General features: G+C 74.6%; 49 protein-coding genes and 1 pseudogene (2 of these 50 only partly in view). 18 read left to right on the top strand and 32 right to left on the bottom strand.

From position 1 onward, the window contains the following. Positions 1–114 carry the 3' end of a hydroxyacid dehydrogenase gene (locus tag TPA0908_RS08905; RefSeq protein ID WP_281936456.1) on the top strand. Its footprint begins 882 nt before the window's first position, so the window shows 114 of its 996 coding nt (coding positions 883–996); its start codon lies beyond the left edge, outside the window; the stop codon is at positions 112–114. Between the two features lie 11 nt (positions 115–125). On the opposite strand, the gene TPA0908_RS08910 is transcribed toward TPA0908_RS08905, so the two are convergent. After that, the gene (locus tag TPA0908_RS08910) at positions 126–938 is read right to left on the bottom strand and encodes a glycosyltransferase family 8 protein (protein WP_281936457.1); all 813 of its coding nucleotides are present in this window, start codon (positions 936–938) and stop codon (positions 126–128) included. Between the two features lie 147 nt (positions 939–1085). On the opposite strand from TPA0908_RS08910, the gene TPA0908_RS08915 reads away from it, so the two are divergent. Further along, positions 1086–2333, top strand: coding sequence for an MFS transporter (locus TPA0908_RS08915; RefSeq protein WP_281936459.1), 1248 nt, complete (start codon positions 1086–1088; stop codon positions 2331–2333). Here TPA0908_RS08915 and TPA0908_RS08920 read toward each other — a convergent pair. The 10 genes from TPA0908_RS08920 to TPA0908_RS08965 all read right to left on the bottom strand — a co-directional run bounded on the left by TPA0908_RS08920 (position 2296) and on the right by TPA0908_RS08965 (position 12847). Then, positions 2296–3429 carry a hypothetical protein gene (locus TPA0908_RS08920; protein WP_281936461.1) on the bottom strand — a complete coding sequence of 378 codons (1134 nt, stop codon included), beginning with the start codon at positions 3427–3429 and terminating at the stop codon, positions 2296–2298. The two genes, TPA0908_RS08915 and TPA0908_RS08920, sit on opposite strands and share 38 nt — an antisense overlap. Further along, entirely contained in the window at positions 3426–4529 is a 1104-nt protein-coding gene (locus tag TPA0908_RS08925) for a glycosyltransferase family 4 protein (protein WP_281936463.1), read from the bottom strand. The genes TPA0908_RS08920 and TPA0908_RS08925 overlap by 4 nt, the downstream gene beginning before the upstream one ends. 20 nt (positions 4530–4549) lie before the next feature. Continuing rightward, on the bottom strand, positions 4550–5692 hold the full coding sequence (trpS, locus tag TPA0908_RS08930) for a tryptophan--tRNA ligase (RefSeq protein WP_281936465.1): 1143 nt from the start codon (positions 5690–5692) through the stop codon (positions 4550–4552). A gap of 75 nt (positions 5693–5767) precedes the next feature. Continuing rightward, positions 5768–7336 (bottom strand): asparagine synthetase B family protein, encoded by a 1569-nt coding sequence (locus TPA0908_RS08935; protein WP_281936466.1) that lies wholly within the window; start codon positions 7334–7336, stop codon positions 5768–5770. Continuing rightward, positions 7324–8265: a P-loop NTPase family protein gene (locus TPA0908_RS08940; protein ID WP_281936468.1), complete on the bottom strand. Its 942-nt coding sequence runs from the start codon at positions 8263–8265 to the stop codon at positions 7324–7326. Before TPA0908_RS08940 ends, TPA0908_RS08935 begins: the two co-directional genes overlap by 13 nt. After that, positions 8262–9212 carry an NAD-dependent epimerase/dehydratase family protein gene (locus TPA0908_RS08945; protein WP_281936470.1) on the bottom strand — a complete coding sequence of 317 codons (951 nt, stop codon included), beginning with the start codon at positions 9210–9212 and terminating at the stop codon, positions 8262–8264. Before TPA0908_RS08945 ends, TPA0908_RS08940 begins: the two co-directional genes overlap by 4 nt. Next, positions 9212–10162, bottom strand: coding sequence for an ornithine cyclodeaminase family protein (locus TPA0908_RS08950; protein ID WP_281936472.1), 951 nt, complete (start codon positions 10160–10162; stop codon positions 9212–9214). The genes TPA0908_RS08945 and TPA0908_RS08950 overlap by 1 nt, the downstream gene beginning before the upstream one ends. Next, positions 10159–10671, bottom strand: coding sequence for a MaoC family dehydratase (locus TPA0908_RS08955; RefSeq protein ID WP_281936474.1), 513 nt, complete (start codon positions 10669–10671; stop codon positions 10159–10161). Before TPA0908_RS08955 ends, TPA0908_RS08950 begins: the two co-directional genes overlap by 4 nt. Further along, a complete protein-coding gene (locus tag TPA0908_RS08960; RefSeq protein WP_281936476.1) occupies positions 10668–11534 on the bottom strand; it encodes an HpcH/HpaI aldolase/citrate lyase family protein in 867 nt (288 codons plus the stop codon). The genes TPA0908_RS08955 and TPA0908_RS08960 overlap by 4 nt, the downstream gene beginning before the upstream one ends. Continuing rightward, positions 11531–12847: an aminotransferase class I/II-fold pyridoxal phosphate-dependent enzyme gene (locus tag TPA0908_RS08965; protein WP_281936478.1), complete on the bottom strand. Its 1317-nt coding sequence runs from the start codon at positions 12845–12847 to the stop codon at positions 11531–11533. The genes TPA0908_RS08960 and TPA0908_RS08965 overlap by 4 nt, the downstream gene beginning before the upstream one ends. Before the next feature lie 203 nt (positions 12848–13050). Here TPA0908_RS08965 and TPA0908_RS08970 point away from each other — a divergent pair, with 203 nt between their 5' ends. From TPA0908_RS08970 to TPA0908_RS08985, 4 genes are all read left to right on the top strand, one after another. Continuing rightward, positions 13051–13638, top strand: a complete 588-nt coding sequence (locus TPA0908_RS08970) for an NUDIX hydrolase (RefSeq protein WP_281936480.1) — start codon at positions 13051–13053, stop codon at positions 13636–13638. A 72-nt stretch (positions 13639–13710) separates the two neighbouring features. Further along, positions 13711–15924 carry a SpoIIE family protein phosphatase gene (locus tag TPA0908_RS08975; RefSeq protein ID WP_281936481.1) on the top strand — a complete coding sequence of 738 codons (2214 nt, stop codon included), beginning with the start codon at positions 13711–13713 and terminating at the stop codon, positions 15922–15924. Positions 15925–15994: 70 nt separating this feature from the next. Next, a complete protein-coding gene (locus TPA0908_RS08980; RefSeq protein ID WP_281936483.1) occupies positions 15995–16861 on the top strand; it encodes an aldo/keto reductase in 867 nt (288 codons plus the stop codon). A 69-nt stretch (positions 16862–16930) separates the two neighbouring features. Then, positions 16931–18511, top strand: coding sequence for a GMC family oxidoreductase (locus TPA0908_RS08985; protein WP_458575191.1), 1581 nt, complete (start codon positions 16931–16933; stop codon positions 18509–18511). A gap of 43 nt (positions 18512–18554) precedes the next feature. On the opposite strand, the gene TPA0908_RS08990 is transcribed toward TPA0908_RS08985, so the two are convergent. Further along, entirely contained in the window at positions 18555–19379 is an 825-nt protein-coding gene (locus tag TPA0908_RS08990; protein ID WP_281936487.1) for a lipase family alpha/beta hydrolase, read from the bottom strand. Positions 19380–19594: 215 nt separating this feature from the next. Here TPA0908_RS08990 and TPA0908_RS08995 point away from each other — a divergent pair, with 215 nt between their 5' ends. Beyond that, a complete protein-coding gene (locus tag TPA0908_RS08995) occupies positions 19595–20947 on the top strand; it encodes a pentapeptide repeat-containing protein (RefSeq protein ID WP_281936490.1) in 1353 nt (450 codons plus the stop codon). A 16-nt stretch (positions 20948–20963) separates the two neighbouring features. Here the strand turns inward: TPA0908_RS08995 and TPA0908_RS09000 are convergent, their stop codons facing one another. The 3 genes from TPA0908_RS09000 to TPA0908_RS09010 all read right to left on the bottom strand — a co-directional run bounded on the left by TPA0908_RS09000 (position 20964) and on the right by TPA0908_RS09010 (position 24562). Beyond that, entirely contained in the window at positions 20964–21227 is a 264-nt protein-coding gene (locus tag TPA0908_RS09000; RefSeq protein WP_107157547.1) for a DUF6244 family protein, read from the bottom strand. Between the two features lie 150 nt (positions 21228–21377). Then, entirely contained in the window at positions 21378–22046 is a 669-nt protein-coding gene (locus TPA0908_RS09005; RefSeq protein WP_281936492.1) for a hypothetical protein, read from the bottom strand. Next, positions 22043–24562, bottom strand: a complete 2520-nt coding sequence (locus TPA0908_RS09010) for an FtsK/SpoIIIE domain-containing protein (protein WP_281936494.1) — start codon at positions 24560–24562, stop codon at positions 22043–22045. Before TPA0908_RS09010 ends, TPA0908_RS09005 begins: the two co-directional genes overlap by 4 nt. 185 nt (positions 24563–24747) lie before the next feature. On the opposite strand from TPA0908_RS09010, the gene TPA0908_RS09015 reads away from it, so the two are divergent. Then, positions 24748–25698 carry an alkaline phosphatase PhoX gene (locus tag TPA0908_RS09015; protein ID WP_281936496.1) on the top strand — a complete coding sequence of 317 codons (951 nt, stop codon included), beginning with the start codon at positions 24748–24750 and terminating at the stop codon, positions 25696–25698. Here the strand turns inward: TPA0908_RS09015 and TPA0908_RS09020 are convergent. Further along, positions 25623–26447: a hypothetical protein gene (locus TPA0908_RS09020; RefSeq protein WP_281936498.1), complete on the bottom strand. Its 825-nt coding sequence runs from the start codon at positions 26445–26447 to the stop codon at positions 25623–25625. The genes TPA0908_RS09015 and TPA0908_RS09020 overlap by 76 nt on opposite strands. A 142-nt stretch (positions 26448–26589) precedes the next feature. Further along, positions 26590–27165 carry a TetR/AcrR family transcriptional regulator gene (locus tag TPA0908_RS09025; protein ID WP_281936500.1) on the bottom strand — a complete coding sequence of 192 codons (576 nt, stop codon included), beginning with the start codon at positions 27163–27165 and terminating at the stop codon, positions 26590–26592. 165 nt (positions 27166–27330) lie between these two features. Between TPA0908_RS09025 and TPA0908_RS09030 the strand changes: the two genes are divergently transcribed. Further along, complete coding sequence (locus TPA0908_RS09030) at positions 27331–28836, top strand: MFS transporter (RefSeq protein ID WP_281936501.1); 1506 nt, start codon at positions 27331–27333, stop codon at positions 28834–28836. Positions 28837–28911: 75 nt separating this feature from the next. On the opposite strand, the gene TPA0908_RS09035 is transcribed toward TPA0908_RS09030, so the two are convergent. Beyond that, on the bottom strand, positions 28912–29697 hold the full coding sequence (locus TPA0908_RS09035; protein ID WP_281936502.1) for an SGNH/GDSL hydrolase family protein: 786 nt from the start codon (positions 29695–29697) through the stop codon (positions 28912–28914). A gap of 148 nt (positions 29698–29845) precedes the next feature. Here TPA0908_RS09035 and TPA0908_RS09040 point away from each other — a divergent pair, with 148 nt between their 5' ends. Next, positions 29846–31432, top strand: coding sequence for a M1 family metallopeptidase (locus TPA0908_RS09040; protein ID WP_374709191.1), 1587 nt, complete (start codon positions 29846–29848; stop codon positions 31430–31432). Positions 31433–31529: 97 nt separating this feature from the next. Here TPA0908_RS09040 and TPA0908_RS09045 read toward each other — a convergent pair whose 3' ends face one another. Next, entirely contained in the window at positions 31530–33035 is a 1506-nt protein-coding gene (locus TPA0908_RS09045; protein ID WP_281936505.1) for a glutamate synthase subunit beta, read from the bottom strand. Beyond that, a complete protein-coding gene (gltB, locus tag TPA0908_RS09050; protein ID WP_281936507.1) occupies positions 33028–37722 on the bottom strand; it encodes a glutamate synthase large subunit in 4695 nt (1564 codons plus the stop codon). The genes TPA0908_RS09045 and gltB overlap by 8 nt, the downstream gene beginning before the upstream one ends. Before the next feature lie 145 nt (positions 37723–37867). On the opposite strand from gltB, the gene TPA0908_RS09055 reads away from it, so the two are divergent. After that, positions 37868–38710, top strand: coding sequence for a GNAT family N-acetyltransferase (locus tag TPA0908_RS09055; RefSeq protein WP_281936509.1), 843 nt, complete (start codon positions 37868–37870; stop codon positions 38708–38710). A 39-nt stretch (positions 38711–38749) separates the two neighbouring features. On the opposite strand, the gene TPA0908_RS09060 is transcribed toward TPA0908_RS09055, so the two are convergent. From TPA0908_RS09060 to trpC, 5 genes are all read right to left on the bottom strand, one after another. Beyond that, positions 38750–39937, bottom strand: a complete 1188-nt coding sequence (locus TPA0908_RS09060; RefSeq protein WP_281936511.1) for an FAD-dependent oxidoreductase — start codon at positions 39935–39937, stop codon at positions 38750–38752. 11 nt (positions 39938–39948) lie between these two features. After that, on the bottom strand, positions 39949–41169 hold the full coding sequence (gene lgt, locus TPA0908_RS09065; protein ID WP_281936513.1) for a prolipoprotein diacylglyceryl transferase: 1221 nt from the start codon (positions 41167–41169) through the stop codon (positions 39949–39951). A 338-nt stretch (positions 41170–41507) separates the two neighbouring features. Next, positions 41508–42311 carry a tryptophan synthase subunit alpha gene (gene trpA / locus TPA0908_RS09070; RefSeq protein ID WP_281936515.1) on the bottom strand — a complete coding sequence of 268 codons (804 nt, stop codon included), beginning with the start codon at positions 42309–42311 and terminating at the stop codon, positions 41508–41510. 4 nt (positions 42312–42315) lie between these two features. Further along, positions 42316–43542: a tryptophan synthase subunit beta gene (gene trpB, locus TPA0908_RS09075; RefSeq protein ID WP_281936517.1), complete on the bottom strand. Its 1227-nt coding sequence runs from the start codon at positions 43540–43542 to the stop codon at positions 42316–42318. 38 nt (positions 43543–43580) lie between these two features. Beyond that, positions 43581–44384, bottom strand: coding sequence for an indole-3-glycerol phosphate synthase TrpC (trpC, locus tag TPA0908_RS09080; protein WP_281938492.1), 804 nt, complete (start codon positions 44382–44384; stop codon positions 43581–43583). Positions 44385–44827: 443 nt separating this feature from the next. On the opposite strand from trpC, the gene TPA0908_RS09085 reads away from it, so the two are divergent. Further along, complete coding sequence (locus tag TPA0908_RS09085) at positions 44828–45103, top strand: hypothetical protein (protein ID WP_281936519.1); 276 nt, start codon at positions 44828–44830, stop codon at positions 45101–45103. Here TPA0908_RS09085 and TPA0908_RS09090 read toward each other — a convergent pair. From TPA0908_RS09090 to TPA0908_RS09105, 4 genes and pseudogenes are all read right to left on the bottom strand, one after another. Then, complete coding sequence (locus TPA0908_RS09090) at positions 45096–45659, bottom strand: Trp biosynthesis-associated membrane protein (protein ID WP_281936521.1); 564 nt, start codon at positions 45657–45659, stop codon at positions 45096–45098. The two genes, TPA0908_RS09085 and TPA0908_RS09090, sit on opposite strands and share 8 nt — an antisense overlap. Beyond that, positions 45656–46078, bottom strand: a complete 423-nt coding sequence (hisI, locus tag TPA0908_RS09095) for a phosphoribosyl-AMP cyclohydrolase (RefSeq protein WP_281938494.1) — start codon at positions 46076–46078, stop codon at positions 45656–45658. Before hisI ends, TPA0908_RS09090 begins: the two co-directional genes overlap by 4 nt. A gap of 180 nt (positions 46079–46258) precedes the next feature. Continuing rightward, a pseudogene (locus tag TPA0908_RS09100) lies at positions 46259–46897 on the bottom strand (phosphoribosyl-AMP cyclohydrolase); the annotation flags it as partial. Between the two features lie 162 nt (positions 46898–47059). Then, positions 47060–47449 carry a MerR family transcriptional regulator gene (locus tag TPA0908_RS09105; protein WP_281936523.1) on the bottom strand — a complete coding sequence of 130 codons (390 nt, stop codon included), beginning with the start codon at positions 47447–47449 and terminating at the stop codon, positions 47060–47062. A 106-nt stretch (positions 47450–47555) separates the two neighbouring features. Between TPA0908_RS09105 and TPA0908_RS09110 the strand changes: the two genes are divergently transcribed. The 3 genes from TPA0908_RS09110 to TPA0908_RS09120 are packed head-to-tail and all read left to right on the top strand — an operon-like array spanning position 47556 to position 49689. Then, positions 47556–48281, top strand: coding sequence for an ABC transporter ATP-binding protein (locus TPA0908_RS09110; protein ID WP_281936526.1), 726 nt, complete (start codon positions 47556–47558; stop codon positions 48279–48281). Beyond that, positions 48278–49033 (top strand): ABC transporter permease, encoded by a 756-nt coding sequence (locus TPA0908_RS09115; protein ID WP_107157573.1) that lies wholly within the window; start codon positions 48278–48280, stop codon positions 49031–49033. Before TPA0908_RS09110 ends, TPA0908_RS09115 begins: the two co-directional genes overlap by 4 nt. Then, on the top strand, positions 49030–49689 hold the full coding sequence (locus TPA0908_RS09120) for a TetR/AcrR family transcriptional regulator (protein WP_281936530.1): 660 nt from the start codon (positions 49030–49032) through the stop codon (positions 49687–49689). The genes TPA0908_RS09115 and TPA0908_RS09120 overlap by 4 nt, the downstream gene beginning before the upstream one ends. Here the strand turns inward: TPA0908_RS09120 and TPA0908_RS09125 are convergent. Both TPA0908_RS09125 and TPA0908_RS09130 read right to left on the bottom strand, forming a co-directional pair. After that, on the bottom strand, positions 49686–51461 hold the full coding sequence (locus TPA0908_RS09125; protein ID WP_281936532.1) for an ABC transporter ATP-binding protein: 1776 nt from the start codon (positions 51459–51461) through the stop codon (positions 49686–49688). The two genes, TPA0908_RS09120 and TPA0908_RS09125, sit on opposite strands and share 4 nt — an antisense overlap. A 55-nt stretch (positions 51462–51516) precedes the next feature. Continuing rightward, on the bottom strand, positions 51517–53385 hold the full coding sequence (locus tag TPA0908_RS09130; protein WP_281936534.1) for an ABC transporter ATP-binding protein: 1869 nt from the start codon (positions 53383–53385) through the stop codon (positions 51517–51519). 194 nt (positions 53386–53579) lie between these two features. Here TPA0908_RS09130 and TPA0908_RS09135 point away from each other — a divergent pair, with 194 nt between their 5' ends. The 3 genes from TPA0908_RS09135 to TPA0908_RS09145 all read left to right on the top strand — a co-directional run bounded on the left by TPA0908_RS09135 (position 53580) and on the right by TPA0908_RS09145 (position 57227). Beyond that, positions 53580–54209, top strand: coding sequence for a TIGR03085 family metal-binding protein (locus tag TPA0908_RS09135; protein ID WP_281936536.1), 630 nt, complete (start codon positions 53580–53582; stop codon positions 54207–54209). Positions 54210–54335: 126 nt separating this feature from the next. Continuing rightward, on the top strand, positions 54336–55283 hold the full coding sequence (locus TPA0908_RS09140; protein ID WP_281936539.1) for a terpene synthase family protein: 948 nt from the start codon (positions 54336–54338) through the stop codon (positions 55281–55283). A 117-nt stretch (positions 55284–55400) separates the two neighbouring features. Next, entirely contained in the window at positions 55401–57227 is a 1827-nt protein-coding gene (locus TPA0908_RS09145; RefSeq protein ID WP_281936541.1) for an AMP-dependent synthetase/ligase, read from the top strand. An 82-nt stretch (positions 57228–57309) separates the two neighbouring features. Here the strand turns inward: TPA0908_RS09145 and TPA0908_RS09150 are convergent, their stop codons facing one another. After that, positions 57310–57671, bottom strand: the 3' portion of a protein-coding gene (locus TPA0908_RS09150) for a low temperature requirement protein A (RefSeq protein ID WP_281936543.1). The gene runs 946 nt beyond the window's last position; 362 of the gene's 1308 nt are visible here — the last part of the coding sequence; its start codon lies off the right edge, out of view; its stop codon occupies positions 57310–57312.

A 57671-nucleotide genomic window follows, 5' to 3' on the forward strand; every position in this document is an offset into this window, starting at 1 on the left:
GGCAGCGAGCTGCGCCGGCTCGGCGACCAGGCGGTGGAGGAGGTGGACCGGTTCGTCCGCGGCCTGCCGGCGGCGGATCCGGTCCTGGCGGAGCGGCTGCCGTTCCTCGCCTGAGCCGGGCCGCCTCAGCCGTCCAGCTCCGCGCGGTACTTCCAGTAGCGCCGGCCGAACTCGCTGAAGTCGGGGAACTCGTCGGTCCAGAACTTCTTCGGCCCGACGCAGTGCACCAGGGACACCTGCGCCGGGTCACCGCCGTAGACCGGCTCCAGCCGCCAGCCCATCATGTGGTTCCACCGGTGCGACAGCCGCAGCCAGCGTCCGAACAGGACGTGGTTCAGCGCGTCCTGGTCGGGGTAGCGCGCGGCGTCCGCGTGCCGTTCGATGTAGTCGAGCGCGCGGCCGGTGACGTCCGCGTCGCGCCACCGGGCGAGGTCGATCAGCAACATGCCGGAGTTGAAGTAGGGCGCCTGCGGGTCCAGCGTGGCCTCCTCCCGCAGCCCCGGGAGCGCGCCCCCGTCGGCCAGCCGCCGGGTGTACGCGTCGCGCACCGCACCGACCACCGCCTCGCCGAGCGCGACGTCGGCGAGCCCGGCCAGCGACCCCGTGCAGAGCATGTCGCAGTCGAGGTAGACCAGCCGGTCCAGCTCGACCGGCACCAGCCAGGGCAGGAACAGCCGCAGGTACATGCCCTGGGAGATGTGTCGCGCGCTGTCCCGGGTGGACAGCGGCAGGTGCGCCACCCGGTCCACCGGCCGGAAGCGCACCTCGCCGCGGTCGCCGACCTGCCGGCGGACCGCGTCGCGCAGGTCCGACCCGAGATCGTGATCGGTGACCAGCCAGAAGGTGGGCGCCGCCAGCGCGCCCTCGCGCAGGATGCTCTCGATGAGGACCCGTGCGTGCGGCACGTACGCCTCGTCGAAGCCGAGTCCGAAGTGCACCGCGTTCCCATCGTCGTCCGGGCGCGCCCGGCGGTGGCGCCGCTGCCAGCTTCGGACACGGCGGCCGGATTGCCAACCCCGCACGACCCCTATCCGGCAGCGACGGGAACCGATGTCCGGCCCGCCGGCCGGTAGGCTCGCCCGGTGGTGCCCTTCCCCGTTTTCTGGTGCTTCGCCCTGCTGTCCAACACCGCGGCGTCGGCCCAGTGGGTGAACATCGCCTGGGCGCTGGGCGACAACCGCCTGCCGGCGGCGGTGCTCGCCGTGTGGCAGATCTCCGCGCTGCTCGGCACGATCCCCGGTGTGCTGCTGGGGGCACGGGCGGCCCGTCGGCTCGGACCCGTCCGTACCCTGGTGTGGTCGTCCGCGGTCGAGGCGGCGAGCTGTCTGGCGGTGGCCGTGGCCGCCTGGGACACCGGCGACGGCCTGTCCACCCGCCGCGCGCTGCTGGTGGCGGTCGTCTGCTCGGTCACGCCGTTCGCGGTCGGCTTCGGCGGTCCGTCCTGGCTGGCCCTGGTAGGCGCCTGGCCGGGCAGCGCGAGCCGGACCCGCCAGTTGCTGCTGGACAGCATCCAGTTCCAGCTCGGCCGCACCGCCGGGCCGCCCGTGGCGGCCCTCCTGATCGCCACCGTCGCCCATCCGGTGCCGGTCGCGGCGGTGGCCAACGCCGTCACCTTCCTCGCCGTCACGGTGATCATGCTGGCCGCGGCGCGTACGCCCGGCGTCGGGCCGCCGCCGCCCCGGCCGGCCGACGCGCCGACGGCCCGGCCCTCCTGGCGGCTGTTCGGCTCCACCGCCGTGCTTGCCGCCGCCGGATACGCGCTGGCCAGCGACACGTCCCGGCTCTACGTCGCACGCCTCATCCGGGCCGCCGACCTGCCCGCCGTGGTCTTCTCGGTGACCGTCTCGGTGGTGGCGCTCACCGCCGCCGGCGCGGCGGCCGTGGCCGCCCGGCGGCGGATACCGGACCGCCGGCTGGCCCAGCTCGGGCTCGGCCTGCTCGCCACCGGCCTGCTCACCTGGGCGACCGCGAGCACGCTGGGCGTACCGGCCTGGATCGTCGGCGGGGCGCTGGTCGGCGCGTCGCTGCCGCTGGCGCACGCCGCGCTGACCTCGCTGGTGATGGGCGAGGCCGGCGACGCGGACCAGGCGACCGGGGCCGCGGTCACGATGGCGACGAACACCGGCGCGGTGGCGCTCGGCAGCACCGTGGTCGCTCCGCTGGTGAGCCCGCTCGGGCCGCTGGTGTTCCTGCCGCTGGCCGCCCTGGCGGCGATCGCGCTGGCCCGGGTGCGCCGCCGCTACCGGGCCGACGCCCCCGCGCCGCCGCCCGCCGTGCCGGTGCCGGTGGGCGGCGTCAGCGCCGGAGGCAGTCCGCCAGGTCGGCCGCGATGACCGCGGCGCCGCTGACCGGGGCGCGCAGCGCCGCGGGGAGCGGCCGGTCCCGTTGGTCGGGGTGCCGCCACGCCTCGGCGAGCGCCGCGCCGAAGGCCGGATCGGGCAGCACCCGCTCGTTGAGGTCGTGCACCGCCCGGACCCCGTCGCCTTCCGGGAGGTCGGCCCCGATCGGGCGGTACGCGGCGTCCAGCACCCGCCAGGCGGGGCCCAGCTCCGTGCCGTGGTGGCGCAGCAACCGGCGCAGGTTGAGCACCTGCGAGTAGTTCTCCGGTGGCAGCGGCAGCATCGGACGGCCGAGCTGGGCCAGCTCCAGGATCGTGGTCAGCCCCGGGGGTGCCAGGACCGCGCCGGCCCGCCGGAACAACGCGAGCGCCGCGTCGTGGCTGAGCGAACGGGCGTCGACCCCGGCGAAGAGGTCACCGAACCGGTCGATGGCGCCCGCGCTGGTGAGCACCACCGGCGGGCCGGCCGACGCGTCGGCGACCAGGCGCAGCACCTGCGCGAGGTAGACGTGTTGGCTGCCCGGGTACGGGTTGAGCAGGCCACCGAGGCTGGCCACCCACGGCGCTCCGGCGCGGTCCGCCGGCCCGGCGTCGGCCGGCTCCGGCCCGACGTCGGTGATCGGCGGGACGGCCCGGACGTTCGGCACCCCGGTGCGGGCCATCACCTCGACGGAGTCGAAGAGATCCTGCACCCAGTAGCGGCGCACCGACCGGATGCCGGGGAAACCGGCGAACGAGTCCGGCCGCCACATGTAGGCCAGGCTGTCGACGCAGAACACCGGCAGCTCCGGCGCCAGGCGGGCGGCCAACGGCCGGTGCATCACCACGATCATCGCGTCCAGGGTCGGCCGCAGCTCACCGCCGACCTGCTCGGCCTCGTGGACGCTGCCGGTGTCCACGACCCGGGCCGGCAGCCCGGTGCGCCGGAGCAGCTCCAGTCCGAGGCCGCTGGACACGAACGTCCAGCGCACCCCGTCGCCGAGCCGCCGGTGGACCGCCTGGGCGACGGCGACGGCCTTGCTCGCCGGCCCGTACCCGAACGGCAGCGCGTACAGCCCGAGTCGCAGCGGCGTACCGCCCGGGCCGCTCATCCGATCGTCCCGGGCGTCCGGGCGGGCACCGGGGCGCCGACGCCGACCGGGTCGGGACCACCACCGAGGCTGCGCAGCAGCGCCCGGAGTGAGCGGTCGAGGCTGAACCGCTCGGCGACCCAGGCCCGGCTGCCCGCCGGCACCTCCGGCGCGTCCAACGCGTCCCGCACCGCTCCGGTCAGCGCGTCGAGGTCACCCACGGGCACCGCGACGGCCGCCGGCCCGACGGTCTCCGGCAGGCCCGCGTCGGCGTACACGACCGTCCGCGTGCCGCTGGCCTGCGCCTCGATGGAGACCATGCCGAACGGCTCGCCGACCGACGGCAGGACCACCGCCGAGGCCGCCGCGAACAGGCCGGCCACCTCGGCGGGGGACGACGGCGGCGGGACCAGTCGGACGCCGGGCAGCCGACGCAGCCGGTCCCGGAACCCGGCGGTCTCCGGGTCGAGCACGCCGGGGGTGACGTCGGTGACCCGCAGCTCCACCCCGAGACGACCGGCGACCGTCGCCGCGTCGGCCAGGCCCTTGTTCGCCACCAGTCGTCCCGCCCACACCACGTGCCGTCCCTTCTCGACGCGGGGCTGCCCGACGAACTCCGCCGCCACGAACGGGGTGACGACGTCCACCCCGGCGGCGACCTCGGCCTCGATCAGCCCGGCCAGCCACCGCGAGCAGGCCTGCCGCGACGGCGCACCGGCGATGGCCGCGCGCAGCGCCCCGGGGCCGGCGGCGGGCGGCCACACCCGGCCGGGCGTGAAGCACGGCGGGTTGTGCATCATCAGGCCGGCCTGGGGGAGGTACGGCAGCCAGTGCGCCTCCTGGTGCAGCGAGACGAGATCCATCCCGGCCACCACCTCGGCGGCCTCCGCCGGGCTGCCCACCGCGTGCCTGCGGACCCCGGCCAACCGGTGCGCGTGCGCGGCGAACGCCTCGTCGAGGTCGTCGGGCACCGTGTCGTAGACGGCGACGACGTGCACGTCGTAGCGCCCGTTGAGCGCCTGTGCCCAACCGGCCATGACGTTGGAGATGCCCCCCACCCGGAAGCCGGACGGGTAGTGGCCCATGCTGACGAACGCGATCGATCCGGTCGAAGCGTGCACCGGGTCCCCTCCCCGAGGGCTCAGTAGACCATCCCCATGGCGTCGCGGACCTCGGCCAGCGTGGCGTCGCCGACCTCGTTCGCCCGACGGTTGCCCTCGGCCAGGATCGACCGCAGGTAACCCTCGTCGGCGGCCAGCTCCGCGCGCCGGCTGCGGATCGGGGCGAGCCGTTCGTTGACCGCCTCGGTGACCACGGCCTTCAGCCCCGCGGCGCCGGCGCCGGCCAGTTCGTCGGCGATGGCCTCCGGCGACCGGCCGCTGCTGAGCGCGGCGAGCAACAGCAGGTTGGCCACCTCGGGACGACGTTGCGGCTCCCAGGTGATCGTCCGCTCACTGTCCGTGACGGCCCGGCGGATCAGCTTGGCCGTGACGTCGGCGCTCATCGCCAGTTCGATCGCGTTGCCCCGGGACTTGCTCATCTTCTGCCCGTCCACGCCGAGGATGCTCACCGCCTCGGAGAGCAGGGCGTCCGGGCGGGGGAACACGGCGTGCCGCTTGTCGGCCCGGCCGTAGATCTCGTCGAACCGGCGGGCCACCACCCGGGTCTGCTCGACGTGCGGCAACTGGTCCTTGCCCACCGGCACCAGGTTGGCCTTGCAGAACAGGATGTCGGCGGCCTGGTGCACCGGGTAGGTCAGCATCAGCCCGGACATGGGCCGGCCGTTCGTCGCCGCGAGCTCCGCCTTCACCGTGGGGTTGCGGCGCAGCTCGGCGTCGGTGACCAGGGCGAGGAACGGCAGCATCAACTGGTTGAGCGCCGGCACGGCGGAGTGGGTGAAGATGGTGCAGCGACGCGGGTCGAGCCCCACCGCCAGGTAGTCGGTGACCAGCGACAGGACCCGCTCCCCCACCGGGCCGACCGCGTCCCGGTCGGTGATGACCTGGTAGTCGGCGATGATGACGAACGTCTCCACCCCCGCGTCCTGCAACCGCACCCGGTTCTCGAGCGAGCCGAAGAGGTGACCGACGTGCAGCCGGCCGGTGGGCCGGTCGCCGGTCAGCACCCGGAATCGGGACGGGTCCTCGCGCAACTCCTGCTCGATCGCCAGCGACCGCTTACGGGCGGCCGCGAGGGAGGCGTTGTCCGGCCCGCCGTCGGCCGGATCGTCCGGACCCGCCGCGGCCGGTGGGTCCATCAGCGAGCTGTCCTGCGCAGCGTGCATGAAACGGCAAGCCTCTCTCGTCACCGACGGCCTGGGCGCGCCGTCCGTCCCTTTCGTACCGGGAATTGTAGGTGTTCAATCGACCGCCGGACCGGACGACCCGAGCGCCGCGAGGAAGTCCGCCCGGGTGTAGGCGCCGTGGCGAAGGGTGCGCCGGAGCAGTCCCCGCCGGACCAGACCCCGGTAGTCGGCGCTCAGGTCTCCGAAGCGCTCACTCCACCGCTGCCACAGGTAGGCGGCGGTGCGCAGGCCGTACCCCTGCATCTCCGGCGCGGCCTGGAGGAAGGCGGCGGCCTCCGGCTGCTCGAACAGCTCGGCCAGGTCCGCGCCGGTGATCCGGCCGGCCGCGAAGCGCCCGACGGCGTGCAGGTACCCGGCGCCGTCGGGGAACGGCATCTTGACCCGGTGCGCCAGGTGGGACGGGAGGAACTCCTCCGCGACCTCCCGGAGCGCGACCTTCTGCCGCACCGGCCGCACCGAACGGTCGATCTTGCGGGCCGGCGGCAGGGCCCGCGCGTGGGCGATCACCGCCGAGTCGAGGTACGGCACCCGCGCCTCGACGTGGTGCGCCATGGCGCAGCGGTCCAGCCGCAGGCACTCCCGCGCGCCCAGGTCCTGCTGCTCGAACCGCATCCACGGCTCGACCATGGCCGGTGGCAGGTCGGCGTAGAAGCCGTAGCCGCCGAACAGCTCGTCCGCGCCCTCGCCGGAGAGCAGCACCTTGACCCCGGCGGCGTGGGCGAGGCGGGCGGTGAGCCAGGTGCCGACGCCGCCGAGCACGGTGAAGACGTCCGGGCTGACCGTGTGCGTGACGACGGCGTCGAGCAGGTCGGGGATCTCCGTCTCGTCGAAGATCACCTCATGGTGGTCGGCGCCCAGGTATTCGGCCACCTCCCGCGCCGCGTCGAGGTCGGGGCTGCCCTCGATGCCGGCGGTGAAGGTGCTGACCCGGCCCGCCTCCCGGGCGGCGATCGCGGTCAGCAGCGAGCTGTCCAGGCCGCCGCTGAGCATGCAGCCCCACCGCACCTCGGTCGGGATCTGATCCCGTACGGCGGTCACCACCAGGTCCCGCAGCGTTCCCTCGCGCGGGCGGGGCTCGATGGCGACGACCTCCCCGCGCGACGACCACACGGTCCCCGGGGCCACCCGGCAGGCGAACGGTCGCAGCTCGGCCGGAATGGTCTCCGGGGTGCTGCTGACGAACGTGGACCCGCCCCCGCGCGCCACGTACAGCGGCTTGATCCCGATGCCGTCCACCGCCACCACCAGGACGTCCTGCTCCACGTCGTAGAGGCAGACCGCGTACATGCCCTCCAGGTGGTCGGCGAAGCGCAGCCCGTACTTCTCGTAGAGGACGCCCACGACGTGGCCGTCGTTGCCCGACGGCGGGCGCACGCCCAACTCGTCGAGGACCCGGCGATGGTTGTAGACGGCGCCGTTGAACGCCACCCAGGCCCGCCCGCCGGGCGAGCGCAGCGGCTGGTCCCCGTGCGCCACGTCGGTGATGGCGAGCCGGACCACCCCGAGGGTGAACCGCGGGTCGTCGAGCACCGCCGTCGCGTCCGGGCCGCGGTGGCGCATGCCGGCCAGGGCCGCCTCCACGGCGGCCCGGTCGGCGGGGAAGGCGGCAGCTATCCCGCACATGGGACCGTTCCCTCTCTCGTCTCCTCCGACCGGCGCCCCGACCCGCCGGTGATGGTCACGCCGGCCGCCGGCCGGCCGAGGTCGGCGACGAGGTGTCGCCGGCGGTGCAGGTAGTCGAGATACCCGTCCAGGGCCGGCCCCTCGAAGGTCGGGACGACCACCAGCCGGGGCGGCGTGGGCCGGTGGACCAGGTGCCGCCGCAGCTTCGCCGAGACGGCCGCCTCCAGGGCGGCCAGCTCGTCGTCGCCGGGATCCCGCTCCGGCACGCGCAGGAAGAGCACGTCGTAGAGGAGGCCGAAGCGGAGGCTGCCGGTCAGGCAGTCCTGGAGCGACCGCGTCTTCGGCTCCACGAACCCGCCCGGCAGCTCGGAGAGGAGCGCGGTGGTCACCCGGGCGTTGGTCGGCGTGCCCAGCATGGACAGCGCCGGCAGCACGTACGTGGTCAGCTCCTGGTCGAAGACCGTGCCACCGAGCTCCACGAACAGGTGGTCCGGACGACCCGCGTCGACCCAGGCCCGGTGCAGGGTGAGCAGGAAGAACCGGCTCAGGTGCGGCACGAAGCTGAGATGTTCCCAGTCGGTGCCGCCGAACTCGCGCAGGAACGAGAGCAGGACGTCGCCGCCGAGGATCTGGTTCGGCCAGCCCATCACGATGCCCGGCAGGAACCGCCGGTAGGTGGCCAGGTCGTCGTTCGGCGAGGGATGGTTGCCGCGCTCGTTGGTGTTGAGGATGCCGTCGAACTTGACCACCGTCGCCGGGCCGGGGGCGATCGCGGCCAGCCGCGCCACCAGTTGACCCTTGCCGATGTCCGAACGTGGGTGCCCCAGCAGGACGAACACCTGGCAGCCGGCGAAGTCGACGTGCCGGAACGCCTCGTCCAGGCGGTCGGTGACCGGGGTCGGTTCGCTCAACGGCCAGGTGCCGGTCATCGGTCGGTTCCTTCCTGGACGGTCCGGGTGTGCGTGTCGACCCAGCCGAGCGCGCGGGCGCGGGTCACGTCGTACCGCAGGTCGCGGGTGGCGCGGCGGACCCCGTAGCGGAGGTTGGGCCACCGGGCGGGCCGGCCCCGGGCCCGGGCGGCGGACCAGGTCAGCAGGCCCAGCGCCGCGTAGGCCGACCTCGGCACGGGCAGCACCCGCAGGCCGGGCGCGTGCCGGCGGCACCAGGCGCGGGCGAACGGCAGCGCCGGTGCCGGTCGGACCGGCGCGGCGTGGTACACCGCCGGGCGACCGTCCTCCACCGCCCGCCGGACCAGGTCGGCGACGTCCGCCGTGTGGACGAACGGCAGGTGGTTGCGGCCGGCGCCGACCAGCAGGCCGACCCGGCCGACGGTACGGACGACCGGCGGGGTGCGGTCGTCGAAGAGGATCCCCGGGCGCACCACCACCAGGTTCACGCCGAGCCGCTCCGACGACTCGCGCAGCCGGCGCTCCAGTTCGATCTTCATCGCCGGATACGGGTCCAGCACCTCGGCGGCGTCGGCCGGTGACCGCGTCTCGGGCACCGGATCCGTGCCGACGCCCGGGTCCAGCCCGTACACCATCACGCTGGACACCTGCACGAAGGTCCGGACCCCGTTCGCGCGTCCGTGCTCCATCAGCCGCAGCGCGGCGTCCAGGTTGTCCCGCCGGTAGTCGGCCGGCGGGTGCGGGGCGAACCGGAAGGCGCAGTGCACGACCGCGTCGACGTCCCGGGTGAGGTCCGCCGCCGTCGCCGGATCCACCGGCGTGCCCTGCCGCACCTCGATCCGCCGGCCCGGGACCGGCGCCACCGGACGCCGGTGCTTCAGGGCGCGGACGTCGTGTCCGGCGTCGGCCAGGGCCGCGACGCAGGCCCCACCCAGCCGGCCCCCGGCGCCGGTCACCAGGACGCGCATCAGCCGACCGCCACGCGGTCGCGGGCGAGGCGCAGCACGTGCCCGGCGGTCACCAGGTCGGCCCACGGGTCGCCGGTCGAGCTGAAGACGGTGGTGCGGGACGCCAGGTCGGCCGGGACGTCGGCGAGCAGCGTGCCGAGATCCATCGCGTCCCGGTGCGCCGGGCCCGCCTCGGCCAGGGCCAGGTCGAGATCCTCCACCAGGACCAGGTGCTCCCGCAGCAGGTCGGCGGCGATCTCCCGGCGGTCCGCCGCGTGCGCGCCCATGCAGTTGACGTGCACCGGCCCGGCCGGCAGCCGGTTGACCAGCGGCTCGGCCGAGCCGGTCGCGGTGCAGATCACGTCGCGCCCGACGAGCACGTCGTCCGGCCCCTCGGCGACCTCGACCGGGCACTCCGGGCCGACCAGGCCGACCGCCCACCTGGCGAACGCCTCGGCGTTCTCCACGCGGCGGCTGGCGACCCGGACCGACGCGATCGGCCGTACCGCGATCGTCCCCCGCAGTTGCTGCCGGGCCAGCACCCCGCTGCCGATCAGGCCGACGTGCAGCGGCCGGGAGGGGGTGCAGACGTCGGTCACCAGCGCGGTGACCGCGGCGCACCGCAGGTCGGTCACGGCCGCACCGTCCAGCACCGCCAGCGGTCGCCCGGTCCGGGTCGACATCACCACCGAGAGCGCGTGGATCGCGGGCTCCCCCGCCGGCCGGTCCGGCACCAGCGCGGCCAGCTTCGTGACGAAGAGACCGTCCCGGGCACTGACCGAGGGCATGACGCCGAACATCGCCGGCGGGTCCGCGGTGGTCACCGTGGTCCGCAGTGGCGTACGGGCGGCGGCGCGCCGACCCTCGGCGTACCCCTGGCGCAGCTCCTCGACCAGCGCGGGCAGGTCGGCCGCGGCGGTGACCGCGCGGCGGTCGAGCACCAGCGGGACGAGACCGGTCTCTTCGCTCACGCCGCGCCGCTCCCGTCGGCGCACGGGATCAGCGCGCTACGGGTGAAGGTCATGACCGGGGTGCCGTCGGACTTGAGCCCGCGGGTCCGGAACGTCACGACACCGGCGCCGGGGCGGGACCGGGAGAGGCGCTTGGCCACCACCTCGGACTCGGCGGTGAGGGTGTCGCCGACGAAGACCGGCGTGGTCAGGCGGATCTCCTCCCAGCCGAGGTTGGCCACCGCCCGCGCGCTGGTGCCGTTGGTGCTCATCCCGCCGACGATGGCGAGCGTCACCAGGCTCGACACGACGGGCCGGCCGAACTCGGTCTGCTCGGCGTAGGCGGCGTCGATGTGCAGGGGGTGGGCGTTGAGGCTGAGCAGCGACATCCAGATGTTGTCGGCGTCGGTGACGGTCCGGCCGGGTCGGTGCTCGATGACGTCACCGACGTCGAACTCGTCGTAGTAGAGGCCGCGGGACTCGCGGTACCGGCCCGGCGAGACCTCGGTGAAGGCGCGCGGCGGCCTCACCGCGACCGCCCCGCCCGCGCGAGCGTGCTCTCGGCCTGCCGCAGGAAGGGCGGCCCGAGCATCCGGCCGTCCATGGTGATGATGCTCGCGCCGGTGCGGCGGAACTCCCCCACGATCCGGTCGGCCCGGTGGACGTCGGCCGCGCTGGGCGTGAACACCTCGTTGATGGCGTCGACCTGGCCGGGGTGCACGGCCACCTTGCCGGTGTAGCCGAGGCCGGCGGCGCGACGGGCGTCGGACTCGAGCGCGGCGGCGTCGTCGAGGTCGAAGGTCGGCCCGTCCACCGCCTCGATCCCCGCCGAGCGTGCGGCCAGCGCGACCCGGGACCGGGCCATCAACAGGGGCTCCCACTCCATGGCGGTGCCGGTGTCGGCGCAGAAGTCGGCCGCGCCGAAGGTCAACGCCACGAGGCGGGGACGGGACCGGGCGACGGCCATCGCGTTCTCCAGCCCGGCCGCGGTCTCCAGGATCGCCCACAGCACGGTGTCGATCCCCGCGCCGGCCAGGACCTCGTCGACGAGTTCGACGTCGTGCGGCGACTCCACCTTCGGCAGCACGATCATGTCCGGGGCGGTCCGGGCGTCGAGCACCATGTGCAGGTCGCGCACACCCTCCGGGGATCGGACCGGGTTGACCCGCAGGCTGTATCCGTCCGGCACCTCCGCCGGGTCGAGCAGGCCCACCGCCTGCCGCGCGCCGTGCTTGGCCTCCGCCGGCACGGAGTCCTCCAGGTCGAGCAGGTTGATGTCGGCGGCTCCCGCGGCGCTGCCGAGGAACCGTTCCATCCGGGTGGCCGGCGTGACGAGCAGGCAGCGACAGATCCCGCGGGACCGGCTGCGGGGCACGCCCTCGACAAGGGTCATCTCGGGTCCCCGGCGGCCACCGCGCCGTCCGCCCCCACCAGGTGGGGCACCACCCAGTCGACGAGCAGGTCGACGAAGCGGCGCAGGTCGTCCTCGCCGAGGTTGGCCCGCATCATGACGCGGAGTCCCTCGCGGCCCCGGGAGGTCACCGGGAAGTAGACCGGCGCGCAGTAGAAGCCCTCGGCCAGCAGCCGGCGGGACAGGTCCACGGCCAGGTCGCGGTCGCCCACCGGGAGCGCCCGCACCGGCAGGATGCTGCCGGCGGACTCGCTGGGCACCCGTGAGTCGAAGTAGTCGAGGTTGGCGCGCAGCCGGGTCTGCAGGACGTTCAGCTCCGGGCCGGCGTGCAGCCGGGCGGCGGCCAGGACGCTGCCCATGTTGGCGACGCTCGGGGACTGCGACCAACACATCGGCCCGGCGAACGTGTTGACCAGGGCCGGGTCGACGGAGTCGGGAAGCATCACCACGCCGCCGGAACACCCGAAGCCCTTCTCCAGCGATCCGGTGATGAGGGTCAGGTCGTTGAGCCGGTCCACCGCCGATCGGATGTAGCCCTCTCCCCGGTCACCCATGACGGAAATGGCGTGCGAATCGTCCATCCACAGAAAGAGGCCGTACCGGTCCTGGAGCTGCAACAGGCCGTCGAGATCCGCCAGGCCGCCCATGGAATAGGCGCCGTCGGCGACGTAGGCCACCCGTCCGTACTTCTTGCACGCGTCCTCGACGAAGTCGATGTCGTTGTGCGGGGCCACCAGCACGGGCGCCTCGTCGGCGCAGATCGGCTTCACGTAGTCCATGCAGAAGTGGCTGCGCTTGTCGAACACGGTGACCCGGGGGCGGCCGTCGACGAGATGCCCCGAGGACACCAACGGGAGCAGTCCGGCGGTCGCCACGCTGCACGAGAGCGCCAGCAGGCACTGCGCCCGCCAGATCTCGGAGAGCTGGTCCTGGGCCTGCCGCAGCACCGAGGGACGCATCCGGGTGGGCGTGATGCCCAGGCCGACGCACCCCTGTGCGGTCAGGGCGTCGATCGCCCCCTGCACCACCGCGGGGTGCGTGTTCAGCCCGAGGTAGGAGTAGGAGCTGAGGTTGCGGAACGAGCGGCCCGTCTCCGGGTCGTGCAGGGTGCCGTCGGGCCGGCAGTCGAGGTGCAGGTTGATCAGACCCCCACTCTCCGCCTCGCGCCAGTTGCCCTGCGACAAACGCATCATCTTCGCGGTGTCGCGGAAACGGTGGGGACCTTCCGGACCGGCCGTGCCGGAATCGTCTGGCACCGTTTTCGCGGCGGGCTCCGCGACCGACGGACCGCTCATACTCCCACTCCTTCAGGGGTTGCCGCGTACGAAAACAGGGGTCGCGACGCACGCGATAAGGGTCGGATATAGGGGTGCGAATTCAACAGTGCCGTCACCACCGTGGGAGGCACTCGGGATGCAATTATCATAAAGCCGGTGCCAGCGTATACGGAATTGAATTGCGCGCAAGCATTGACTTGCGACAGTAGATCGGATAAGAGATGACGAATCACCGGGGTGACCCGCCGCCGGTCGCCGGCCCACCGCGCCGCTGCGACAACACGAGCGTCGGCGTGCTCATCGCCGATCCGGCCGGGCGGCTGTTGCTGCTGCGCCGGGCCACCCCGCCGGTGGGAGTGGCCCCGGTCGCCGGTCACGTGGACGACCACGGCACCCCGGCCGACGCGGCCCGCCAGGAGGTCGCCGAGGAGGTGGGCCTGACCGTCCGGACGCTGGACCTCGTGGCGGAGGGTTGGCGGCCCAACGCCTGCCGCCGACCGGCCGGCCCGCGGGGCACGGGCCACCACTGGTTCCTCTACCGGGCGGTGGTCGCCGGAACCGTCCGGCCGGATCCGGCGGCGGCCCGCGAGGTCCGGTGGCACACCCCGGACGAGGTACAGGACCTCGTCCGGCGCACGGTGGCGTACGCGAGCGGACACGTCACCGCGGAACTGTTCGCCGACGCGCCGGGCATCGAGCCGGTGTGGGTGCGGTTCCTCCACGACCTGGCGCTGGCGGACGCGCCCGCCGGGGATCTCGCCGCGGTGGACGCGCTCGCCCGTGGACGGGGTCCCGACCGGACGGCGTGACGATCGCCGCCAGGGCGGGCCGCTGGTACGTTTCGGGTACTGCCGACGTCCATGCCCGAGCGGAGGTCCCGGGTGAGCAGCACCGGACCCGACGACGCCCGGTGGCCGGACGTCCTCGACACCACCGGCGGGGACGCGGGCAGGGTGATCACGGAGCGTGACTGGACGGGGACCCCGCTCGGCCCGATCGCCGGGTGGCCGCAGAGCCTGCGCACCGCGCTGGCACTCTGCCTGCACCTTCCCGGCCCGGCCGTGCTCTGGTGGGGCGACACTCCGCTGCCCAACGACGCGTACCGGCGGTTGCTCGGTCCGGGCGCCGCGCCCGGCGGGCCGGTCGACGAGGTGTGGCCGGGCGACGCGGACGCGCTCGCTCTCCTGCTCGCCGGCGTGCGCGCCGGCGAGGGCGCGGCCGAGAGCCGGGACGTGCCGGTGCGGCACGCGCACGACGGCGGGGCGGACCGCTGGTTCACCTTCGCCCACACGCCGGTGACGGACGAGTCGGGCCGGCCGGCGGGCGCCCTCACCGTCGGCACCGAGTGCGCCGCCCCGCGCTCCGCCGACCCCGCCGAACCGGACGCCGACCCCACCGGACTCGACGCCGCCCGCGCCGAGCTGGCGGCCGCCCGCGCCGAGCTGCGGCTGTTCCGCGTCCGGTCGGAGCAGGCGCTGCGGCGGGCCGAGGCGCTCGCCCGGCTGGCCGGCGCGCTCAGCTCGGCCCGGGGCCGGGACGCCATCGTCGAGGTGGTGACCACGGTGGCCCCGGCCGTGGTGGACGCCACCACGCTGCGGGTGGCGATCGCCCTGCCCGGCCGTACCGTGCTCGACGTGGCCGGCGCCGGCGCCTCGCCCGAGCGGCTGCCGGTCGACGCCGACGTCCCGCTGGCCCGGGCGGTACGCGACAACGCGGCGCTGCCGCTGGGCGACGGCCGGGCCACCGGGGTCTGCCTGCCGCTGCGGGACGGCGACGGCGGCGCGCTCGGCGTGCTGGAGGTGCGCTGGGCCGACCCGGTCGCCGACGACGAGGCGCTGCACAGTCTCCTCGACGCGGTGGCCGCGCTGTGCAGTCAGGCGCTGCAACGGGCCGAGCTGACCGGGTCGGCGCAGGCGATGGCCGGGTTCGCGGCCCGGTTGAGCATGACCCGGTCCACCGCCGAGGCGATCGAGGTGATCCTGGACGCCGCCACCACCGCGTTCGGCGCGGAGCTGCCCGGCCTGGCCATGCGGGACGAGGGCCGCCGGGTCCGGCTCTGGTACCACGACGACGTGCCGGGCGAGCTGGCCGCCACGTTCCGCGACCTGACCGTCGACGACCCGCGCCCGATCGTCCGCGCGCTGCACCACGGGGAACGCATCGTGCTGCGCGACCGCGCCGACTTCGCCACCCGGTTCCCCGGCCTGCCCGACCCGGTCGGCCGGCACGGCATGGTGACCACCGTGGCGCTGCCGCTGTTCGGCGCCGAACGCCGCCCGATCGCCGCGCTGGGCTTCGGCTGGCGACGGGAGCGCCCGCTGCGGGACAGCGACCTGGCGCTGCTGGACACTGTCGCCGACCTGTGCGAGCAGACGCTGGAGCGGGTCCGGTTGGCCGCCGCCGAGCACAACCTGGTGACCCGGCTGGCCGGCCGGCTGCGCAGTTCGGAGCTGGCCGTCCCGAAGAACCTGGAGATCGCCACCCGCTACCGGCCGGCGATGAGCGGCCTGCACCTGGGCGGCGACTGGTACGACCTGGTCCGCCAGGACGGCGACCGGCTGGCCGTGGTCGTCGGCGACGTGGTCGGCCACCAGGTCGAGGCCGCCGCCGACATGGCCCAGCTACGCACCGTGCTGAACACGCTGATCCGGTTGGGCGTGCCGCTGGAGGAGGTGTTCCTCCGGCTCACCGAGTTGCTCGGCGTCGGGTTCCTGGGCACCTGTCTGGTCGTGGTGGTCGATCCGGCGGACCGCGTGGCGCACGTGGCCCGGGCCGGGCACCCGCATCCGGTGGTGCTGCCGGCCGGGCAGCCGCCGCGCACCGTGCAGACCGCCAACGCGATGCCGCTGGGCATGGTCGACCGGCCGATGACCGTCACCACCGCCGCGTTCCGCCCCGGGGACGTGCTGGTCGCGTACACCGACGGGCTGGTGGAGCGGCGCGGCCAGCCGTACGACGAGGGCATCGCGGCGCTGCACCGGTCGTTGGTCGCGGTGCGGGACGAGCCGGTCGAGGCGATCGCCGACGCGCTCCTGCGCGACCTGGCCGGCTCGGAGGACGACCAGGCGCTGGTGGTGCTGCGGCACCTCGGCTGAGCAGGCTTCGGCGGCCCGGTTCGGGGAATGATCCTCGGGTCGGCGGACCACCCACCTCAGGAGGACCATGATGACCACCAGCAACCAGCCCGCCAAGGCGTCGGGCAGCTACCGGATCGGCGGTGACCTGCGGGTCGACCGTCTCGGCTACGGGGCGATGCAGCTCACCGGCCCGGGCGTCTGGGGCGACCCGAAGGACCCGGCGGAGGCGGTGCGGGTGCTGCGCCGCGCGTACGAGCTGGGGGTCACGTTCATCGACACTGCCGACTCGTACGGGCCGTTCGTGAGCGAGCTGCTGATCCGGGAGGCGCTGCACCCGTACGCCGACGACCTGGTGATCGCCACCAAGGCCGGGCTGACCCGGTCCGGCCCGGGCGACTGGCGGCCGGTGGGGCGCCCGGAGTACCTGCGCCAGCAGTGCGAGCTGAGCCTGCGCCACCTGGGCCTGGAGTCGATCCCGCTCTACCAGCTGCACCGGATCGACGCGCAGGTGCCGCTGGAGGACCAGCTCGGTGAGCTGGCGCTGCTCAAGCAGGAGGGCAAGATCCGGCACATCGGGCTCTCCGAGGTGACGGTGGACCAGATCGAGGCGGCGCGGGCGATCACCCCGGTCGTGTCCGTGCAGAACCTCTACAACCTGGCCGACCGCAGCGCCGAGGACGTGCTGACCCACTGCGAGCGCAACGACCTGGCGTTCATCCCCTGGTTCCCGATCGCCACCGGCAACCTGGCCCGGCCGGGCGGTCCGCTGGACGCGATCTCGACCGGGCACGGCGCCAGCCCCGCGCAGCTCGCCCTGGCGTGGCTGTTGCGCCGGTCGCCGGTGATGCTGCCGATCCCGGGTACGTCGTCGGTGGCGCACCTGGAGGAGAACATCGCGGCGGCCGAGGTGGAGCTGACCGACGACGAGTACGAGGCGCTGGCGAAGGCGGCCTGAAACCCGACACTTGCCAACGGTGATCGAGAAACTACTGTCAGAAGGATTCTCGCGATGGGGGTCCGCTCAGTGGTGGAATTCGATTACGTCGTGGTCGGCGCCGGCGCGGCCGGGTGCGTGCTGGCCGACCGGCTGACCGAGGACCCGGGCACCCGGGTGCTGCTGGTCGAGGCGGGTGGCTGGGACCGTAGCCCGTTCGTGCGGGTGCCGAAGGCGTTCTCCCGGCTGATGGACGACCCGCGTACCGCCTGGCACTATCCGGCGGCCACCGGGCCGGGCCGGCGGGAGACGTGGCAGCGCGGCCGGATGATCGGCGGCTCGACGTCGGTCAACGGCATGATCTGGAGCCGCGGCGCGGCCCGGGACTGGGACACGCTGGCGCCGCTGGGCTGGGGCTGGTCGACGATGCGGCAGGTGTTCCAGCGGCTGGAGGACCATCCGCTGGGGCCGGCGCCGCACCGGGGCGTCGGTGGGCCGGTGCGGCTCTCCGTCGCCACCGGTACCGACCCGCTCGCCGAGGAGATGGTGGCGACCGGCGTCGAGCTGGGCTGGCGTCGGGTGGACGATCTCGACGCCGACGACGACGAGCGGATCGGCTACCCGACCGCGACCATCCACGGTGGCCGTCGGGTCAGCGCCGCCGACGCGTTCCTGCACCCGGCGCGGCGCCGCCCCAACCTGACCGTCGTGGTCGACGCCGTGGTGCTGCGCGTGCTGGTCGAGGGCGGCCGGGCGGTCGGCGTACGGGTGGCGCACCGGGGCCGGGAGGTCGAGCACCGGGCGGCCGGTGAGGTGATCCTCGCCGCCGGCGCGCTGGCCACCCCGGCGCTGTTGCAGGTCTCCGGCATCGGGCCGGCCGACACGCTGCGCGCCGCCGGCGTGCCGGTGCTGCTCGACCGTCCCCGGGTGGGCGCCGGCCTGCGGGAGCACCGGTCGATCGCGTTGCAGTACCGGCTCGCCGAGCCGGGCGGCTACAACGCCCGGCTCGCGAGCCCGCTCGGGCAGGCCGGCGCCACGCTGCGCTGGCTGCTCACCCGGGGCGGGCCGCTGGCGCTGCCGGTGCTCGACGTCGCGGCGCACGTGAAGTCCCGGCCCGATCTGGACCGGCCGGACGGCCACCTGCTGATGGCGCCGTTCTCGGCCGCACCGCCCCGCCCCGGCCGGGCGCTGGAGCTGGAGCGGGAGCCGGGCGTGATGTGCCTGGGCACGGTGACCCGGCCGGACAGCGAGGGCAGCCTCACCGTCACCGACGCCGATCCGCGTGTCCCGCCGGCGATCGTGGCGAACTACCTGACCACCGACCAGGACCGACGGACGGCGGTGGACCTGTTCCGCCGGATGCGGGAGTTCTTCGCTTCCGGGCCGATCGCCAAACGGCTCCAGGTCGAGACCGTGCCCGGCCTGACGACGCGGACCGACGAGGAGATCGTCGAGGCGGCGGTGGCGCACGGCTACTGCGGCTATCACGCGGTCGGCACCTGCGCCATGGGCGCGGACGACGATCACGTGGTCGACCCCGAGCTGCGGGTACGCGGCGTCGACGGGCTGCGGGTGGTGGACGCGTCGGTGCTGCCGGCGATGGTGGCGGGCTGGACCAGCGCGCCGGTGACGGCGCTGGCCTGGCGGGCCGCCGACCTGATCCGGGGGTGAGCGCGGTCGGGCCGGGCCCACCCGGGGGCGGGCCCGGGCCGGCTCAGACCGCGAAACAGTTGGGCCGGATCGCGACGCCGGCCAACGCCTGCCGCACCGCCGTGTAGGTGGTGCCGTCGAGCACCAGACCGAGGTGGCCGACCACCCGCAGCGGGCACCACGCCTGCACCAGCACGTTCGTCGCGCCGTCGGCGACCACCGCGTTGTCGACCGGACGCACCAGCTCGTCCTGCCAGGTGCGCAGCGTGGTCCAGCGGACCGGTCCCGGGGTGTCGTCGCCGGCGTTGAGGTCGGCCAGGAAGCTCGACCCGATGGTCATCTGCTGGCAGGCCACGATGCCGGCGCAACTGCCCAGGCCGACGACGGCGAGGATGTTGGCGACGTACGTGCCGTACTGCGGGCTGCCGAGGCTGACGTACTGGTCGACCGCGGCGGCGCCGCCGAGGAACTTCACGTACCAGCGGCTCACCAGCCCGCCCTCGGAGTGGGTGACCAGGTCCACCCGGCTCGCGCCGGTGGCGGCGCGGACCTGGTCCACGTAGGACGACAGGGCCCGGGCGGACTCGCGGATGTCGCCGAAGCCGAGGTTCGGTAGCTGGTAGATGGAGACCCGGTAGCCGTCGGCGCGCAGCCGGGCGGCGATCGGCTCGTACGCGATGGAGACGCCGATCAGGCCGCCGACCACGATCACCGGGTCGGCCGCCGCGGCGGCGGCCCGCTCGGCGGCGGTGACCGTGCTGGCTGGAGCGGCGGCGGCTTCGGTGGCCGGGCTCGGCGCGGCGGGTGGCGCGGCGGCGTGGGCGGCGGTGGCCGGGACGAGCAGCGCGGTGGCGGTGACGGTGGCGGCCAGGATCGTTCGGAGCAGCATGGGCTGCACCTCCGATGGGAGGGGCACCCGGCGGGAACCGGGCGGGGCGGGTGGGGTCCGATCGATCGTGGGAACGATGATGCGTGTCTGATTTCACACACGTCAATGAAAAGTTACGCGCCGGTAACCAGTTGTTCCACCTGGCGCACGAACCGGCATTCGGGACAGGGCCGGCGCCCCCCACCGACCGGGGCCGCGATGGCATGCTGGGCGCCGTGCCCACCCCACCACCGCCACCGGAGAAGCCACTGCGGGTGATGCCCTGGTGGTCGGCGCTGCTCGGGCTGTTGCTGGCCGTGCTGCTCGGCTGGCTGGTGCTGGACTGGCTGCTCGCCGAGGCCGACCGGGCCGGCCAACCCGACACCCGGGCCACGCTGCGCGTCGACGCCATCCGCACCGGCCTCACCGTGGTCGCCGGCACCGGCGGCGGGGTGGCGCTGCTGTTCGCCGCCCGTCGACAGTGGATCAGCGAACGCGGCCAGCGGCACCAGGAGGCGGTCGCCGCCCGCGACCAGACGCACCGCGACCGGGTGCAGGCGCACGCCGAAGTGGTCGCCGAGACCGCCGCCCGCCACCAGGACCGGCAGGCCGCCGCCGCCGAGCACGACGCCGCCGAACGGCGGCTCACCGAGCTGTACGTCCGGGCCATCGAGCTGATCGGCAGCGACCACCCGGCGGTCCGCCTCGGCGGCCTGCACGCCCTGGAACGGCTCGGTCAGGACAACCCGGCGCAGCGCCCGACAACCGTGGCGGTGATCTGCGCGTACCTGCGGATGCCGGCGCCCGACGACAGGCGCGAGACCGAGGTGCGGCGCACCGCGCAACGGATGCTGACCCGGCACCTGCGCGCGGACCAGGACGGCTGGTGGCCGGGCATCGCGCTGGACCTGACCGGCGCCCGGCTGGACAACTTCGACGCCGCCGGCTGCACGCTCGTGGACCTCGACCTCACCGGCGCGGTCTGCACCGGCACCACCAGCTTCGCCGGCGCGGTCACCCACGGCCGGCTGCGGCTGACCGCCGAGTTCGCCGACGTCGTCCTCGACGACCTCACCGGCGACGCCGAGATCGTCCTCGACGACGCCCGCCTCACCGGTCGGGTGAGCTTCGACCGGGCCGACCTCGGCGGCGAGCTGTCCTGCCGGGGCGCGAGCCTCGGACCGGTCTCGTTCCGGGACGCCACGGTGCGGCAGCCGATCAGCTTCGACCGGGCCAGGTTCACCGACAGCGCCAGCTTCCGGGAAACGGTCTTCCTCGGCGGGGTGTCCATGGAGCACACCACATTCGTCGGGTACGCCGGCTTCCACCGGGCGCGCTTCGCCGACATGGCGTTGTTCCGCTGGACCGAGTTCGGCGCGGAGGCGTGGTTCGAGGGGGCCCGTTTCGAGGGCGCGGCCAACTTCGGCCGGGCCGTGTTCCACGGGCGGGCCCGCTTCGAGGGCGCGACACTGGCCCGCCGGGCACTGGTCGACCAGGCCCGCGCCTCGACCTCGGTCAGCCACGTCTGGCCGCCCGACACCGCCGTCACCCGCCGCGACGACGACTGGCTGCTGCTGACCGACCCGTGACGCCCGCCCCGGCCGGTCAGTTTCCCAGCGCCTGGACCTTCGCGATGGTCTCCTGGACGTGCTGGCGGGCCGGCTCGCCGCCCTGCGCGGCCTGGGCGAGCGCCTGCCGGTAGGCGTCGATCACCCCGATCAGCGGCCCGGCCGTCGCGCCTTCGAGCGCGCCGGCCACCAGCGCCCGCGCCTCGGCCGCGTCCTGCGCGGCAGCGGCCGTACGGGCCTTCGCCTCGTCCAGCTTCCGTGCCGCCGCCGCCAGCCTGGCAATCACTTCCGCCGCACTCACAAGCCCTCCCCTCCCCACCCCACCCGTCCCACCAACCCTACCGCCCCACCCACCTCCGCGATCTTGCACTTGCCGCCCCGACAAAAGCCGCACAAGCCGCATCACCCGGGCCGCAACTGCAAGATCGCGGGCCAGGCCGGGCCGGGCGGGTCAGCGGAGGAGGCGGAAGAGGATCAGGTAGAGGCAGAACAGGGACGGGGAGACCAGGGCGCAGATCACGAAGCCCATCGGCACGTACCGGCCGGCCGGGGTCTCGGGGTCGGGCAGCGCGGGGCGGCCCCAGCGGGCCAGCACGACCTGACCGGCCACGAACGACAGCAACGGGACGCCGGCGCAGGACAGCGCCGCCACCAGGTCCATCCCGGACACCGGCAACGGCGAGCCGAGCAGCGCGATCAGCATGAGCACCGAGCCGGCAAGCGCGCACCCGGCGTACACCGCGACCGCCCGAGCCGGCGCGGACCAGGTGGGCAGCAGCACCGGCCGCCGCGCCAACGCCTCCGCCTCCTGCCCGAGCCGGTCCGCCTCGTCGGCCAGCCGCCCGGCCGCCGCCAGCTCCGCCGCCGGATCGCCGGGCGGCACGCTCCCCGGCCCGGCGGGGTCACCGGCCGCGTCCGGAACCGACCCCATCGGTACGCCGACCGCCTGCCCGAGCCGGTCCAGGCGCTCCCCCTGCGCGGCCAGCCGCCGCCCGACCTCGTCCACTCCGGACTGGAGGCCACGCCGGCGCTCCGCCTCGGCGGCGATGGCCCGCTCCCCGCCCCGCTGCCGGGTGGACAGCTCCCGGATCAGGGCCGCGTACTCGTCGAATCCACTCATGGGTTGTCGCTCTCGGGGGCGAACGGCACGATCAGGGCGGTCCGGTGCTCGTGCCGGTCGACCAGCAGAGCGCGGCCGTCGCGCGGCTGGTAGGCGAGGTCGTGCACGCCGAGGTGCAGACCGAGGTCGGCGGCCGGCACGTTCAACGCGACAAGCCCGGTCACGTCGTCGCGGTGCCCGCTGCCGCCGAGGTCGTCGGCGAGCCGGCGCAGCCCCCGCCACCAGCCGAGCACGTGCACGCCGCGCGCCGGACCGTGCCGCAGCACCGCGCGCAGGTCGTCGTGCCCGGAGCGGAACGTGCCCGGGTCGGTGGCGGCCAGCGTGCCGGCGGCGGCGTCCATCCCGAACACCGTCAGGTAGGTGCGCGCCGGCCCGGAGGCGTCGCCGGCCAACTCGGCGAGGAGCGCGCGCAGCGCGTCGGCGTCCAGCCGGCGGACCGGGTGACCGGCGGCGGCCAGCGTCATCGCCAGGTCGTCGGCGAGGTCGGTGGTGCCCGGCGCCAACGGCGCGAACAGGAACCGGGCGGTGCCCGGCGCGTGCTGCCGGGCCAGCGCCAGGACAGCCGAGCGGAGCACCTCCGCGCCGGTCGCGGCGGTGCCCACCACGGCCAGGTGCCGGCCCGGGCTCGCGTCGAGCGCGAAGCCGGCCGGGCTGCCGGCGACATCCACCACGCGGCCGAGGAGCGCGTACGGCGGGTCGGCGCCGGGTGTCAGCGCCGCCCACGCCGGATCGTCGGTGAGCCGGGGCGTCTCGTGGCCGCGGAACACCGCCGGCGGCGGGGCGCCCTCCGGGCGGGCCGCGTGCAGCTCGTGGCGCAGCGCCGCGAGGTCGGCCGCGGCGGCGTGCGCGTCCGGGAAGTCCACCTCGGTGTCCGCACCGGGCGCGCCGGCGGCGGTGTTCACCACGGCGGCGCCGACCGTGAGCCCCCGCGCGGCGTCGTTGCGCGGGTCCAGCACAGCGTCCCCACCGGGCAACGCGATGCGCAGCGGGAACTGGCCGAAAATGGCCTCGGCCCGGCCGTACAGGGCCTCGATGCCGGTGGTGCTCTGGCTGGCCAGCACCAGGTGCAGGCCGTACGAGCGGCCCTTGCGGGCCAGCTCCTCGATCAGGTCGACGGCCTGCCGGGCCAACGCGTCGTTGCCGGCGAACAGCACGTGGAACTCGTCCACGACGGTGACGATCCGGGGCGGGCGGGCGTTCGGCGGCAGGTCGGCGAGGCGACTGACACCGTGCCGCTTCAGCAGCTCGGCGCGCCGGGTCAGCTCGGCGCGCAGCTCCCGGAGCACGGCCACGCCGTACTCCCGGTCGGACTCGATGCCGACCGCGCGGGCGTGCGGCAGCCAGGACGGGTCGCGCGGCGTCGGCACGAACTCGGTGAAGCTGACACCCTCCTTGAAGTCGAGCAGCATCAGCCGCAGCTCGGCCGGGGAGTAGCGGGCGGCCAGCCCGTAGAGCACGTCGAGCAGCAGCACCGTCTTGCCGGCGCCGGTACGCCCACCGACCAGCCAGTGCGGCGTGGCGTCGTCGAACGCGACGGTCAGCGGCTTCCTCCCGGCGCGGCCGAGCACCGTGCGCAGGCCGGCGCCGGCCGACTCGGTCCACCGCCGCGCCGGGAGCAGGTCGGCGAACGTGACGGCGGAGCTGTCGTCGGCGGCCTCGGCGAGCCGGCGGGCCAACGCGGTCACCACCGCGTGCGACGGGTCGTTGTCGAGCACCACCGGCGCGGCCAGCCCGCTGCCGTCGACGCTGAACGGGCGGCCCGGCGGGTCACCGACGAGCGTGTAGCGCTCGGTGACCCGGAGCTGGGTGGTGGCCCCCAGCGGCGGCACGGACGCGCCCGGACCGGCCGAGGCGTAGCCGGCCAGCAGCACGCAGACCGCCGCGGCCGGGCCGGCGTGGGTGAGCGCGGCCAGCCGGGCCAGCTCCCGGGCCGGCAGCGTCGACGCGGCGACCACCACGAGCAGCTCCCGGTCCTCCGGGTCGGCCCGTTGGGCGGTACGCGCGTGTCGTTCCGCGGCGTCCAGCAACGCGGCAGTCTCCGCCTCGGTGGTCGCCGCCGCGCCGAGCACCCCGGCGTCGTGCAGCGGGCGCAGCGGCAGGAACGCCGCCCCGAACGCGGCCTGGTCGATGCCGGCCACCCGGACCGCGCCGGCCGGGGCGGCGGTGAGCAGCCGGACCACCACGGCGCGCAGCAGCTCGCCGACGCGCGGGTCCCGGGCGTCCACGTCGACCGCCAGGTGGGCGCCCGCCCCCACCGGCACCAGCACCGGGAACACGCCGTCGACGGTGGTCGCCTCGCCGAGGCGTACCGGCACGGGGTGGGTCGCGACGCGGGCGGTGCCGGGCACCGCGGCGGCCAGCTCCCCACCCAGGCGGGCCAGTCGGGCGACCAGCTCGGGGCTGCCGACCGGGGCCGGCCCGGCCGCCCCCAGCAGCCGCCCGGCGGCGGCCCAGTGGCGCCGCGCCGCCCGGTGCCGCTCGACCGCCTGCCGGTACGCCGCCGCGAACCTGTTCACCGTCCGCCCTCCGACGCCGTCTGCGATCGAGGGAACCCTAACGGACGCCCGCCATCGGAGCACGGGGCGCTCGGCACCCGGGATTCGTCCACTGTTCACCCCACCGCCGACAGTCCCGCCGCCCGCCGTTCCCGCGGCCCGACTTGCCTGCCAGTGCAACCTCGACTGCACAGGAAGGCGACGACGTGACCTCCAACTCACCCCTCTCCCGGCGGTCGCTGCTGGGCGGCGCGGCCGGCGGCCTCGGCATCGTGGTGGCCGGCAACCTGGACGCCATCGCCGGGCCGGCGGCGGCCCGCGCCGCGTGCCGGCCCGCGGTCGGCTACGGCGACCTGGTGCCGGACCCGGCCGGCCTGCTGGCGCTGCCGCCCGGCTTCTCGTACACCGTCGTCGCCCAGGCCGGCGCGACGCTGCTGGAATCGGGGCAGCCGACCCCGAGCGACGCCGACGGCACCGGCTGCTTCCGCGGCCCGCGCGGCTCGGTGCTGGTCAACAACCACGAGATCGGCGGCAGCGAGCCCTACCCGGTGCCGGCGCTGCCCGGCCTCACCTACGACCCGGGCGCACGCGGCGGCACCACCACCATCGAGGTGGACAAGCACGGCCGGCGGCTGCGCGAATACGTCAGCGTGGCCGGCACGCACAACAACTGCGCCGGCGGCATCACGCCGTGGGGCACGTGGCTGACCTGCGAGGAGACCGAGCAGCGGGCCGGCGGTCAGTTCCTCAAGGACCACGGGTACGTCTTCGAGGTCGACCCGCACGACCGGTCCGCCAACACGGACCCGGTGGCGCTGACGTTCCTCGGCCGCTACTCCCACGAGGCGGTGGCGGTCGACCCGTACACCCACTCGATCTACCTGACCGAGGACGCCAGCGGCCCGAACGGGCTCTACTTCCGGTGGACGCCGCCGCCCGGCTTCCGGGCCGGCAAGGGCGCGCTGCGGGCGCTCGCCCAGCGGCCGGACGGCGCCACCGCCGGCACCCTGGAGGCGATGCGTTGCCGGCGCGGCGACGGGCACGTGGCCGACCTGTCCGAGGCCACCACGCCGGGCACCCGCTACCAGGTCGACTGGGTGCAGGTGCCGGACCGGGACGCCCGCACCGTGTCCGGTCGCCAGAACCGCCGCCGGTAGGCCAGCCGCAGGTCCTCCAGGAACGCGTGCAGCAGCAGCTTCTCCACCTGGGCGGGGTGTTCGCCGTCGCGCCAGCCGGCGGTGAGCCGCTCGGCGAAGCCGAGGAACGTCACCGACTGCCGGGGCGCGAGATACTGCTGGCGCATGAACCAGCGGTACTGCCGGCCGACCAGGGGCACCCGGCCGGAGACCGCGATCCGGAACACCACGCTGGGTACCGCCCGGCGCAGCAGCCAGAGCAACACCTGGAGCGCGGTGCCGAGCCCGGAGCCGCCGCCCACCTGCGGGTCCTCGCCGACGCCGACGCGTCGCCCCCGCCAGTCGCGCAGCCGGCGCACCAGCGAGGCCCGGCCGCTGTCCGCGGCGTCCACGTCGACCGCGAGCGTCTGGTGCATCAGCCAGTCGGCGAGCGGATAGTGCCGGAACCGCAGCCGGGGCGCGCCGAACGCCTCCAGCGAGAGCTGCCGGTGCAGCTCGCGCAACGCGGTCGCGACGTCGTCGGTGGGCGGCCGGTCGGTCAGGTCCAGCACCGCGTGCGGCACCCGGCGCCCGGCGCCCCGGCCGGCGAAGCGGCGCAGCAGGCCGGCTACCGCGCCGTCGTCGGCCGGCCGGAGCAGCCAGAGCAGCGGGAGCCGACGGTCCCCGCGACGCGGTCGGCGCAGCAGCCGGGCCAGCAGGGTGAGCAGCTCCAGACCGCCGGCCGGAAGCTGCTCGCGGGCAGGCCGCGGCCGGGTCACCGGTTCGCGCATGGTCACCTCCAGGTGACGGCGAGTGTCTCACCATTGTCGACTCGCCACGCAACCGCCCAGGGATGCAAGGAGGGGCCCCCTGTTAACGCCTCACGCATAGGAACGCGCCCCGCTTGACCGCGCGGGCACTCCGGGGAGCGACTCACCTGGTCGGCGGGCGCAGGCCGTCCAGGGCGATGGCCAGCACGCGGTCGCGCTGTGCCGGGTCCGGGAACTGGTACGCGGCGAGGCCGCTGATCAGGCGCACCACGTCGTCGAAGTCGGCGTCGGGGCGGGCCGCCCCGGCGGCCTGGGCGCGGCGCAGCAGCGGCTCACCGGCCGCGTAGATCTCGGTGCGGCAGCTCCGGAACACGTCGGAGTCGTGCACCAACTCCTCGGCCAGCGCCCGCTTCGCGCCGACGTAGGCGACGAACCGGTGCAGCCAACCGACCAGGGCGTCCCACGGGTCCAGGTCGGCCAGGTCGGCGGCGGAGGCGCTGAGCGCGCGCACCTCCTCGACGTAGACCGCCTCGAACAGGTCACGCCGCTGCGGGAAGTTGCGGTAGAGCGTGCCGATGCCGACGCCGGCGCGGCGGGCGATCTGCTCCAGCGACGCGCCGGCGCCGCACTCGCCGAACACGTCGCGGGCGGCGGCGATCAGTGCGTCGTAGTTGCGCCGGGCGTCGGCCCGCTTGGGGCGGCGCGCGAAGACCTCGGTCGACTGGTCGGCGCTGGACATGACGCCTGTCACTCCTTCCGTCTTGCAAACGGAGGCACCCCTCCATTACGTTGGTGGAGGCACCCCTCCGGATAGCGTACTCCGGCGGGCCCCGGCCCGACGCGCCGCCATCGCCGCCCACCGCGCGAGCGGCCACCGACTCGTACCGAACGGGAGTTCTCCCACATGATCGACACCTTCCGGCGCGGCTCGCGCCGGATGACGTTCCTCGTCCTCGCGGCCGGCACCGGCTTCTTCGCGATGCTCCAGTCGCTGATCACCCCGGTGCTGCCCACCATCCAGCACGACCTGCACACCTCGCCGAACACGGTGACCTGGGTGCTGACCGCCTACCTGCTCTCCGCGTCGATCTTCACGCCGATCCTCGGCCGGGTCGGCGACATGGTCGGCAAGGAGCGGATGCTCGTCGTCTCGCTCGCCGCGCTCGCGCTGGGCTGCCTGGTGGCAGCCGTCGCGCCGAACATCGGCGTGCTGATCGCCGCCCGGGTGGTCCAGGGCATCGGCGGCGCCGTCTTCCCGCTGTCGTTCGGCATCATCCGCGACGAGTTCCCCGCCGCCCGGGTCAGCTCGGCGGTCGCGTCGATCTCGGCGGTGGTGGCCGTCGGCGGCGGCCTGGGCGTCGTGCTCGCCGGGCCGATCGTGGCCACGCTGGGCTACCGCTGGCTGTTCTGGATCCCGCTGGTCGTGGTCGGCCTGACCGCGCTGGCCGCGCACCGGTTCGTGCCCCGCTCGCCGGTCCGCACCCCGGGGCGGATCAACTGGCTCAGCGCCGTCCTGCTCTCCGGCTGGCTGGTGGCGCTGCTGCTGCCGGTCAGCAAGGGCGCCGCCTGGGGCTGGGCCTCCGGCCGGGTGACCGGTCTGCTGATCGTGGCCGCGGTGCTGCTGGCCGTCTGGCTGGCGGTCGAGGCCCGGGCCGCGAACCCGCTGATCGACCTGCGGATGATGCGGCTGCCGGCGGTCTGGACCACCAACCTGGTGGCGCTGCTCTACGGCGCCTCGATGTTCGCCGTCTACGCCTTCCTGCCGCAGTTCGCGCAGATTCCGACCAGCGCCGGCTACGGCTTCGGCGCCAGCATCACCCAGGCCGGGCTGCTCATGCTGCCCATGCTGGTCGGCATGTTCGCCGCCGGCCTGCTGGCCGGACGGCTGGAGTCCCGGTTCAGCGCCAAGGCGCAACTGGGCACCGGCGCGGTGTTCAACGTGGCCGCCGCCGCGATGCTCACCGCCGCGCACGACACCCGCTGGCAGGTCGGCCTCGCCGGCGGGCTGGTCGGGCTCGGCATCGGGCTGGCGTTCGCCTCGATGGCCAACCTGATCGTGGGGAACGTGCCGGCCTCGCAGACCGGCGCGGCGACCGGCATGAACGCCAACATCCGTACCATCGGCGGCGCGATCGGCGCGGCGCTGGCCAGCACCGTGATCACCGCCAACCCGCAGCCGAGCGGGCTGCCCCGGGAGGCCGGTTTCACCGCCGGCTTCCTGCTGCTCACCGGCATCTCCCTCGCCGCCGCGCTGGCCGCGCTCGCCGTGCCCTCCGGCCGCCGCGCCCAGCCCCGGCGGCACACCGGGCCGACGCCGGAGGTCGCGCCGCCGCAGGTGACGCCCGACGCCCCCGCCCCCGCGACCGCGCTGCCGCAGGCGGTCGGCGGGCTGGCGCCGGTGGGCCGCTGACCCGGCGGCCGGTGAGTTGTTAGGAGGGGGCCCCTGCTATGCGGAATGCGTTAACAGGGGGCCCCTCCTTACACCTCAGCCGATGGCGGCGGTGAGGGCGGCGAGGTAGCCGTAGCGGTAGCCGTTGGCGTTCGGGTGGTACGCCTCGATCACGCCGCTGACGTCGCGGATCCACGGGTCGGCGGCGCACACCCCGTGCCCGGTGAAGAACGGCCGCGCGTCGACGAACGTGGCCCCGGCCGCGCCGGCCCGGTCGGCCGTGACGCCGTTGAGCACGTCGGCGGCCTGGTTGAGGATGGTGCGCTTGTAGCTGCTCATGGCGAGCAGGCCGCAGGAGCCGGTCTCGAACAGCCGCGGGTAGCCGAGCACCACCAGCCGGGCGTTCGGGGCCCGGTCCCGGATCGCCGCGTAGGTGGCGTCCAGCCGGGCGGGCAGCGTCGCGGTGGCGAACGCCTTGGCCCCGGCCACCGCGCTCTCGCAGCTCGACGTGCTGCCGAAGCGGCAACCGGTCATCACGTCGGCGAAGCCGGCGTCGTTGCCGCCGATGGTGATGGTGACCAGTGTGGTGGCGGTGCTGAGCTGACCGACCTGGTTGTTCAGCACGTCCGCGGTGACCGCGCCGCCGCAGGCCGGGAAGCGGAAGCTTTCGACCGCGTGCGCCGCGGCCCAGAGCGGGGCGTACGACTTCTGGCTGCGCAGGCAGGTGGAGAGGTCGTACGGCCCGGCGCCGACGCCGGAGGAGTAGGAGTCGCCGAGTGCGACGTAGTTGACGGTGGCGGCACGGGCGGCGCCGGGCAGCAGCACGGCGCCGAGGACGGCCGCCAGGACCGCGGCGAAGACGGTACGGACGCGACGGGGCATGAGGGGACCTCCACGGGACAGGGGTGGTGGAGCCCGTTGACCGCGCGCGTGGTCGAGGGGACGGTGCTTGTTACTAGTCGGTAATGCTATCGAAACATCGACACTATTTGAATAGCCCTGGCCGCCGACTCGGGGCAGATCCGTTTACATGTGTCGATTAGGTTGGCGGTGCGTACACCCGACGGAGGGAGTCCCACCCGTGCCACGCGCACTCTCGGCGGCGATCGCCGCCCTGACCCTCACCACCGCCGTCACCACCGTGACCGGCGCCCCCGGCCAGGCCGCCCCGACCGGATGGGGCCGCCCGCACGTCTCGGCGGCCACCCCCACGCCGGGCGGTCCCGGGCTGGGCGACAGCTACTTCCCCGACTACGGCAACGGCGGCTACGACGTCGACCACTACGACATCCGGCTGCGTTACGAGCCGGCCACCGACCGGCTCAGCGGCACCACCACGATCCTGGCCACCGCCACCAAGGACCTGTCCCGGTTCAACCTCGACTTCGCGCTGGCCGTCGAGTCGGTCCGGGTCAACGGCTGGACCGCCGGGTTCGCCCGCGCCGGCGACCACGAGCTGGTCGTCACGCCGGCCCGCCCGCTGACCAAGGGCCAGCAGCTCACCGTCGTGGTGAAGTACGCAGGCGTCCCGTCGGAGACCACCGTCTACGGCTACACCGGCTGGACCCGCACCGCCGACGGCGCGCTCGCCGTGAACGAACCCGAGTCGGCCTGGTGGTGGTACCCGAGCAACGACCACCCGAAGGACAAGGCCACCTGGGACATCTCCGTCTCGGTGCCGACCGGCCTCGAAGTGGTCAGCAACGGCGTGCAGCCGCGCGACCCGCTGCCCGAGGCCGGCAACCGCACCCGGTGGAGCTGGCGCAGCGTCAAGCCCGGCGCCACCTACCAGGCGTTCCTCGCCATCGGGCAGTACGACATCGTCACCGACACCGCGCCGAACGGGCAGCCGGTGGTGAACGCGTACAGCACCACGCTGGGCGAGCGCCTGCCGGCCGCCCGGGCCAGCATCGAACGCACCGCCGAGATCGTCGACTGGGAGAGCGGGGTGTTCGGCCCGTACCCGTTCGAGGCGCAGGGCGGCGTGGCCGGCCCGGTCGACGGCATCGGTTTCGCGCTGGAGACGCAGACCCGACCGGTCTACGGGCCGGGCTTCTGGCGACGGGGCGCCAACCCGTACGTGGTGGTGCACGAGAACGCGCACCAGTGGTTCGGCGACTCGGTGTCGGTGGCGGCCTGGCGCAACATCTGGCTGAACGAGGGCTTCGCCTCGTACGCCGAGTGGCTCTGGTCCGAGGAGCAGGACGAGGGCACCGCGCAGGAGCTGTTCGACTTCACCTACGACAGCTACCCGGCCGACTCGGAGTTCTGGCAGGTGCTGCCCGGCGACCCGGGCGCCGGCCGGGTCTTCGACGACGCGGTCTACGACCGGGGGGCGATGGCGCTGCACCAGATCCGGCTGGCCGTCGGCGACGCGGCGTTCTTCCGGATCCTGCGCACCTGGACGGCCCAGCGGCAGTACGGCAACGGCACCATCGAGCAGTTCCAGGCGCTCGCCGAGCGGATCTCCGGCCGGGACCTGGACGCGGTGTTCACCACCTGGCTGTTCACCGCCGGCCGACCCGAGCTGGGCGCCACCGCGCGCACCTCGGCGGCGCCGGCGCAGCCGGCCTCCTGGACGAAGATCCGGTCGGCGCACGAGCTGCTTGCCCGCTGACCAGGCCGGCCGGGCCCGCTCCCCATTGGGGAGCGGGCCCGGCCGATGTCAAGCGGGTCCCCCGCCTCTACCGCAGGCGTTAGGAAGGGGCCCCTCCTTACCGGGTGGCGAGCGGCTGGCGGGCCGGGTCGACGGGGGCGGGCAGGTCGCCCGCTCCGCCCAGGTACGCGTGCACGGCCGCGGCGGCGGCCCGCCCCTCGGCGATCGCCCAGACGATCAGCGACGCGCCCCGGTGCATGTCGCCGGCGACGAAGACACCGTCGGCGGCCTGCCAGTCGGGGCGGGCGTCGATCGCGCCCCGGGCGTTGCGGGCCACCCCGAACTGGGCCAGCAGCGGCTGCTCCTCGGTGCCCTCGAAGCCGATCGCCAGCAGCACCAGGTCGGCCGGGATCTCCCGCTCCGAGCCGGGCAGCGGCGTGACGATGCGCCGGCCGTCGACCTTCTCCACGGTCACCTCGGCGATCCGCACGGCCCGGACCTGCCCGGTGCCGTCGTCCACGAACTCCTGCACCGCCACCGCGAAGACCCGCTCGCCGCCCTCCTCGTGCGCCGGGTAGGAACGCAGCAGCCACGGCCAGGTCGGCCACGGGTCCCGCGCGCCGTCGCGTTCGGTCGGCGGCTGCGGGTAGAGGTCGAGCTGGTGGACGCCGGCCGCGCCCTGCCGGTGGGCCACGCCGAGGCAGTCGGCGGCGGTGTCGCCACCGCCGATGATCACCACGTGCTTGCCGGCCGCGTCGATCGGCGTGCCGTCCGGCAGCGTGGCGAGCGCGGGCCGCCCGTCGCCGGCCGCCGCCACCACCCGGTTCGCGGCCACCAGGTGCGACATCGCCTGGTGTACGCCGCGCAGCGCCCGCCCCGGCGTCTGGAGGGTGTCCCGGCCCTGCAACGCGCCGCAGGCCAGCACCACCGCGTCGTGCTCGGCGCGGAGCTGCTCGGCGGTCACGTCGACGCCGACGTCGACGCCGGTGCGGAAGCGCACCCCCTCGGCGGTGAGCTGGGCGACCCGGCGGTCGACGTGCTGCTTCTCCAGCTTGAAGTCGGGGATGCCGTAGCGGAGCAGGCCGCCGACGGCGTCGTCGCGCTCGTACACGGTGACCGTGTGGCCGGCGCGGGCGAGCTGCTGCGCGGCGGCGAGGCCGGCCGGGCCGGAGCCGACCACCGCCACCGATCGGCCGGTCGACGCGGACGCGGGCCGGGGACGCAGCCCGCCCCGGGCCACCGCCGCGTCGGCGATCTCCACCTCGACCTGCTTGATGGTGACCGGCTGCTGGCCGCCCAGGCCGAGCACGCAGGCCGCCTCGCAGGGCGCCGGGCAGAGCCGCCCGGTGAACTCGGGGAAGTTGTTGGTGGCGTGCAGCGACTCCACCGCGGCGTCCCAGTTGCCGGTGCGGACCAGGTCGTTCCAGTCCGGGATGCGGTTGCCCAGCGGGCAGCCGTCGTGGCAGAACGGGATGCCGCAGTCCATGCACCGGGTGGCCTGCTCGCGGATCAGCTCCTCGCCGGCCGGCGGGTAGACCTCCCGCCAGTCCGTGATCCGCACCGGGACCGGACGGCGGGCGGGCAGCCGCCGGTCGTAGCGCAGGAAACCGTTCGGGTCAGGCACGGGCCACCTCCTGGGCGACCACCCGCGGCGCGGGCGGCACGGACGCGGTCGAAGGTGTGGTGAGAGCACTCATCACCGCGTCGTCGACGTCGCGGCCGGCGGCTTCGGCGGCCCGCATGATCTCCATGACCCGGCGGTAGTCCCGGGGCACCACGGCGGTGAACTCCTCCACCGCCTCCGGCCAGCGCTTGAGCAGCGCCTCGGCCACCGCCGAGTCGGTCTCGGCGAAGTGCCGCTGGACCAGCTCGTGCAGGCGGTCCCGTTCCTCGTCGCGCAGCGGCGACAGGTCGACCAGCTCGGGGTTGATCCGCCGCCGGTCCAGCCGGTGCACGAACGCGGTGCCACCGGACATGCCGGCGGCGAAGTTGCGCCCGGTCGGCCCGAGCACCACCACCGTGCCGCCGGTCATGTACTCGCAACCGTGGTCGCCGAGGCCCTCGACCACGGCCACCGCGCCGGAGTTGCGCACCGCGAACCGCTCCCCGACCCGACCGCGCAGGAACACCTCGCCGCCGGTGGCGCCGTACAGGATGGTGTTGCCGGCGATGATCTGGTCCTCGGCGCGGTGGCCGGGCTCGGCGTCGTGATCGACGAACGGCGCGGCGGCGTCCGGCCGGACCACGATCCGCCCACCGGACAGGCCCTTGCCGACGTAGTCGTTGGCGTCACCGTGCAGGCGCAGCGTCACGCCGCGCGGCAGGAACGCGCCGAACGACTGGCCGGCGGTGCCGCGCAGCAGGAACTCGACGGTGTCGTCGGGCAACCCGGCGCCGCCGAACCGGCGGGTCACCTCGCCGCCGAGCATCGCGCCCACGCTGCGGTGCTCGTTGCGCACCTCGACCTCGACCCGGACCGGCGTGCCGTCGCGCAGCGCCGGACCGGCCAGCTCGACGAGCCGGTTGTCCAGCGCCACGTCGAGGCCGTGGTCCTGCGGCCGGACGCCGCGCCGGGCCGCGCCCTCGGGCAGCTCGGGCAGGTGCAGGACCCGACTCAGGTCGAGCCCGTGGCCCTTCCAGTGGTCGATAGCGCCGACCACGTCCAGCAGCTCGGTCTGCCCGATCGCCTCCTCGATGCTGCGGAAGCCCAGCTCGGCCAGGTACCCGCGGACCTCCTCGGCGAGGAAGAGGAAGAAGTTCTCCACGAACTCCGGCCGGCCGGTGAACCGCTCGCGCAGCACCGGGTTCTGGGTGGCGATGCCGACCGGGCACGTGTCCAGGTGGCAGACCCGCATCATCACGCAGCCCTCGACGATCAGCGGCGCGGTGGCGAAGCCGAACTCCTCGGCGCCGAGCAGCGCCGCGACCAGCACGTCCCGGCCGGTCTTGAGCTGGCCGTCGACCTGCACGGTGACCCGGTCGCGCAGCTTGTTGAGCAGCAGCGTCTGCTGCGCCTCGGCCAGGCCCAGCTCCCACGGGGTGCCGGCGTGCTTGAGCGAGTTGAGCGGGGACGCGCCGGTGCCGCCGTCGTGCCCGGAGATCAGGATGACGTCGGCCTTCAGCTTGGCCACGCCGGCCGCCACGGTGCCCACCCCGACCTCGCTGACCAGCTTGACGTGCACCCGGGCGGCCGGGTTGACGCACTTCAGGTCGTGGACGAGCTGGGCCAGGTCCTCGATGGAGTAGATGTCGTGGTGCGGCGGCGGGGAGATCAGGCCGACGCCCGGGGTGGCGTGCCGGGTCCGGGCGATCCACGGCCAGACCTTGTTGCCGGGGAGCTGCCCGCCCTCGCCGGGCTTCGCGCCCTGCGCCATCTTGATCTGGAGGTCGTCCGCGTTGACCAGGTATTCGCTCGTCACGCCGAACCGGCCGCTGGCGATCTGCTTGACCGCCGAACGCCGCGCCGGGTCGTGCAGGCGCTCGACGTCCTCGCCGCCCTCGCCGGTGTTGGACTTGCCGCCGAGGCGGTTCATCGCGATCGCGAGCGTCTCGTGCGCCTCCGCCGAGATCGACCCGTACGACATGGCGCCGGTGGCGAAGCGCTTGACGATCTCGGTGGCCGGTTCGACCTCGTCCAGCGGCACCGCCGGACGGACGCCGGTGCGCAACGTGAACAGCCCGCGCAGCGAGCCCGCCTTGGCGGCCAGCTCGTCGACCTTGGCGGTGTACTGCCGGAACACGTCGTACTGGCGGCTGCGGGTGGCGTGCTGGAGCAGGAAGACCGTCTCCGGGTTGAACAGGTGCAGCTCGCCCTCGCGACGCCACTGGTACTCCCCGCCGACCTCCAGCCGGTCGGTTGGCTGCACGCCGGGCGCCGGCCAGGCGAGCGCGTGCCGGGCGGCCACCTCGGCGTGGATCTCGGCCAGCCCGATGCCGCCGATGGTGCTCGGCGTGCCGCGGAAGTAGCGGTCGACCAGGCGGGTGTCCAGGCCGACCGCCTCGAACACCTGCGCGCCACAGTACGACGACACGGTCGAGATGCCCATCTTGGACATGATCTTCAGGACGCCCTTGCCGAGCGCCTTGACGTAGTTGCGGACCGCCTTCACCCGGTCCACCCCGGCCAGGATGCCCGTGGAGATCATGTCCTCCACCGACTCGAACGCGAGGTACGGGTTGACCGCCGCCGCGCCGTACCCGATCAGCACGGCCGCGTGGTGCACCTCGCGGCAGTCGCCGGACTCGACGACCAGCGCCACCTGGGTGCGGGTCTGCTCACGCACCAGGTGCTGGTGCACCGCGGCGGTGAGCAGCAGCGACGGGATCGGGGCCAGGTCGGCGTTGGAGTCCCGGTCGGAGAGCACCAGGATGCGCACACCGTCCTCGATCGCCTCGGAGACGTGCCGGCAGATCTCGGTCAGCCGGGCCTTGATGCCGGCGCCACCGTCGCGGATCCGGTAGAGACCGGAGACCCGGACCGCCTTGAAGCCGGGCAGGTCGCCGTCCTCGTCGATGGAGAGGATCTTCGCCAGCTCGTCGTTGTCGATCACCGGGTAGGGCAGCACGATCTGCCGGCAGCTCGCCGGGCCCGGGTCGAGCAGGTTGCCCTCCGGCCCGATGGTGGACGCCAGGCTGGTCACCAGCTCCTCCCGGATGGCGTCCAGCGGCGGGTTGGTGACCTGGGCGAAGAGCTGGTGGAAGTAGTCGTAGAGCAGCCGCGGCCGGGTGGACAGCGGCGCGATCGGGGTGTCGGTACCCATCGAGCCGAGCGGCTCCGCGCCGCTGCGGGCCATCGGGCCGAGCAGGATCTTCAGCTCCTCCTCGGTGTAGCCGAACGTCTGCTGCCGGCGGCGGACCGAGTCGTGGGTGTAGACGGTGTGCTCGCGGGCGGGCAGGTCGTCCAGCTCGATCAGGCCGGCGTGCAGCCACTCCTGGTACGGCTGCGCGGCGGCCAGCTCGGTCTTGATCTCGTCGTCGGAGACGATCCGGCCGTTGACGGTGTCGACCAGGAACATCCGGCCCGGCTGGAGCCGGCCCTTCGCCACCACGGTGGCCGGGTCGAGGTCGAGCACACCCGCCTCGCTGCCCAGCACCACCAGGCCGTCGCTGGTGTGCCACCAACGGCCCGGACGGAGGCCGTTGCGGTCCAGCACCGCGCCGACGACCTCGCCGTCGGTGAACGCGACCGAGGCCGGGCCGTCCCACGGCTCCATCAGGCTGGCGTGGAAGCGGTAGAACGCGCGCTTGTCGGCGCGCATGTCCGGGTCGTTCTCCCACGCCTCCGGGATCATCATGAGCACCGCGTGCGGCAGGCTCCGCCCGGCCAGGTGCAGCAGCTCCAGGACCTCGTCGAAGTTGGCCGAGTCGGACGCCGCCGGGGTGCAGACCGGGAAGACGCGGCGGATGTTGCCAGACAGGTGCCCGCCGGCTCCGCCGGCGGCAGCGGAACCGCCGCTGAGCATCGACTCTCTTGCCTGCATCCAGTTCCGGTTGCCGCGGATCGTGTTGATCTCGCCGTTGTGCGCGATGAAGCGGTACGGGTGCGCCAGCGGCCAGGACGGGAACGTGTTGGTGGAGAACCGCGAGTGCACAAGCGCGATGGCGCTGACCACGCGCTCGTCGGTCAGCTCCGGGTAGAACGCCGGGAGCTGGTCGGGGGTGAGCATGCCCTTCCACACCATGGTGCGGCCGGACAGCGACGGGAAGTAGGCGGGCACACCCCGCTCGGCGGTCTCCCGCTCGACCTGCTTGCGCAGGCAGAACGCCACCCGGTCCAGGTCGAGCCCGGTCAGCGGCGAGCCGGCCGGGCCGGCGGGCGCGTCGGTCAGCCGGTGCGCGGCGACGAAGAGCTGCCGCACCCGGGGCATCGCCGCGAGCGCGGTCTCCCCCAGGCCGGACGGGTCGGTCGGCACCTCCCGCCAGCCGAGCACGTCGGCGCCCTCGACCAGCGCGTACTTGTCCACCACCCGGCGGGCGCGGGCCTCGGCGGCGTCGTCGTCGGGCAGGAAGACCAGGCCGGTCGCGTACTGGCCGGGCGGGGGCAGCGGGAAGTCGACGGCCGCGCGCAGGAACGCGTCCGGCACCTGGATCATGATGCCGGCGCCGTCCCCGGTGTTGTGCTCCGCGCCCCGGGCGCCCCGGTGGTCCAGCCGGCAGAGCGCCCCGAGGCCGTTCGCGACGACCTGGTGCGAACGCCGCCCGTGCAGGTCGGCCACGAAGGCCACGCCGCAGGCGTCATGCTCGTACGCGGGGTCGTACAGCCCCGTCGTCGGCGGGGCCGGTTGCGGGCTGAGAGGGTACGGAAAGGCCACCGGGCCTCCTGTCGTCACTCAGGATGGATCATGGAGGGGACGACGTCGGCCCGCTGGGGTTTATTGAGTCTACGTTAGGGCGTGCCGCGCAAGGCCAGTTCAGATTGATCACACTTCCAGATGCTGGGACGTGTAGTCTCGCGCGGTGGATCTCGTGCGTACTGACGTGCTCGACCGGTTGGAGCGGTTCTACGACGCGGTGCCCCGGGACGCGGCCCGGGTGGAGGAGTTCGACACCCTGGTGCTGTTCGTCCGGGACGGGGCCGGTTGGCCGTTCTACGCCCGCCCCCGGCCGGGCGCCACCGAGGCGGCCACGCTCGCCGAGGTGACCGCGGTCCGGGAACGGCAGCGCGAACTGGGCCTGCCGGAGGCGTTCGAGTGGGTGCACGAGCACCAGCCGAGCCTGCTGGCGGTGGCCCGCTCGGCGGGGCTGACCGTGCTGCAGGCGCCGCTCATGCTGCTGGAGGCGGAGCGGCTGCCCGACCCGGGCACGCTCAGCGACGTACCGATGCGGGTGCTGGACCCCGACGACCCCGGCTTCGCGGCGGACATCGCGCTGCGCCGGGCCGTCGCGGCGGTCGGCTTCGCCCACGGCGGCACCGCCCGGGGCGACGCCGGGCCGGCCGAACGGGACGCCGCGCTCGCCCGGCTGGACGTCGACGCGCTGGACGAGGAGGCGGCCCGGGTGGCCGACGGCCGGCGCGTCTCGGTGCTCGCCGGCACCCCGGCCGAGGGCCCGCTGGCCAGCGGCATGGCGATGCGGGTCGGCGACGTGGCGGAGATCGCCGGGGTGGCCACCCTGCCGTCCGCCCGACGACGCGGGCTGGGCGCCGCGGTGACCGCCACGCTGGCCCGGGAGCTGCGCGCCGCCGGCACCGACCTGGTCTTCCTGAGCGCGGGCAGCGAGGACATCGCCCGGGTCTACCTGCGGGTCGGCTTCCGCCGGGTCGGCACCGCCTGCATCGCCGAGCCGGCCGCGGTCATCTGAGCACCCCCGGCGGCCCTGGCGCAGCCCGCGCCGGGGCGGTCAGGACGGGGGTTGCCAGTCGGCGGCCGCCGCGGCGGCGGTGTTGCGCAGCCGCGGGCTGATCGTGCCCAGCGCGGCGTCCCGGGCGCGCAGCGCCAGCCGACCCCGGGTCTGCAACACGGCCGACATCCGGCGGGTCTGCCGGACCATGGTCGCCGCCCGGGGACGGCGCAGCCGGTCGTACGCGGTCACCGCGTCCGGCAGCCGCGACTCGCGCAGCAGCCCGGCGAGCGTGGCCGCGTCCTCGAACGCCAGGCAGGCGCCCTGCCCGAGGTGCGGCGGCATGGCGTGCGCGGCGTCACCGAGCAGCACCACGCCGCCCGGGCCGACCGGAAAACCGTACGACCGGGGCAACGGCCGCAGCTCGCGGACCTCCTGCTGCACCACGTCGACCGGGTCGGTGGCCTCCAGCAGCGTGGCGATCGGCGCGGGCCAACCCGCGAACCAGCGCTTGAGCAGGGCGAGCTGGATCTCCGGCGGCTCGGGCCGGGGCGCGCCGGCGGCGGTCGCCACCCAGTAGATGCCGCCCCGGCGCGACGCCCCGGCGGTGCCCCGCTCGCCGAGCGAGGCGGCCACGAACCGGTAACCGGCACCAAGCGTCTCGCCGTGCACCGGCTGGTCGTCGGGAAGCTGCGGGGCGCGGTACCAGGGGATGACCGCGCGCCAGGCGGCACACCCGGAACTCACCACGGCGGTCTCCGGGGCGAGCTGCCGCCGGATCTCGCTGTCCGTGCCGTCGGCGGCCACCACGAGGTCGGCGGAGAACGTGTGCCGGCCGTCGTCCACCGCCGGCCGTTCGCCGGCGACCGCGCGCACGTTGCGCACCGTCACGCCGGTACGCAGCTCCACCCGCTCGCCCAACCCGGCGATGAGCGCGTCGTGCAGGTCCTCCCGGTGCACCACCACAGGCATCCGCTCGGCCGGGGTGGGGCGGGGCTGCACCAGCCACTGCCCGTCCGGGCGGCGGATCCCGCCGTCGGGCAGCGGCGTGGCGATCGCGTCCAGCCCGGCGCCGAGGCCCAGCGCGCGCAGCGCGCGTACCCCGTTCGGCCAGAGCACCACGGCGGTCGCCTCCGGTCGGACCCGGTCGGCCCGCTCCAGCAGCGTGACCTGCCACCCGGAGCGGGCCAGCGCGCCGGCCACCGCCATTCCGCCGAGGCCGGCGCCGACCACCACCGCGCTGCGCATGACTCCCCCGCTCAGCTGTCCCGGTCCGCCGGTCGCCCGCCGCCGTCCGCCCGCCCGGCGTCCGCGTCGGCCCGGTCGGCGTCGGCGGCCCGCCCGGCGTCCGCGTCGATCCGGTCGGCGTCGTCGATCCGGTCGGCGTCGTCGGCCCGGTCGGCGTCGTCGGCCCGGTCGGCGTCGTCGGCCCGGTCGGCGTCGTCGGCCGCCGTGGGCTCCGTCGGGGGCAGCGCGCCGGTCTCCCGGTACGCGCGGAACTGGTCCTCGGTCACCACCCGGTAGCCCTCCGGCGCCACCGTGGCCGCGGCGGGCTCGCGGGCGGCAAGGTCGACCTGGGACACGTCGCCGGCCGGCGTCGCCGGTACCGTCGGCTCACCGATCGGGACGAGGTACTCCCGGGGGCCACGGACCCGGACGAAGTAGGCGAGCGCGCCGAGGAAGACCAGCGCCGCCGTCCAGACGTTGAGGCGTACGCCGAGGATGTGGTTGGCCTCGTCGGTGCGCATCAGCTCGATCCAGAACCGGCCCGCCGTGTAGCCCATCACGTAGAGCGCGAACGCCCGGCCCCGGCCCAACCGCAGCCTGCGGTCGAGCACCAGCACCAACGCGGCGACGCCGACGTTCCAGAGCGCCTCGTAGAGGAACGTCGGATGGTAGAGCCCGGGTTGCAGGACCGGGTTGCCGGCGTCGTCGCGCAGCGCGCGACCCGGATTGTCCGGGTCCATCACGTGCACCTCGAGGCCCCACGGCAGGCTGGTCCGCCCGCCGTAGAGCTCGTTGTTGAACCAGTTGCCCAGCCGGCCCACGGCCTGCGCCAGGGGCATGCCGGGGGCCAGCGCGTCGGCGACCACGGAGAGCGGGATGCCGAGCTGCCGGGCGGCGAGCCAGGCGCCGACCGCGCCGCCGGCCACCGCGCCCCAGATGCCGAGCCCGCCCTCCCAGATGGCGAACGCCTTGAGCGGCTGGCCGTCGGCGCCGAAGTATTTCTCCGGGGAGGTGATCACGTGGTAGAGCCGGGCGCCGATGATGCCCGCCGGCACCGCCCAGACGGCGATGTCGAGCACGGCGCCCGGTGCGACGCCGCGGCGACGCAGTCGGTACTCGGTGACCACGCAGGCCACCACGATGCCGGCAATGATGCAGAGCGCGTACGCCCGGATCGGAACCGGACCGAGCTGCCAGACGGCGGTGCTGGGGCTGGGCATGGCCGCCAGGGGAGTCATCGGGGCGAGGGTCACGGGTGCACACGGTACCGGTGCGGACCGTGTGCGCGGCACCCCGGTCCGGCCTGTCCGGTCGTCGGCGCGGCGCGCCACGCGCACCCGCCGTCAGTGCTTCCAGTGCCTACGAACTTGATGGCACAGGTGACTCAACGCACAACGCACCGTCGGCGTGGTCCGGCACGCCTGACCCATCCACGCCATCAAGTTCGTAGGCGAAGACTGGCATCCCCGTCCTGCCCACGCCGAAGAGCCGGACGGCATGGACCGCGTCGGGGCGAGCGCATCACGAATCACCGCCGGGATCGACCGACGGCGAGCTGCGGCAGGGACCGACGACAGGCCGACGACGGGGGTCAGCGAACGGGGTTGCGGACGCCCTCGGCGAGTTCGGTGCTGAGCGTGCGCAGCGCGTCCAGGCCGGCGGCCTCGTCCGGCGCGTCGAGCACGCAGCGGACCAGCGCGCTGCCCACGATCACCGCGTCGGCGTACCCGGCGACGGTGGCGGCCTGCGCGCCGGTGCCCACGCCCAGCCCGACGCCGACCGGCAGGTCGGTGACCTCGCGCAGCCGGGAGACCAGGACCGGCGCCGCCTCGGAGGTCTGGGCGCGGGCGCCGGTCACGCCCATGATCGCGGTGGCGTAGACGAAACCGCGGCAGTGCTCGGCGGTCATCCGCAGGCGTGCGTCGGTGGAGGACGGCGACACCAGGAACGTCCGGTCCAGGCCGTGCGCCTCGGAGGCGGCCAGCCACTCGGCCGCCTCGTCGGGGATCAGGTCCGGCGTGATGAGCCCGGTGCCGCCGGCGGCGGCCAGGTCGCGGGCGAACGCGTCGACGCCGTACTGCTCGATCGGGTTCCAGTAGGTCATGGTGACCACCGGCGCGCCGGTCGCGGCCACCGCCTCGATGACGCGCAGCGCGTCGGCGGTGCGCACGCCGCCGGCCAACGCGATGTCGCTGGCCTTCTGGATGACCGGCCCGTCCATCACCGGGTCGGAGTAGGGGATCTCCACCTCGACGACGTCGACGCCCGCCTCGACCATGGCGGTCATGGCGGCGATGCTGCCCTCGACCGTGGGGAAGCCGGCCGGCATGCAGCCGACCAGCACGGCCCGCCCGTCGGCCCGGGCCTTGTCGAAGGCGACCCCGATGCGACTCACGCTCTCACTCCTTGTCGAGGATGCCGAAGTACGCGCCGGCGGTGTGCACGTCCTTGTCGCCACGGCCGGAGAGGTTGACCACGATCACCGGCTCCCGGCCCAACTCGGCGGCGAGTTCCGGGGCGATCTTGCGGGCGCCGGCCAGCGCGTGCGCGCTCTCGATCGCCGGGATGATCCCCTCGGTGCGGCAGAGCAGCTCGAACGCGGCCATCGCCTCGGCGTCGTCGACGGGCAGGTAGGTGGCCCGGCCCGTGTCGTGCAGCCAGGCGTGCTCCGGCCCGACGCCCGGGTAGTCCAGACCGGCCGAGATCGAGTGCGACTCGATGGTCTGGCCGTCGGCGTTCTGCAGGACGTAGGTGCGGGTGCCGTGCAGCACGCCCGACGAGCCGCCGGTGATGCTGGCCGCGTGCCGGCCGGACTCCACACCCTCGCCGCCGGCCTCGAAGCCGTAGAGTCGCACCCCGGCGTCGGGCACGAAGGCGTGGAAGATGCCCAGCGCGTTGGAGCCGCCGCCGACACAGGCCGCGACCGCGTCCGGCAGCGCGCCGGTCAGGTCCAGGCACTGCTGGCGGGCCTCCACGCCGATGCCGCGCACGAAGTCCCGGACCATCTCCGGGAACGGGTGCGGCCCGGCGGCGGTGCCGATCAGGTAGTGGGTGTCCTCGACGTTGGCGACCCAGTCGCGCATCGCCTCGTTCATCGCGTCCTTGAGCGTGCGCGAGCCGGCCGTCACCGGGATCACGGTGGCGCCGAGCATCCGCATCCGGGCCACGTTGAGCGCCTGCCGCTCGGTGTCCACCGCGCCCATGTAGACCACGCACTCGAGATCGAACAGCGCGGCGGCGGTCGCGGTGGCCACGCCGTGCTGGCCGGCGCCGGTCTCCGCGATCACCCGCCGCTTGCCCATCCGCCGGGTGAGCAGCGCCTGGCCGAGCACGTTGCGGACCTTGTGGGCGCCGGTGTGGTTGAGGTCCTCCCGCTTGAGCAGGACGCGCGCCCCCACCTGGGCGGAGAGCCGCCGGGCCTCGTACAGCATCGAGGGGGTGCCGGCGTAGTCGCGCAGCAGCGCGTCGAACTCGGCGAGGAACTCCTCGTCCCCCATCGCCTTGCGGTACGCCGCGTCCAGCTCGTCGAGCGCGGCGACAAGCGCCTCGGGGACGAACCGGCCGCCGAACCGGCCGAAGTGGCCGGCGGCGTCGGGAACCTGGCCGGCAGCGGGTGCGGCGCTCATCGCGGGCGTCCTCTCGGTTCGGGTGGGCCCGGCGCGGGTCAGCGCACCGGGCGGGGCGTGGCCGGGTGGTTCCCGGCGTTGACCAGCTCGGCGACCGCCTCGCGGGGGCTCTTCTGGGTGACCAGGCCCTCGCCAACCAGGACGGCGTCGGCGCCGGCCGAGGCGTACCGGATCAGGTCGTGCGGACCGCGCACGCCCGACTCGGCGATCTTGACGACGCGGCTCGGCAGCCCGGGCGCGATCCGCTCGAACACCGACCGGTCGACCTCCAGGGTACGCAGGTCGCGGGCGTTGACGCCGATCACCTGCGCGCCGGCCTCCAGGGCCCGGTCCGCCTCTTCCTCGGTGTGCACCTCGACGAGCGCGGTCATGCCCAGCGACTCGATCCGCTCCAGCAGCCCGACCAGCGCGTTCTGCTCCAACGCGGCGACGATCAGCAGCACCAGGTCGGCGCCGTGCGCGCGGGCCTCGTGCACCTGGTAGCTGGAGACCACGAAGTCCTTGCGCAGCACCGGCACGTTCACCGCGGCCCGGACCGCGGCCAGGTCGTCAAGCGACCCGCCGAACCAGCGGCCCTCGGTCAGCACGCTGATCGCCCGCGCGCCACCGGCCGCGTAGTCGCTGGCCAGGTCGGCCGGGTTCGCGATCTCGGCCAGCCGCCCCTTGGACGGCGACGAGCGCTTCACCTCCGCGATCACGGCCACGCCGGGTCGGCGCAGCGCCGCGTACGCGTCGATCGGTGGCGGCGCGGCGGCGGCCAGCTCACGGATCCGCTCCAGCGGGAGCTGTTCCTGCCGCCGGGCCACGTCCTCGCGCACCCCGGCCAGGATCTCGTCGAGCACCCCTGCGGACGGCGCCGCTCCGGCGTCGTCCCCCTCCGCGTGCGCATGCTCAGCAGTCACCAACGGACTCCCCTCTCCGGGTGTCATGGGCCGATGCTAGGTGGCGCCACCTGGCGACACGTGCCGGGGGGTATGGCGCACCTCACGACATGGGCTGTGGCATGATGGCCGACTTCGGGTGAACGCGGTGTCACGCAGCGCCACCGCATGCATCGACCATCGCCCATGACCCATCTCACCACGCCCGGCCCGACCTCGCAGCCCGACGTCCGGCCCGCTGTGACCAAGGTCAAGGACTTCCGCCCCTGTGCAGGTCGCCCCGCGTGCGGGAGCGTTGACCTGCGCTTCACGGTGGCGAAACGTGAGCCGGACACCATCGTCGCAGGGCAGACTCGACGAGGCCGCTGCCGACCGAAGCCGAACGATCTCGTGTGGGGTGAACCATGAGCGCCAACGGGCCGCACCAGAACATCGGGTTGACCACCGTCTCCCGAACCGTCGCCTCACTCGCCGTCGGCGTGGTGCACACGCTCGAACGCGCGGTGGCCGGTGACGGCCGGACGCGTACCGCCCGGGGCAACGCCTGGGAGGCGGTCTGCGCCGACCGGGCCCGGGCCGCGCAACGCCGCGAGTTGGAGCGGCTGGTGGCCGAGCTGGCCGCCGCCCGGGCCGCGGCCCGGGACCGCCGGGCGACGCGCGAGGCCCAGCCGGTCAGCTGACCGTCGGGTCCTCGCCCCGGTCCAGCGCGTCCCACGCGTCCCGGGTGCCCCGTTCGACCGCCGGCCGGTCCGCGTCGGCGAGGCCGGTCGACCCGGCCCGCCGCTCGTACCGGGCGCCCATCGCCGGCCACCGCCCGGCCCGCCACGCGGTGAACGCCCCGCCGGTCGCGAGCGCCAGACCGCCCACCAGCACCAGCGCCGGCCAGAGCCGGCTGACCCCGGGCTCGCCGAGACCGACCCCGCCACCGACCGCGACGGCCAGCCCGACGACCGCCAGCAGCACGCCGAGCAGCCGGCGCAGCCGCCCCCCGGTGGCCAGCACCGCGCCGCCGCCGGCCAACCCGACGTAGGCCAGCGCCGACACCCACGGCAGCAGGTCCGCGCCGGTGCGGCCCGACCGCCCAGGTGCGAGGGAACCACCGGCGGTCGGGTCGGTCGACCAGCTCCGGGTCACCGCCCAGGCGGCCAGGCCCGCGCCGGCCAGGCAGAGCAGCACCGCGTACGCCAGCTCGCGCCGGCCCCGGACGGCGGGCGGGCCGACCGCGGTGTCGGTCACGGGGTCACCCCCGGCGAGCTGACCGGCAACTCGGTGAAGAAGCAGGTGCGGTGACCGGTGTGGCAGGCCGCGCCCACCTGCTCCACGCTGACCAGCAGCGCGTCGCCGTCGCAGTCCAGCGCGACCGAGCGGACGTACTGGTGGTGGCCGGAGGTCGCGCCCTTGACCCAGTACTCCCCCCGGCTGCGCGACCAGTAGGTGGCCCGGCCGCTGGTGAGCGTGCGGTGCAGCGCCTCGTCGTCCATCCAGGCGACCATCAGCACCTCACCCGAGTCGTGGGCGCGGACCACGGCGGCGACCAGACCGTCCGGGGTGCGGCGGAGCCTGGCCGCGATGGCCGGGTCGAGCTGGGAGGGCCGGGCCGGGCCGGCGGCGGAGCGGGCGGAGGCGCCGGTCACGGGCGCGTCAGAGGCGGGCACGGTTGACCATTCTCCCGCACGTGGCGCCGGCACCGTCGACGTGTCCCGGGTCGCCGGTGGCGCCGCGTGCAGCGTCCGGCTGAGCTGACCGAGGTAGCGGTCCACCCGACCGTCGGCGAGCGCCTCGGCCAGGTCCGCGCCGGCCACCGCGGCGACCTCCCCGGCGTACGGGCGGACCAGCGGGACGATGCCGGTAACCAGGCGGCCGGCGGCGGCCCCGACCTCGGCCGGATCACCGGCGCGCAGCCCGAGGCAGAGCAGCATGTCGGCGCGGTAGCCGGGCGGGGCCACCGGCAGGTCCAGCGCGGCGGTCAGCGCGGCCCGACGGGACACCACCCGGACGGCCGGGTTGGCCAGCCGGAGCACCGAGGGGCAGAGCCGGGCCAGGTCGGCCGCCGCGAGCCGGACCCCGGGGGCGTCGCCGGCCCAGTGCGCCCCGGCCACCTTGCCGAGCGTGGCGACCAGGTCCTCCAGGCGCGGCTCGTCGGCGGGCTGGCAGAGCACCGGCAGGTCGATCCGGCGGCGCCACTCCGGCACCGCCCAGAGCAGCCGGGCGGGCGCGGTGACCGGCAGCCCGAACGCCCAGTCGGCGGGCTGCCCGAGCCGGCGCACCCAGGAGCGGACGTCCCGGGAGGCCACCGAGACGTGCACCAGCCGGCCGTCGAACTCGGCCAGGTAGGCGTCCCGGCTCGCGTACGCGCCGGTGGGGCGGGCCGGGGCCGTCGAGGCGGGACGCTCCTCGTCGGTGGCGACGAGCACGTCCACGTCGACGTCGCTGTGCTCGGTGGCGGCCCGTCGGGCGTGGCTGCCGCGCAGCATGATCCCGACGACCGGTCGGTTCGCGGCCCGGCGCAGGCGGGTGGCCCAGTCGTCGAGGAATCGGAACTCGGGCAACGAAGCGGGACCCACCGCGACATGGTGCCGGAAGTCCGATCTCAAGCGCAATGCCCGATGGCGGACCGGGTGTCCGGTGCGGGTGGCTTAGCCCAGTTCCTCTTCGGCCTGCCGGTACAGGTCGATCTTGTGGTCGAGGGCCTTGAGATCCTCGGTCAGCTCGGCCATCCGGGCCAGCACCCGGGCCCGGTGCGCCTCGAACAGCGCCCGCCGCGCGCCGAGCGTACGGTCGCCCTGCCGGGCCAGCTCGGCGTAGCGGCGCATGTCGCGCACCGGCATCCCGGTCCGGCGCAGCCGCAGGAGCAGGAACAGCCAGTTGACGTCCGCCTCGGTGTAGCGCCGGCGGCCGGCGGAGTCCCGCCCGACCGGCGCGACCAGCCCCTCCTGCTCGTACCAGCGCAGCGTGTAGGTGGTCAGGCCGACCCGCTGCGCCGCCTCGCCGACGCTGAGGCTCTTCTCCCGGATACCGATGTCCACCGATTCAGGCTTCCAGTTCGAGCCCACTCGAAGTCAACAGCATTGCCCGGCCGATGGAATTCATCTACCGTTGATTTCAACGGTAGATGAATTGTCGGAGGCGGACATGGACGACGCGGTGGCGGTCCGTGGCCTGGTGGTCGACCGGGGCGGGCGGCGGGTGCTGCACGGCATCAGCTGCGCCGTGCCCCGCGGCACGGTCACCGGGCTGCTCGGGCCCAGCGGCAGCGGCAAGACCACGCTGATGCGCGCGGTGGTCGGCGTGCAGACGGTCGACGCCGGCACGGTCGACGTGCTCGGTCGGCCCGCCGGCACGGCCGAGCTGCGCCACCGGGTGGGCTACCTGACCCAGGCGCCGAGCGTCTACGCCGACCTCACGGTCCGGGAGAACGCCCGCTACTTCGCCGTGCTCCAGGGCCGGGGCCGTGCCGACGCCGACCGCGCGGTGTCCGACGTCGGGCTGGCCGGGGCGGCCGACCAACTGGTCGGCACGCTCTCCGGCGGCCAACGCAGCCGCGCGTCGCTCGCCTGTGCCCTGGTCGGCGACCCGGAGCTGGTCGTCCTCGACGAGCCCACGGTCGGCCAGGACCCGGTGCTGCGGGCCGACCTGTGGGCCCGCTTCCACGCCATGGCCGCCACCGGCACCACGCTGCTGGTCTCCAGTCACGTGATGGACGAGGCGGCCCGCTGCGACCGGCTGCTGCTGATCCGCGAGGGCCGGCTGGTCGCCGACGACACCCCGGCCGCGGTCCGCGCCGCCACCGGCGTGGACGACCTGGAGGAGGCGTTCCTGCGCCTGATCCGCGACGGCGAATCGGAGGCCACCTCGTGAACGGGCGCATCCTGGCCGCCACGACCGGGCGGATCCTGCGTCAGCTCCGGCACGACAGGCGCACCGTCGCGCTGCTCGTCGTGGTGCCGGCGGTGCTGCTCACGCTGGTCTACTTCATGTACGTCGACCAGCCCACCCCGCCCGGCGCGCCGCGCACCTTCGACCGGGTCGCGCTGATCATGCTGGGCTTCTTCCCGTTCATCATCATGTTCCTGGTGACCAGCATCGCCATGCTCCGCGAGCGCACCACCGGCACGCTGGAACGGCTGCTCACCACGCCGCTGGGCAAGCTGGACCTGCTCTTCGGCTACGGCATCGCGTTCGGGCTGGCCGGGGTGCTCCAGTCCACCGTCGCCTCGCTGGTGGCCTACCAGGTGTTCGGGCTGGACACCGCCGGCAGCCCGTGGCTGGTCGTGCTGATCGCCGGCGTGAACGCGGTGCTGGCCGTGGCGCTCGGCCTGTTCTGCTCCGCGTTCGCCCGCACCGAGTTCCAGGCGGTGCAGTTCATGCCGGTCGTGGTCGCCCCGCAACTGCTGCTCTGCGGGCTGTTCGTGCCCCGCGGCCAGATGGCCGGCTGGCTCCAGGCCGTCAGCGACGTGCTGCCGCTGTCGTACGCGGTCGAAGCGCTCCAGGAGGTCGGCGCGCACGCCGAGCCGACCGGCACCATGTGGCGCGACGTGGCGATCGTGGCCGGCGCGGCGGTGGTCGCGCTGGTGCTGGCCGCCGCGACGCTGCGCCGGCGCAGCGGATGACCCCGCGTCGCGACGCCGAGCCGACGGCGCAGCCGAGAAGACCGCGTCGCACCGGGCGGCGGCCCGGCAACCCGGACACCCGGGAGGCGATCCTCGCCGCGGCCCGGGACGCGTTCGCCGAGCGCGGCTTCGACGCCACCGGAATCCGGACGGTCGCCGCCGCCGCCGGCGTGGACCCGGCGCTGGTGCACCACTACTTCGGCGCCAAGGAGGAGCTGTTCCGCGCCGCCATGGCGATCCCGGTCGACCCGGCCGAGCTGGTGCCCCGGGTGCTGGCCGGCGGCCGGGACGAGGTCGGCGAACGGCTGGTCCGCACGTTCCTGAGCGTGTGGGACTCGCCGGCCGGCGCCGCCGCGGTGGCGCTGCTCCGCTCCGCGGTGAGCAACCAGTGGACCGCCCGCCTGCTGCGCGAGTTCCTCACCACCCAGATCCTGCGCCGGGTCGTCGACCAGCTCGACCTCGACCCGGCCGAGGAGCCGCTGCGGGGCGCGCTGGTGGCCACCCAGGTCGCCGGCCTGGCCATGATGCGCTACGTGATCCGCCTGGAACCGGTCGCCTCCGCGACCCCGGACACGCTGGCCGCCACCATCGGCCCGACCGTGCAGCGCTACCTCACCGGCCCGCTGGCCCCGGGCGGGCCGACCGACGCCGGCTAGCGGGTCTGCTCCAGCCAGGAGGCGTAGAGCAGGGCGTAGACCGAGTCGGTGTCCCGGACCAGTTCCTCGTGCGAGCCGCGCTGCACGATCCGGCCCCGGTCCACCACGATCACCTCGTCCGCCGCCTGCGCGGTGGAGAGCCGGTGCGCGATGGCCAGCGTGGTGCGCCCCCGGGTCACCGCGTCCAGCGTGCGTTGCAGGCGCACCTCGGTGGCCGGGTCGACCGCGCTGGTCGCCTCGTCGAGCACCAGCAGGTCCGGGTCGGCCACGTACGCGCGGGCCAGCGCCACGAGCTGCCGCTCGCCGACGCTGAGCGCCTCGCCGCGCTCGCCCACCGGGGTGTCCAGCCCGGCCGGCAGCCCGTCCAGCCAGTCGGCCAGGCCCAACTCGGTGAAGGCGGCGGTGAGCCGGGCGTCGGACAGCTCCGGGCGGGCGAACCGGACGTTCTCCCCGACCGTGGCGTCGAACAGGAAACCGTCCTGCGGCACCATCACCACCCGGGCGCGCAGCGAGTCGAAGCGGACCTGACGCAGGTCGACGCCGGAGAGCAGCACCTCGCCCTCGGTCGGGTCCATCAGCCGGGTGAGCAGCTTGGCGAAGGTGGTCTTGCCGCTGCCGGTCTCGCCGACCACCGCCACCCGGCTCTTCGCCGCGATGTCCAGCGTCACGTCGTGCAGCACCGGCGGCCCGCCCGGATAGGCGAACGTCACCTGGGCGAAGCGGACGTCGAGCGGACCGGACGGCAGCTCCCGGCCCCGCTCGCCCGGGTCGGCCACGTCCGGCTCGACGTCCAGCACGTCGAGCACCCGACGCCAGCCGGCGATCGCGTTCTGCGCCTCGTTGAGCACCTCGGTGGCGATCTGCACCGGCTGGATGAAGAGCGTGACCAGGAACAGGAACGCGGTGAGCTGGCCGACCGACAGCGTCCGGTCGACGCCCAGGCTCACCCCGACCACCACCACGCCGGCCAGCGCCAGGCCGGCGGCCAGCTCGCCGACCGAGCTGCCCAGGATGCTGATCCGGATGGCCCGCTGCTGGGCCAGCCGCTGCCCGTCGATCGCCGCGTCCAGCCGGCGGGCGGTGCGCCCGGCGATCCCGTACGCCCGGATCACCGGCGCGCCGACCACGCTCTCGCCGATCGCGCCGAGCAGCGTGCCGGTCCGCTGCCGGACCAGCCCGTACGCGCCGGCCAGCCGGCGCTGCAACAGCCGGATGATCAGCACCGCGGGCGCGAACGCGACGAGCACCACGAGCGTCAACTGCCAGGAGTACGCCAGCATCACGGCGGTGGTCACCAGCAGTTGCCCCAGGTTGACCAGGAGGATCACGCCGCCCCACTGGAGGAACTGGGTGATCTGGTCGACGTCGCTGGTGACCCGGGAGACCAGCGACCCGCGCCGCTCGGACTGCTGGTGCAGCATGGACAGGTCGTGCACGTGCCGGAACGCGCGGGTCCGCACGCCGGCCAGCGCGGTCTCGCTGACCGTGAACAGCCGACGCATCATCAGGTAGCCGCAGGCGGTGGTGACCACCAGCACGGCGACGGTGACCGCCACGGTCAGCGAGATGACGCCCAGGTCGAGCCCGCCGACGATGCCGTGGTCGATGCCGCGCTGCACCGCCACCGGCACCGCCACCCGGCCGACCATGTAGACAAGCGCCAACGCCAACGTGCCGGCCAGCCCGGTCTTCAGCTCCGGCGAGAGCGCCAACCCGCGCCGCAGCGTCCCCCAGGTCGACTCAGACCGCTCGGCCGTGATCGTGCTCGTCACCGGACCCGCCTTCCGTTCGCGACTGCGGGGCTCCGCTTCGCTGCACTCCTCGCGCTCACCGGTCCACCTCCATCTCCAGACCGGACGGCACCGGCGTGACCTCGTCGTACGTGCGGTTCTGCTCGCGTTCCTGTTCGGCCTGCTCGTACGCGGTGACCAGGTCGGCGTACCCGGGCACGGTGGCCAGCAGCTCGGGGTGCGTGCCGCGGGCGACCACCCGGCCCTGCTCCACGTAGATCACCTCGTCGGCGAGCGCGATGGTGGCCCGCCGGTACGCCACCACCAGGATCGACGCGCCCCCGTCGCCGGGGGCGCGCAGGCCGGCCAGGATGGCCGCCTCGACCCGCGGGTCGACGGCGCTGGTGGCGTCGTCGAGCACCAGCAGCCGGGGCCGGCCGGCGAGCGCCCGGGCCAGCGTGAGCCGTTGCCGCTGCCCGCCGGAGAGCGAGGTGCCCCGCTCACCGACCATGGTGTCCAGCCCGTCCGGCAGGGCGGCGACGAAGCCGTCCGCCTCGGCCAGCCGCAGCGCGGCCCACACCTCGTCGTCGCCGACGCCGGCCCGGTCGAGCGTGATGTTGGCCCGGACCGTGTCGTCGAAGACGAACGGCACCTGGGCCACCAGCGCCACCGTGGCGGCGAGCGAGGCGGCGGTCAGCTCGCGCACGTCGACGCCGTCCAGCGTGACGCGGCCACGGTCCGGATCGACCAGCCGCACGGCCAGCGACGCGATGGTGGACTTGCCGGAGCCGGTCGGACCGACCAGGGCCACCGTCTTCCCGGCCGGCACCGTGAACGTCACCTCGCCGAGCACCTCCGTGCCGGGCCGGTGCGCCTCGGCCGGCTCGTACCCGAAGTGGACGTCGGCGAAGCCCAGCGTGGCCGGCTCCCGGCGGGCCGGGTCGAGCGTCACGTCGCCGTACGGCATCTCGCCGGTGGCGTCCAGGACCCGGCTGACCCGCTCCCAGCCGGCGACGCTGCGCGGCAGCTCGGCCAGCACCCAGCCGATCGCCCGCACCGGGAAGGCCAGCACGGTGAACAGGAACGCGACGCTGACCAGCTCGGTCACCGTGATCGCGCCCTGTTGGAGCCGGACCGCGCCGACCACCAGCACGGCGAGCGTGCCGAGGCTGGGCAGGGTCTCCAGCATCGGGTCGAAGACGCCGCGCAGCCGGCCGACGGAGATCAACGCGTCGCGCAGGTCACCGGCGCGGGCGGCGAAGCGGGCCGTCTCCTGGGACTCCCGGCCCATGGTCTTGACCACCAACGCGCCGTCGAAGCTCTCGTGCGCGATGCCGCTGACCTCGGCGCGCAGCCGCTGGGCGCGAGCCTGGCGGGGTGCCATCCGGCGGGAGTAGACCACGTTGAGGGCGAACAGCGCGGGGAAGACGGCGAGGCCGACCAGGGCGAGCGCCCAGTCGGTGACGAACAGCGAGGCCACGGCGCCGACCAGCATCACCAGCGTGCCGACCGCGAACGGCAGCGGCGCGATCGGGTACCAGGCGGCCTCCACGTCGGAGTTGGCGTTGGACAGCAGCGTGCCGGTGGAGTTGCGGTGGTGCCAGGCCAGCGGCAGGTCGAGGTAGCGGCGGGTGACCCGGCGACGGTAGGCGGCCTGGAGCCGGTACTGCATGTAACCGGCGCCGAGCCGCCGGCCGAAGATGCCGACCACCCGCAGCACGCTGATCCCGAACAGCGCCGACGCGGCGAGCGCGAGGGCGCCGCCGGCCACCGCGCCGCGTTCGACCGCCGGCACCACCACGTCGCCGACCACCGCGCCGACCACGTACGCGCTGGCGATGACGAGGAGGCCGAAGAGCACACTGCCGCTGACCGCCACCGCGAAGATCCGTGGTTGCTCCCGGATCGCCCGGCCGAGCACCCTGAGCCCCTTGCCGAGCACGTCCCGACTTGTCCCGCTCGCCACGCTCTCCCCCGCCGTAAGCCACAGTTTTCTCCCCCATCCTTACCGCTCGTCGCCGCGTACGCCGACCCGGCCGGGATATGTCCGCCGTCACGTTCGCGCCGACCGGGGCCGGACGGCGGGCCGCGACCGGCGGCCCGGGAACGCCGCGTCGGCCATGGCGCGCCGATCGGGCCCGGCGGGCCTACGATCGGGCCATGCCGCGGTACGCCCGAGCGGAGCGCGAGGCGCTCGCCGATCTGATGCTGGAACTGGGACCGGACGCGCCGACGGTCAACGAGGGGTGGACCACCCGTGACCTGGCGGCGCACCTGCTGGTGCGGGAGCGCCGGCCGGACGCGGCCGGCGGGATCCTGCTGCCGCCGCTGCGGGGGTATGCCGAGGCGGTGCGCCTGCGGGTCGCCGCCGGTCCGTACGCCGACCTGGTCGCCCGGGTCCGCCGCCCGCCGGTGTGGAGCCCGGTGAGCAATCCGCTCACCGACGAGCTGGCCAACGGCATGGAGTTCTTCATCCACCACGAGGACGTGCGCCGCGCCCGGCCCGGCTGGCACCCGCGCGACCTGCCGGCCGGGCAGCAGGCGGTGCTCTGGAAGCGGGTCGCCCTGCTGGCCCGGATGGCGCTGCGGCGGTTTCCGGCCGAGGTGCTGGTGCAGGCGCCGGGGCACGGCGAGCTGCGGGTCGGCCGGGGCGGCGAGCGGCTGCGGCTGGTCGGCGCGCCGGGCGAGCTGGTGCTGTTCCTCACCGGCCGGCAGCGGGTGGCCCGGGTCCAGGTGGAGGGCCCGGCCGGGCCGGCGGAGCGGCTGCGCGCGGCCGAGCTGGGGCTTTGACGCAGCGTAGGCATCCCGTTACCGCGCTATCACGAAAAGCGCACATCCCAGTGATGATTGCCGATCAATTCTGCCGTACGCTCCTGCCCGCCGCCCCGCTTCGCGGGCGGCGGACAGGGGGCTCGGATGCGTGGCTTCGCGCTCTCGGCGCTGCACGAACCGCCCTTCCCGGCGCGGCGGCACCCTGCCGTCGAGCGGGTCACCGCGGAGAGCGCCGGCTGGGTACGCGACCTCGGCCTGGTCCGTGACCCGGCCGGGCGGCGCCGACTGGCCGGCGCGCACGCCGCGGAGCTGGCCGGACGGGCCGGCCCGGAGGCCTCCCCGGCGGGCCTGCGCCTGCTCACCGACCTGATCAACTGGCTGTTCGTGGTGGACGACGCCTGCGACGACGACGGCCTGGGCGCGGACCCCACCCGGCTGGCCCCCACCGTGGCGGCGCTGTTGAGCGTGCTGGACCGGCACGGCGACCCGGCCGCGCCCGTCCCGGCCGGTGGCCCGCTGGCGGTGGCGCTCGACGACCTGTGCCGGCGGGCCCGCGACGTGCAGCGGCCCGCGCTGCTGCTGCGCCTGGTCGGCCAGTTGCGCGAATACCTGCTGGCGCTGCTCTGGGAGGCGGCCAACCGGGAGCACCGGCGGGTGCCCGGGGTGGCCGAGTACGTGCAGATGCGCCGGCACACCGGCGGCGTACGCCCCGGCTTCACGGTGACCGACCTGGCCCACCCGGCGCGCCCCGGCCCCGCCCGGCGGGCCGATCCGGCGCTGGCCGCGTTGGACGCCCTCGCCGCCGACCTGGTCTGCTGGTGCAACGACCTGTTCTCCTACGGCAAGGAGCGCGGCGTCGCCCCGCCGGCGCACAACCTGGTCACCACCATCGCCGGCGAGACCGGTCAGGACGAGGCGGCGGCGCTGCGCGCAGCGGCGACCCGGTTCAACGCGGCGCTGGCGGCGTACGCGGAACGGGACGAGGCGCTGACCGTCGCCGCCGACGACGGGGTACGCGCGTTCCTCGCCACCCGCCGGGACTGGATCCGGGCCACCTACGACTGGTCCCGCGCCGCCACCCGGTACGCCTGAGCCCGAACCCCGGCCGATCCGCACTAGCCGCTGCCCCGGTGCAGGCAATACTCTTCGGTAACCGCAGACCGGCGTGACCCCCGTCACGTCCCTCCACCCCTGAAGGCGGCTTCCACGATGGCTCTCGATGTACCGTACCGTTCCGTACCGGACATGTTCCTCAAGCGCGTGGCGGACTCCCCCGACCGGCACGCCTTCGCCCACCCCGCACCCGACGACTCGGGCCCGGTCTGGTTGACGTGGGAGCAGGTCGGGCAGCGCGCCAAGGCGATCGCGGCCGGGCTGCACGGGCTGGGTGTGGGCCTCGAGGACCCGGTGGCGATCCTGGCCAACACGCGGCTGGAGTGGGTGCTCGCCGACTTCGGCGTGATGTGCGCCGGCGGGGCCACCACCACCGTCTACCCCACCACCGAGCCCGAGGAGGCGGCGTACATTCTCGCCGACTCGGGGTCGCGGGTGCTGTTCGCGGAGAACCCGGCCCAGGCCGCGAAGATCGCCGGCGCGGAGCTGCCGGCGCTGACCCACGTGGTGCTCCTCGACGGCGCGGCCGACCCGGCGGCCACCGTTCCCCAGCTCACGCTCGCCGAGCTGGAGGAACGCGGCACCGCCGCGCTGGCCGCCACGCCCGGCCTGATCGACGAGCTGGTCGCCGGCATCGGCCCGGACCACCTGGCCACCCTGATCTACACGTCGGGCACCACCGGCCGGCCCAAGGGCGTGGAGCTGCTGCACGGCGGGTGGTGCTGGGAGGGCGTCGCGCAGGCCGAGCTGGGCCTGCTGCGCGTCGACGACCTGCAGTACCTGTGGTTGCCGCTGTCCCACTCGTTCGGCAAGACGCTGCTCTGCGGCGCCACCCACGTCGGGCTGCCCACCTACGTCGACGGGCGGGTGGACAGGCTGGTCGACCTGCTCGGCGTGGTCCGGCCGACGCTGATGTGCGGCGCGCCCCGGGTCTTCGAGAAGGTCTACAACAAGGCGGTCACCACCGCGCAGGGCGCGGGCGGCGCGAAGGCGAAGATCTTCGGCTGGGGCGTCGCGGTCGGCAAGGAGAAGGTCGCGCTGGAGCAGGCCGGCAAGCCGGTCCCGACCGGGCTGCGGATGAAGTACGCGCTCGCCGAGAAGCTGGTCTTCAGCAAGCTCCAGGCCCGGCTGGGCGGCCGGATGCGGGTCCTGGTCTCCGGCGCGGCGCCGCTGAGCAAGGAGATCGCCACCTTCTTCGCCGCCGCCAACCTGCCCATCTCGGAGGGGTACGGCCTCACCGAGACCAGCGCCGGCGCGTTCGTCAACCCGCCGGACGGTCTCAAGATCGGCAGCGTGGGCCGGGCCATGGGCGACCTGGAGTGCCGGATCGACACCGACGGCGAGATCCTGGTCCGGGGCCGGCCGGTGATGCGGGGCTACCACAACCTGCCCGGGGAGACCGCCGAGGCGTTCACCGACGACGGCTACTTCCGCACCGGCGACATCGGCACGCTCGACGACGACGGCTACCTGCGCATCACCGACCGCAAGAAGGACCTGGTCAAGACGTCCGGCGGCAAGTACGTCGCGCCGTCGCACATTGAGGGCATGTTCAAGGCGATCTGCCCGTACACCTCGCAGGCGGTGGTGATCGGGCAGGCCCGCAACTACTGCACGATGCTGGTCACGCTGGACCCGGACGCGATCAAGGGCTGGGCCGCCGGCACCCCGCTGGAGGGGCGCGACTACACCACGATCGTCACCTCTCCCGAGGCGCGGACGATGGTCGAGGGCTACGTGGACGAGCTGAACGCCAAGCTCAACCGCTGGGAGACGATCAAGAAGGTGACGATCCTCCCCCGCGACCTGACCATCGCCGACGGCGAGGTCACCCCGTCGCTGAAGATCAAGCGCCGCAGCGTGGAGACCAACTTCGCCGGCGAGATCGACAAGATGTACGAGGGCACGCTCGCCGAGCTGTGACGTGCCCCCGGCGCCGCGCCGGCCGTGCCCCACCGTCCCGGGGCACGGCCCGCGCGGGACCGGCCCCCGCGGCCCGCGCCGGTCACAGGTGTTCCCGGCGCCACCGGCTCTGCTCGGTCTCGGCGGCCACCTGCTCCTCCAGCGCGAGCTGACGCACCCGGCGGCGGCGGCCGTCCTCGCTGCGCGTCTCCCAGGTGACGCCGGCGCCGGCGAGCACCGCCAGCACGCCCAGCGCGGCCACCTCCGAGATCCGGAACGCGAACGGGCCGACCACGACCAGCGCCGCCACCGTGACCAGCAGCGGACGGTGCACCTCGCGCACCGCCAACCACCAGCAGCCGGCGATGCTGAGCAGGTAGAGCGCCACCCCGCCGAAGAGGACGCCACCCCAGAAGTCGCCCAACGGCCACCCCCAGGGCGGGGTGTCCGGGTCGGCGACCTCGG

This window comes from Micromonospora sp. AKA38 (genome assembly GCF_027925725.1).
Taxonomy (GTDB): domain Bacteria; phylum Actinomycetota; class Actinomycetes; order Mycobacteriales; family Micromonosporaceae; genus Micromonospora.

What these genes read in the sequence shown, in the direction of transcription:
- TPA0908_RS08920 (WP_281936461.1), bottom strand. Translation starts at nt 3,429, where the DNA reads ATGAGCGGCCCGGGCGGTACGCCGCTGCGACTCGGGCTGTACGCGCTG.
- trpS (WP_281936465.1), bottom strand. Translation starts at nt 5,692, where the DNA reads ATGCACGCTGCGCAGGACAGCTCGCTGATGGACCCACCGGCCGCGGCG.
- TPA0908_RS08935 (WP_281936466.1), bottom strand. Translation starts at nt 7,336, where the DNA reads ATGTGCGGGATAGCTGCCGCCTTCCCCGCCGACCGGGCCGCCGTGGAG.
- TPA0908_RS08940 (WP_281936468.1), bottom strand. Translation starts at nt 8,265, where the DNA reads ATGACCGGCACCTGGCCGTTGAGCGAACCGACCCCGGTCACCGACCGC.
- TPA0908_RS08945 (WP_281936470.1), bottom strand. Translation starts at nt 9,212, where the DNA reads ATGCGCGTCCTGGTGACCGGCGCCGGGGGCCGGCTGGGTGGGGCCTGC.
- TPA0908_RS08960 (WP_281936476.1), bottom strand. Translation starts at nt 11,534, where the DNA reads ATGACCCTTGTCGAGGGCGTGCCCCGCAGCCGGTCCCGCGGGATCTGT.
- TPA0908_RS08965 (WP_281936478.1), bottom strand. Translation starts at nt 12,847, where the DNA reads ATGAGCGGTCCGTCGGTCGCGGAGCCCGCCGCGAAAACGGTGCCAGAC.
- TPA0908_RS08970 (WP_281936480.1), top strand. Translation starts at nt 13,051, where the DNA reads ATGACGAATCACCGGGGTGACCCGCCGCCGGTCGCCGGCCCACCGCGC.
- TPA0908_RS08980 (WP_281936483.1), top strand. Translation starts at nt 15,995, where the DNA reads ATGACCACCAGCAACCAGCCCGCCAAGGCGTCGGGCAGCTACCGGATC.
- TPA0908_RS08990 (WP_281936487.1), bottom strand. Translation starts at nt 19,379, where the DNA reads ATGCTGCTCCGAACGATCCTGGCCGCCACCGTCACCGCCACCGCGCTG.
- TPA0908_RS09005 (WP_281936492.1), bottom strand. Translation starts at nt 22,046, where the DNA reads ATGAGTGGATTCGACGAGTACGCGGCCCTGATCCGGGAGCTGTCCACC.
- TPA0908_RS09020 (WP_281936498.1), bottom strand. Translation starts at nt 26,447, where the DNA reads ATGCGCGAACCGGTGACCCGGCCGCGGCCTGCCCGCGAGCAGCTTCCG.
- TPA0908_RS09025 (WP_281936500.1), bottom strand. Translation starts at nt 27,165, where the DNA reads ATGTCCAGCGCCGACCAGTCGACCGAGGTCTTCGCGCGCCGCCCCAAG.
- TPA0908_RS09030 (WP_281936501.1), top strand. Translation starts at nt 27,331, where the DNA reads ATGATCGACACCTTCCGGCGCGGCTCGCGCCGGATGACGTTCCTCGTC.
- TPA0908_RS09035 (WP_281936502.1), bottom strand. Translation starts at nt 29,697, where the DNA reads ATGCCCCGTCGCGTCCGTACCGTCTTCGCCGCGGTCCTGGCGGCCGTC.
- TPA0908_RS09040 (WP_374709191.1), top strand. Translation starts at nt 29,846, where the DNA reads ATGTGTCGATTAGGTTGGCGGTGCGTACACCCGACGGAGGGAGTCCCA.
- TPA0908_RS09060 (WP_281936511.1), bottom strand. Translation starts at nt 39,937, where the DNA reads ATGCGCAGCGCGGTGGTGGTCGGCGCCGGCCTCGGCGGAATGGCGGTG.
- trpB (WP_281936517.1), bottom strand. Translation starts at nt 43,542, where the DNA reads ATGAGCGCCGCACCCGCTGCCGGCCAGGTTCCCGACGCCGCCGGCCAC.
- TPA0908_RS09085 (WP_281936519.1), top strand. Translation starts at nt 44,828, where the DNA reads ATGAGCGCCAACGGGCCGCACCAGAACATCGGGTTGACCACCGTCTCC.
- TPA0908_RS09110 (WP_281936526.1), top strand. Translation starts at nt 47,556, where the DNA reads ATGGACGACGCGGTGGCGGTCCGTGGCCTGGTGGTCGACCGGGGCGGG.
- TPA0908_RS09120 (WP_281936530.1), top strand. Translation starts at nt 49,030, where the DNA reads ATGACCCCGCGTCGCGACGCCGAGCCGACGGCGCAGCCGAGAAGACCG.
- TPA0908_RS09135 (WP_281936536.1), top strand. Translation starts at nt 53,580, where the DNA reads ATGCCGCGGTACGCCCGAGCGGAGCGCGAGGCGCTCGCCGATCTGATG.
- TPA0908_RS09140 (WP_281936539.1), top strand. Translation starts at nt 54,336, where the DNA reads ATGCGTGGCTTCGCGCTCTCGGCGCTGCACGAACCGCCCTTCCCGGCG.
- TPA0908_RS09145 (WP_281936541.1), top strand. Translation starts at nt 55,401, where the DNA reads ATGGCTCTCGATGTACCGTACCGTTCCGTACCGGACATGTTCCTCAAG.